The organism is Thermopirellula anaerolimosa, from assembly GCF_054657335.1.
Genome location: NZ_BAAHYX010000004.1, coordinates 1,323,688 through 1,381,358 on the forward strand (window position 1 = coordinate 1,323,688; position 57,671 = coordinate 1,381,358).

At 62.3% G+C, this 57,671-nt stretch carries 41 protein-coding genes (1 of these 41 running past the window's edge); 29 read left to right on the forward strand and 12 right to left on the reverse strand.

All coding sequences use genetic code 11. The features are described from left to right. The 5 genes from ACYQ6J_RS05530 to ACYQ6J_RS05550 form a co-directional block, all read left to right on the forward strand. On the forward strand, positions 1-1,942 hold the 3' portion of the coding sequence (locus ACYQ6J_RS05530) for an efflux RND transporter permease subunit (protein WP_460183199.1). Its footprint begins 1,271 nt before the window's first position; the window shows 1,942 of its 3,213 coding nt (coding positions 1,272-3,213); its start codon lies off the left edge, out of view; the stop codon is at positions 1,940-1,942. A 164-nt stretch (positions 1,943-2,106) separates the two neighbouring features. Continuing rightward, positions 2,107-3,504 carry a TolC family protein gene (locus ACYQ6J_RS05535; RefSeq protein ID WP_460183200.1) on the forward strand — a complete coding sequence of 466 codons (1,398 nt, stop codon included), beginning with the start codon at positions 2,107-2,109 and terminating at the stop codon, positions 3,502-3,504. Between the two features lie 221 nt (positions 3,505-3,725). Then, entirely contained in the window at positions 3,726-3,971 is a 246-nt protein-coding gene (locus ACYQ6J_RS05540) for a winged helix-turn-helix domain-containing protein (protein ID WP_460183201.1), read from the forward strand. A 213-nt stretch (positions 3,972-4,184) separates the two neighbouring features. Then, complete coding sequence (locus ACYQ6J_RS05545) at positions 4,185-5,246, forward strand: PIN/TRAM domain-containing protein (RefSeq protein WP_460183202.1); 1,062 nt, start codon at positions 4,185-4,187, stop codon at positions 5,244-5,246. Positions 5,247-5,453: 207 nt separating this feature from the next. Then, positions 5,454-7,508 (forward strand): carboxy terminal-processing peptidase, encoded by a 2,055-nt coding sequence (locus tag ACYQ6J_RS05550; RefSeq protein ID WP_460183203.1) that lies wholly within the window; start codon positions 5,454-5,456, stop codon positions 7,506-7,508. 170 nt (positions 7,509-7,678) lie between these two features. Here the strand turns inward: ACYQ6J_RS05550 and ACYQ6J_RS05555 are convergent, their stop codons facing one another. The 3 genes from ACYQ6J_RS05555 to ACYQ6J_RS05565 all read right to left on the reverse strand — a co-directional run bounded on the left by ACYQ6J_RS05555 (position 7,679) and on the right by ACYQ6J_RS05565 (position 12,647). Continuing rightward, positions 7,679-9,025 carry a Gfo/Idh/MocA family protein gene (locus ACYQ6J_RS05555; protein WP_460183204.1) on the reverse strand — a complete coding sequence of 449 codons (1,347 nt, stop codon included), beginning with the start codon at positions 9,023-9,025 and terminating at the stop codon, positions 7,679-7,681. Between the two features lie 383 nt (positions 9,026-9,408). Continuing rightward, entirely contained in the window at positions 9,409-10,389 is a 981-nt protein-coding gene (locus tag ACYQ6J_RS05560) for a PEP-CTERM sorting domain-containing protein (RefSeq protein ID WP_460183205.1), read from the reverse strand. A 314-nt stretch (positions 10,390-10,703) separates the two neighbouring features. Continuing rightward, the gene (locus ACYQ6J_RS05565; RefSeq protein ID WP_460183206.1) at positions 10,704-12,647 is read right to left on the reverse strand and encodes a hypothetical protein; all 1,944 of its coding nucleotides are present in this window, start codon (positions 12,645-12,647) and stop codon (positions 10,704-10,706) included. A 348-nt stretch (positions 12,648-12,995) separates the two neighbouring features. Here ACYQ6J_RS05565 and ACYQ6J_RS05570 point away from each other — a divergent pair, with 348 nt between their 5' ends. Then, on the forward strand, positions 12,996-14,420 hold the full coding sequence (locus ACYQ6J_RS05570; protein ID WP_460183207.1) for a CAP domain-containing protein: 1,425 nt from the start codon (positions 12,996-12,998) through the stop codon (positions 14,418-14,420). A 67-nt stretch (positions 14,421-14,487) separates the two neighbouring features. On the opposite strand, the gene ACYQ6J_RS05575 is transcribed toward ACYQ6J_RS05570, so the two are convergent. Beyond that, positions 14,488-16,209, reverse strand: coding sequence for a hypothetical protein (locus tag ACYQ6J_RS05575; RefSeq protein ID WP_460183208.1), 1,722 nt, complete (start codon positions 16,207-16,209; stop codon positions 14,488-14,490). Between the two features lie 450 nt (positions 16,210-16,659). Here ACYQ6J_RS05575 and ACYQ6J_RS05580 point away from each other — a divergent pair, with 450 nt between their 5' ends. Continuing rightward, complete coding sequence (locus ACYQ6J_RS05580) at positions 16,660-16,878, forward strand: small basic protein (protein ID WP_460183209.1); 219 nt, start codon at positions 16,660-16,662, stop codon at positions 16,876-16,878. A gap of 155 nt (positions 16,879-17,033) precedes the next feature. Then, positions 17,034-18,305 carry a nickel-dependent lactate racemase family protein gene (locus ACYQ6J_RS05585; protein WP_460183210.1) on the forward strand — a complete coding sequence of 424 codons (1,272 nt, stop codon included), beginning with the start codon at positions 17,034-17,036 and terminating at the stop codon, positions 18,303-18,305. Positions 18,306-18,415: 110 nt separating this feature from the next. Here the strand turns inward: ACYQ6J_RS05585 and ACYQ6J_RS05590 are convergent, their stop codons facing one another. Further along, positions 18,416-19,342, reverse strand: coding sequence for a 4Fe-4S dicluster domain-containing protein (locus tag ACYQ6J_RS05590; protein WP_460183211.1), 927 nt, complete (start codon positions 19,340-19,342; stop codon positions 18,416-18,418). 201 nt (positions 19,343-19,543) lie between these two features. Here ACYQ6J_RS05590 and ACYQ6J_RS05595 point away from each other — a divergent pair, with 201 nt between their 5' ends. Then, positions 19,544-21,097, forward strand: a complete 1,554-nt coding sequence (locus ACYQ6J_RS05595) for a hypothetical protein (RefSeq protein WP_460183212.1) — start codon at positions 19,544-19,546, stop codon at positions 21,095-21,097. 54 nt (positions 21,098-21,151) lie between these two features. Here the strand turns inward: ACYQ6J_RS05595 and ACYQ6J_RS05600 are convergent, their stop codons facing one another. Beyond that, positions 21,152-23,752, reverse strand: coding sequence for an efflux RND transporter permease subunit (locus tag ACYQ6J_RS05600; protein WP_460183213.1), 2,601 nt, complete (start codon positions 23,750-23,752; stop codon positions 21,152-21,154). A 690-nt stretch (positions 23,753-24,442) separates the two neighbouring features. Here ACYQ6J_RS05600 and ACYQ6J_RS05605 point away from each other — a divergent pair. The 17 genes from ACYQ6J_RS05605 to ACYQ6J_RS05685 all read left to right on the forward strand — a co-directional run bounded on the left by ACYQ6J_RS05605 (position 24,443) and on the right by ACYQ6J_RS05685 (position 44,628). Beyond that, positions 24,443-24,913 (forward strand): hypothetical protein, encoded by a 471-nt coding sequence (locus ACYQ6J_RS05605; protein ID WP_460183214.1) that lies wholly within the window; start codon positions 24,443-24,445, stop codon positions 24,911-24,913. Between the two features lie 166 nt (positions 24,914-25,079). Then, positions 25,080-25,433, forward strand: coding sequence for an aspartate 1-decarboxylase (gene panD, locus ACYQ6J_RS05610; RefSeq protein WP_460183215.1), 354 nt, complete (start codon positions 25,080-25,082; stop codon positions 25,431-25,433). A gap of 269 nt (positions 25,434-25,702) precedes the next feature. Further along, positions 25,703-26,707 (forward strand): aldo/keto reductase, encoded by a 1,005-nt coding sequence (locus tag ACYQ6J_RS05615; RefSeq protein ID WP_460183216.1) that lies wholly within the window; start codon positions 25,703-25,705, stop codon positions 26,705-26,707. 205 nt (positions 26,708-26,912) lie between these two features. Next, entirely contained in the window at positions 26,913-27,782 is an 870-nt protein-coding gene (locus ACYQ6J_RS05620; RefSeq protein ID WP_460183217.1) for an aldo/keto reductase, read from the forward strand. Positions 27,783-28,499: 717 nt separating this feature from the next. Next, positions 28,500-29,156 (forward strand): cytochrome c3 family protein, encoded by a 657-nt coding sequence (locus ACYQ6J_RS05625; RefSeq protein ID WP_460183218.1) that lies wholly within the window; start codon positions 28,500-28,502, stop codon positions 29,154-29,156. Then, positions 29,144-32,290, forward strand: coding sequence for a TAT-variant-translocated molybdopterin oxidoreductase (locus ACYQ6J_RS05630; protein ID WP_460183219.1), 3,147 nt, complete (start codon positions 29,144-29,146; stop codon positions 32,288-32,290). Before ACYQ6J_RS05625 ends, ACYQ6J_RS05630 begins: the two co-directional genes overlap by 13 nt. Positions 32,291-32,389: 99 nt before the next feature. Continuing rightward, entirely contained in the window at positions 32,390-33,850 is a 1,461-nt protein-coding gene (gene nrfD / locus ACYQ6J_RS05635; protein ID WP_460183220.1) for an NrfD/PsrC family molybdoenzyme membrane anchor subunit, read from the forward strand. 90 nt (positions 33,851-33,940) lie between these two features. Beyond that, a complete protein-coding gene (locus ACYQ6J_RS05640; protein ID WP_460183221.1) occupies positions 33,941-35,344 on the forward strand; it encodes a quinol:electron acceptor oxidoreductase subunit ActD in 1,404 nt (467 codons plus the stop codon). After that, entirely contained in the window at positions 35,341-36,588 is a 1,248-nt protein-coding gene (locus ACYQ6J_RS05645; protein ID WP_460183222.1) for a quinol:cytochrome C oxidoreductase, read from the forward strand. The genes ACYQ6J_RS05640 and ACYQ6J_RS05645 overlap by 4 nt, the downstream gene beginning before the upstream one ends. A 65-nt stretch (positions 36,589-36,653) precedes the next feature. Then, complete coding sequence (locus tag ACYQ6J_RS05650) at positions 36,654-37,091, forward strand: hypothetical protein (protein WP_460183223.1); 438 nt, start codon at positions 36,654-36,656, stop codon at positions 37,089-37,091. A gap of 96 nt (positions 37,092-37,187) precedes the next feature. Continuing rightward, a complete protein-coding gene (locus ACYQ6J_RS05655) occupies positions 37,188-38,090 on the forward strand; it encodes an SCO family protein (protein WP_460183224.1) in 903 nt (300 codons plus the stop codon). Between the two features lie 74 nt (positions 38,091-38,164). Then, positions 38,165-39,337, forward strand: a complete 1,173-nt coding sequence (coxB, locus tag ACYQ6J_RS05660) for a cytochrome c oxidase subunit II (RefSeq protein WP_460183225.1) — start codon at positions 38,165-38,167, stop codon at positions 39,335-39,337. 76 nt (positions 39,338-39,413) lie between these two features. After that, positions 39,414-41,246, forward strand: a complete 1,833-nt coding sequence (locus tag ACYQ6J_RS05665; protein ID WP_460183226.1) for a cytochrome c oxidase subunit I — start codon at positions 39,414-39,416, stop codon at positions 41,244-41,246. A 78-nt stretch (positions 41,247-41,324) separates the two neighbouring features. Continuing rightward, entirely contained in the window at positions 41,325-42,146 is an 822-nt protein-coding gene (locus tag ACYQ6J_RS05670; RefSeq protein ID WP_460183227.1) for a cytochrome c oxidase subunit 3 family protein, read from the forward strand. Positions 42,147-42,233: 87 nt separating this feature from the next. Continuing rightward, entirely contained in the window at positions 42,234-42,575 is a 342-nt protein-coding gene (locus tag ACYQ6J_RS05675; protein WP_460183228.1) for a cytochrome C oxidase subunit IV family protein, read from the forward strand. 406 nt (positions 42,576-42,981) lie between these two features. Continuing rightward, positions 42,982-43,659: a glycosyltransferase family 2 protein gene (locus tag ACYQ6J_RS05680; protein WP_460183310.1), complete on the forward strand. Its 678-nt coding sequence runs from the start codon at positions 42,982-42,984 to the stop codon at positions 43,657-43,659. 12 nt (positions 43,660-43,671) lie between these two features. Next, entirely contained in the window at positions 43,672-44,628 is a 957-nt protein-coding gene (locus ACYQ6J_RS05685; RefSeq protein WP_460183229.1) for an exonuclease/endonuclease/phosphatase family protein, read from the forward strand. An 87-nt stretch (positions 44,629-44,715) separates the two neighbouring features. Here the strand turns inward: ACYQ6J_RS05685 and ACYQ6J_RS05690 are convergent, their stop codons facing one another. From ACYQ6J_RS05690 to ACYQ6J_RS05700, 3 genes are all read right to left on the reverse strand, one after another. Further along, positions 44,716-45,738 carry a ribonuclease H family protein gene (locus ACYQ6J_RS05690; RefSeq protein ID WP_460183230.1) on the reverse strand — a complete coding sequence of 341 codons (1,023 nt, stop codon included), beginning with the start codon at positions 45,736-45,738 and terminating at the stop codon, positions 44,716-44,718. A gap of 63 nt (positions 45,739-45,801) precedes the next feature. Further along, complete coding sequence (locus ACYQ6J_RS05695; protein ID WP_460183231.1) at positions 45,802-46,785, reverse strand: GSU2086 family protein; 984 nt, start codon at positions 46,783-46,785, stop codon at positions 45,802-45,804. Between the two features lie 86 nt (positions 46,786-46,871). Beyond that, on the reverse strand, positions 46,872-47,759 hold the full coding sequence (locus ACYQ6J_RS05700; protein WP_460183232.1) for an HAD family hydrolase: 888 nt from the start codon (positions 47,757-47,759) through the stop codon (positions 46,872-46,874). Positions 47,760-48,074: 315 nt separating this feature from the next. Here ACYQ6J_RS05700 and ACYQ6J_RS05705 point away from each other — a divergent pair, with 315 nt between their 5' ends. The 3 genes from ACYQ6J_RS05705 (at position 48,075) to ACYQ6J_RS05715 (ending at position 51,681) form a co-directional block, all read left to right on the forward strand. Further along, the gene (locus tag ACYQ6J_RS05705) at positions 48,075-49,049 is read left to right on the forward strand and encodes an aldolase catalytic domain-containing protein (RefSeq protein WP_460183233.1); all 975 of its coding nucleotides are present in this window, start codon (positions 48,075-48,077) and stop codon (positions 49,047-49,049) included. Between the two features lie 54 nt (positions 49,050-49,103). Further along, the gene (locus tag ACYQ6J_RS05710; RefSeq protein WP_460183234.1) at positions 49,104-49,253 is read left to right on the forward strand and encodes a hypothetical protein; all 150 of its coding nucleotides are present in this window, start codon (positions 49,104-49,106) and stop codon (positions 49,251-49,253) included. Positions 49,254-49,554: 301 nt separating this feature from the next. Further along, entirely contained in the window at positions 49,555-51,681 is a 2,127-nt protein-coding gene (locus ACYQ6J_RS05715) for a serine/threonine-protein kinase (RefSeq protein ID WP_460183235.1), read from the forward strand. Positions 51,682-51,734: 53 nt separating this feature from the next. Here the strand turns inward: ACYQ6J_RS05715 and ACYQ6J_RS05720 are convergent, their stop codons facing one another. The 3 genes from ACYQ6J_RS05720 to ACYQ6J_RS05730 all read right to left on the reverse strand — a co-directional run bounded on the left by ACYQ6J_RS05720 (position 51,735) and on the right by ACYQ6J_RS05730 (position 57,464). Next, positions 51,735-52,700, reverse strand: coding sequence for an NAD-dependent epimerase/dehydratase family protein (locus ACYQ6J_RS05720; protein WP_460183236.1), 966 nt, complete (start codon positions 52,698-52,700; stop codon positions 51,735-51,737). A gap of 135 nt (positions 52,701-52,835) precedes the next feature. Then, positions 52,836-55,622: a DNA gyrase subunit A gene (gyrA, locus tag ACYQ6J_RS05725; protein ID WP_460183237.1), complete on the reverse strand. Its 2,787-nt coding sequence runs from the start codon at positions 55,620-55,622 to the stop codon at positions 52,836-52,838. A 378-nt stretch (positions 55,623-56,000) separates the two neighbouring features. Beyond that, positions 56,001-57,464 (reverse strand): alpha-L-fucosidase, encoded by a 1,464-nt coding sequence (locus ACYQ6J_RS05730; protein WP_460183238.1) that lies wholly within the window; start codon positions 57,462-57,464, stop codon positions 56,001-56,003. Positions 57,465-57,671 lie beyond the last annotated feature (207 nt).

Here is a 57,671-nt window from a genome sequence, read left to right on the forward strand (position 1 = left end):
GCGTCTCCGCGAAAATCGGCGACTTGCCCATCCCCGACCGGCATTGTGGGTGGTCTATCAGGCGAGTTGCGAAATCCGCAACTCGGTGGTATACGGCACGTTGATCGTCGTGATGGTCTTTCTTCCGCTCACGGCGCTGTCGGGGATCGAGGGACGGTTGTTCGTGCCGTTGGCGGTCGCGTACATCACATCGCTGGCTGCCTCCTTGCTCGTCTCCCTCACCGTCACCCCGGTGATGAGCTATTGGCTGCTGGGCGGGCTGAAGAGCCGGGAACGGACGGGCGACGGACCTCTTTTGAAAGCATGCCGTTGGGCTTCCGAGCGGGCGATCCGCCTGAGTTTGCGACTGTCCGGTCCCGTATTGGCGTCCGCCGCCTTGGCCACGGCCTTGGCCGCGTGGGGAGCCTGGCGATTGGACCGTGATTTCCTCCCGCCTTTCAACGAGGGCGCCGTTCAAATCAACGTCCTATTGCCGCCGGGAGTTTCCTTGGCCGCCTCCAACCGGACCGCTCAAGCCGTGGAAAAGCGGATGCAAACCTTGGAGGATGTCACCGCGTTCGTCCGCAAGACCGGTCGCGCCGAATTGGATGAGCACGCCGAAGGCGTCCACGTAACCGAAGTGATCGCGACCATCCATCCCCGCCCGGGCAAGTCCCGAGAGCAAATCTTGACGGAGATTCACGAGGCCCTGGAGCAAATACCGGGCATCGTGATTTCCGTCGAGCAACCGATGTCGCACTTGATTTCCTTCATGCTGTCGGGCGTCAAGGCCCAGGTGGCGATCAAGCTTTTCGGCGACGATTTGGAAGTCTTGCGGCGCGAGGCCGAGGGAATTCGAGCGGCGGTGGCGGAGGTGCCGGGGGTCCGCGATTTGCAGGTGGAACCGCAGACCATCGTGCCGCAACTTCGCATCGAGGCCGACACGCACGCCTTGGAATTGTTCGGCTTACGCCGCTGGGACGTGAACGGCCTGGTGGAGACCGCTTTGGCCGGCAAGGTCATTTCGCAGGTATTGGAGGGGCAGCGTTCGTTCGATTTGCTGGTCCGCTTGGACGAGCCTTTTCGCGAAGACGTCTCCGCCTTGCGTCGGATGGTGCTCGACACGCCCGACGGCGGGACCGTCAAGTTGGAAGACGTCGCTCGGATTTATGAGGCCGGCGGTCCTAACATCATCCAGCGCGAACAGGTGCGCCGGCGGATCATCGTGCAGTGCAATGTGTCGGGGCGGGGGTTGGTGGACGTCGTCGAGGACATGAAACGCCGTCTCGCGCCGATCCGGAAAGAACTACCGACCGGCTATTACATCGAATTCGGCGGCCAGTTCGAGAGTCGGCAAACCGCGACGCGGACCATCTCGCTGCTCATGCTGGCGGCGCTGTCCGCCATGTTGTTACTGCTTTGGAATTTGTTCGGTTCGGTGAACCTGGCCCTGCAAGTGATGATCGCCGTCCCCATGGCGTTCATCGGCGGGGTAGCGGCCTTGTACGTTTCCGGACAGACCCTCACGGTGGCGGCCATGGTGGGCTTTATCTCGCTGTGCGGAATCGCCGTGAGAAACGGGATTCTGCTCACCAACCACTACCTCCATCTGGTGCGATACGAGGGGGAATCGTGGACGCGGGAGATGATCGTTCGGGCGGGCAAAGAACGCGTCGCCCCGGTCCTCATGACCGCGCTCACCTCCGGCATCGGCCTGGCTCCGCTGGCGCTTTCGGCGGGGGAACCGGGCAGGGAGATCCTCTACCCCGTGGCCGTGGTCATAATCGGGGGATTGATCTCGGGGACGTTGGCGGAGTTTCTGGTCCGTCCCGCCTTGTTCCAATGGCTGGGGTTGCGTGCCGCTCAACGTGTCGTCGATCGCCCGGAGAACGAGACGCTGCCTGCCGACCTTTCATATTCATCGGAGACGCCGTCGCCTACCATGCTTGACCGGCCAAGTTAAAGCCGCCGGGGGATATTCCGTATCGAAGATAACGAATACGCGGCGGGCAGGAATTCTGGGGAAGATGTGTAGTTTTCCGGATCGGCATTAATTTCTCATAGCCGAAGGGTCGAGAGTTAAGAAGAAGCCGCAGTGTGGTTACCGCGCTGGAGGGGTGATTCGGAATGACGGACCGTTCGGCGAGGCCGCGAATCGTATGGCGGATGGCCAAAGGGCTGCTAGCGACGGCGGCTTTGGGATTACCTTACGCGATGACAGGGCCGGCGACCATGCCGCGCGCCGCGGCGGAGACGGGGGCACGCAACTTTAGCGATCCCCCCGGCGCGGCCGTCATCTTTGTGGAGGAGGCGCCGGCGGCGGAGCCTGCCCCTACTCCCGCTGATTCTTCGCCCGAGCTAACACTGGAGGAACTGGAGCAATTGGCCTTGCGGCACCATCCGGCGCTTGTGCGTGCCGAAGCCCTGGTGGGCGCGGCCCAAGGGCGGCAAATTCAAGCCGGTTTGCCCAACAATCCCTCGATCGGCTACGACGGACAGCAGATCGGCAGCGGCGGTCGGGCGGAACAGCACGGGATCTTCGTGGAGCAGGAATTTCGCCTCGGCGGCAAGCGGCAACTCGATGAAGCGGTGGCGGCACGTGAGACGGCCCTGGCTCGCGGCGATTGGGAGACCCGGCGGCGGCAGGTCCTGACCGAGGTGCACATCGCCTTCCACGAGGCCGCCGTCGCCATGCGGAATGTGGAATTGGCCGACAGCCTGGTGAAAATCAGCTCCGAGATCGAGCGGACGCTGGCGGCGCTGTATCAGGCGCAGGAGGTAACCCGGGCGGCATGGTTGGAGTCGCGTTTGGAAGCGGAATCCGCTCGGCTGATGGAAAAGAAGGCGGAAGAGCGCTACGCGGCCGCGCGGCGGAAGCTGGCGGCGACCGTCGGCGTTGCGGAGTTGCCCCCGCAGCCCTTGCGACCGGAACCGAGCGACTTATCGGAACCGGAAGATTTCGAGGCGGTTTGGCGACGGATTCGCGTGTCCAGCCCGGAACTGCTCCGCGCGGGTCGAGAAGTGGAGCGCGCCCGGGCCGTCCTCCGCCGCGCTTGCGCCGAGGCCGTCCCCAACCTCACGGTCCAGGGATTGGTCAACGTGATCGACAACGGCGCAGAGGGGACCACGAACGGCGGTATTTCCGTCAGTCTTCCGGTGCCGATTTTCAACCGCAACCAGGGGGCGATCATGCAGGCCCGTTATGAACTGTCGGCCGCCGAAAGCGCCGTGCGGGAACTGGAGTTGGAACTTCGCGGGCGCTTGGCCGAGGTTTACGCGCGTTATCGGCAGGCCTGGACGGAAGCGGAACGCTATCGCTCCTCGATCCTTCCGACCGCCGAAGAAGTGCTGAACTTGACGCGAAAGTCGTACCAGGCGGGAGAGGCGAGTTTCGCCGATCTGCTGTTGGCCGAGAGATCGTACGTACAAAAACAGGCGGAGTACTTGGAGGCCTTGCTGCGGTTTCGTACGGCCGAAGCGGAGATGGCGGGCGATTTGGTGACGCTTTCCTTGGCTTCTCCTTGATCCTACGTTTTTTGGACGAAGGCGGCTCGCCTGCCGTAATACTTGCGCATTCCCGCCAATCCACGCCGCCGACCCGATTTCACCCTCTTTTCGCGTGAATTGCCGTTCGCACGCTTGCCCGGGCCGTATTGCCAAGGTATCTTGACCGGTGAGGATTGCGGGACGGTGGCTTCCAAGCGGCTGTCCAGCCCTGGGAAGACGGACCGCGTTTGGGGCTTCCCTTGACGACGGTAGGTGGTGCTATGGCCGCCGCGGAGGATTATGTCGCTCGCATCGGAACGACGGCGGGTTTGGTGTGGAATGCCTTGCACGATCGGGGCGCCATGTCTTTGAGCCGATTGATCAAAGAGGTCGGCCGTCCCCGCGATGAGGTCATGCAGGCCGTGGGCTGGTTGGCCCGCGAAGATAAGCTCGCCTTCCAAAACCAAGGCCGGACGCGAACCGTGACTCTCAAGGAATCCGGCTGATAAATCCGGCGCGGCTACCGCGAAGACAACGAATCCGTAACGAAGCCGTTGACCGGCCCACGCCTCGGAACTACGGCGAAGAGATTTGCGCAACTTTCGCCCCGCCGCGCGACGGAATAAAATAGCGTCTTCCCGTGGTTGCGTTTTTCCAAATAACGGGGGACCGGGCTGGTGGTATCCCTGCGTTGGAGTTTCGGAACAGGAAAGGGCAGTATGGCGCTCGCGGTATTACGTTTCATCTTTCTGGTCGTATTGGCCGGCGTGGCCGTCGTGGTCATCAAGTCCGGGCTTTATCCCACCGATTCCGCCTGGATCGCCTGGCTACTGGTTTTGGGCATCATGGTGCTCGGCGGAGTCGTCATTGCCCTCGACGTCCTGTTTCCACGAAAACCGCTGCACATCATTTCTTCCGTCTATTTCGGGCTGATTGTAGGGCTGTTTCTGGCCTACGTGGCGGGCGTGGCCCTCACCCCGATTTTCGAAAGCCTGCAATCGCCCGACAACGTCCGCAACGTGGTGCAGTTGATCCTGGCCGCAGTGCTCTCCTACACCTGCATAAGCTTTCTGATGCAAACCAAGGACGACTTCCGTTTCGTCATCCCCTACGTGGAGTTCAGTAAAGAAGTCCGCGGTCGCCGACCGTTCATCCTCGATACGAGCGTGGTCATCGACGGGCGTATCGCCGATCTCGTCGAGGCCAATTTGTTCGACAGTCGCTTGGTCTTGCCGCGATTCGCCATCTCCGAATTGCAGGCCGTGGCCGACAGCGCGGATAAGTCGAAACGCGCGCGAGGCCGCCGCGGTCTGGATATCCTCAACCGCCTCCGCAACAATCCCGAGGTGGAGATGGAAATCTTCGATCGCGACCTGCCGGAATTCGCGGGCCAACCCGTCGATCTCAAACTGGTGGCCCTGGCCAAGCACCTGGAAGGCAAACTGGTCACGAACGACTTCAACCTCAACAAGGTCGCCCGCGTCCACGGCGTGCCGGTCATCAACATCAACGACTTGGCCAACGCCCTCAAGCCGCACTTCCTGCCCGGCGAACACATCCAAGTTCGGTTGGTGCGTCCCGGCGAAGAAGAGCGGCAAGGGGTGGGCTATTTGGACGACGGCACGATGGTGGTCGTGGAAGACGGGCGGGAGTACGTCGGCAAGACGATCTACCTCACCGTCACCAGCGTCTTGCAAACCAGCGCCGGTCGCATGATTTTCGGTCGATTCGAACGCATGGAAATGAGCCAAGGCGGAAATCGAACCGGCAATACGGCCTGAAGGGGGTCGGCGATCCGCCCGAACGCCCCGCTGAAAGCAGCGCCCCAAGGGATGTTTTGACCTTTGCAGGTTCCGCCGTGTGCGTACAATAGCAAAAGACCGTCGCCCACGTTCTCTTTTCGGGTGTGGGGTGCCCCCTCCCGGAGACTTGGGACACGGCGGCGGATTGCGTGGACTTTCTCCTTTCTTCCAACGAGTGGATCTAGCATGTCTCGATTCTTGACCTCCCGGCCCTCTGCCGGGCCGATCTGGGCCGTTCTGTTGTCGTTGATCGTAACCATTCCGGCTTGCGGGGATCCTGCCGGACCTCGAACGCAAGATCGCCACATCGCGCAGAGCGTGGCCTTGCTTTTGCCGCGGCAGCACCTCACCCGCCACCCGCTCGACGCGGAGATATCGCAGCGGGCGATGGGGCTGTTCCTCAAGGCCCTCGATCCCATGAAGTTGTACTTCTACCAAAGCGATGTGGACCGATTCACCCAACAGGCGAATCGGATCGCCGAGTCCGTGAAAAAGGGCGACGTCAGCCTGGCCTACGAGGTCTTCGACGTCTACTTGAAACGATTGGACGAGCGCGTCAAGCTCGCCCTGGAACTGATCCGGCAACCGCACGACTTTACGGTGAACGAGGAAATCGTCCGCGATCCCGACGAGCTGACCTATCCCAAGGACGCCGCGGAAGCCCATGACCGCTGGCGCAAGCGAATCAAGCTCGATCTGCTGGTGCTGAAGTCGGACAAGCAATTGGAAGGTCAAGCCGCCGTCGATAAGCTCAACAAGCGCTACGAGAGTTTCGGCAAGCGGATGCATCAGACCGATGAAGACGAGCTGCTGGAAATCTATCTCACCGCGATTTGCGAATCGTACGATCCGCACACCAGCTACATGTCGCCAGAGACGCTGGAAAACTTCGACATCACGATGAAGCTGGAACTCGAGGGCATCGGGGCGGCTTTGCAATCCGAGGACGGCTACACGATCGTCAAGAGCATCATCCCCGGCGGGGCTGCCGCCAAGGATGGGCGACTCAAAGTCGAGGACAAGGTCGTCGGCGTGGGCCAGGGTGAATCGGGCGAGATCGTCGACGTCGTGGACATGAAGTTGTCCGACGTGGTGCAACTCATCCGCGGCAAACGGGGTACGGTGGTGCGATTGGAGGTCTTGCCCGCCGCCGGCGGTGCCAGGCAGGTTTACGCCATCACCCGGGAACGCATCGAACTGAAGGATAGCGAGGCGAAGGGTCGCGTCTTCGAACAGGGCAACCGTCCCGACGGCAAGCCCTACCGCATCGGCGTGATCGACTTGCCCAGCTTCTACATGGATATGAGCGGTGCCAGATTGGGCATCCCCGAGTTCCGCAGCACTACCCGGGACGTCCGCCGCATCCTCGACGATTTCAATCGCCAAGGCGTGGACGCCGTGATCTTGGACCTCCGCAAGAACGGCGGCGGTTCGCTGCAAGAGGCCATCAATCTGACCGGGCTGTTCATCCCCTCCGGTCCCGTCGTCCAGGTCAAAGACGCCGTCGGCCGGGTCTCCGTGTACGACGACGAAGACACGAGCGTGGCCTGGAACGGACCGCTGATCGTGGTGATCAGCAAGTTCTCCGCCAGCGCCAGCGAAATCTTGGCGGGTGCGATTCAGGACTACCATCGCGGGCTGATCGTGGGCGACGCCAGCACCCACGGCAAGGGCACCGTGCAAAGCCTGATGGATTTGGGCCAGCAGTTGTTCCGCCTGCCCAACGCCCCCAAGTTGGGCGCCCTCAAAATCACCATCCAACAGTTCTATCGACCGGATGGCGACAGCACGCAGAACCGAGGGGTCCCCGCCGATATTACGCTCCCCTCCATCACCGATCATCTGGAGGGCATTGCCGAGTCCGACCTCAAGTACGCCCTGCCCTTCGACCGCATCGATCCGGCGGAGTACAAGTCGAGCGGCGATGTCGATCCCTCCGTGATCGACTACCTCAAGACCCGCTCCGCGGAACGGGTAGCGGCCTCGAGCGACTTCCAAAAGGTGCGACAAGACATCGAGCGGTACCTAGCCCAGCGAGCGCGGAAGACCATCCCCCTGAACGAGGAGAAATTCCTCGCTCAAATCAAGGAATTGGATGCCGACAAGACCGAGCGGTCGCAATTCGAAAAGCTCAGCAACCAGGGCGAGGAGTCCGGCATCGAGCGCGATTACTATCTTGACGAAGTGATCAACATCATGCTCGATTACCTGCAATACCGCGTGGTGGCCAAGAACCGCTAAGGTCGGCCGACCTCGGTCGCAACGAGCGGAAAAACCGCAAGAAATTTCAGCCGCCGGCATTAACCGGCGGCTTTTTGCGATGTTAGATCCCCCTGTCGTCTCCGCATCGAAATGCGGGAACGCTCCCGGCCACGGGGTGGTCGATTCGGGGTTGTTGCTTCGCAGGGGTATCAGGTGAAGCGGTATCGTCCCGGCATGGCGACCGGCGGGACGGGCAGCGGGCCGAATTCGTAAAGTTCCGGGCCGAGTCGCGTCGTGGACTGCATGGCCTCGTCCCACGAAACCGCCTGGCCGCTGTAGGCCGCCTCGCGGCCGATGATGCCCGTCATCGTGCTCTCGGCGACGTTTTGAGCCTCGTTGATGGGCTTGCCTTCGCGGATGCTCGCGATCAGGTCTTCGTGTTCCCGTTCGTAGGGATTGGGGTTTTCGCCGCGGTACCGCCAGCGTTCGCCTTCCGCCTGGATGGATTGGGCGCAGTCGCTGCGGCCCTTGCTTCCGATCACGGCCTCCGCCACGATGCCCTGGCAACCATTGATTTGCCGCGCCTGGCTGAAGACCGTCACGCCGCCCGGATACTCAAACTCCACGGCGAAGTGATCGAAAATGTGACCGAACTTGGGATCGGTGCGGACCTGCCTGCCGCCGACGGCGGATACGGCGCGAAGGGGATGCGAGCCGATGACCCAATTCATGACGTCCAGATTGTGGACGTGCTGCTCGACGTAGTGATCGCCCGACAACCAAGTGAAGTAGTTCCAATTGCGGAGTTGCCACTCCATGTCGGTCCACTCAGGCCGGCGTTCGACGACCCAGATTTCGCCGCCGTTCCAGTAGGCCTTGGCGTAGATGATGTCGCCGATGGCGCCGTCGTGAATGCGTTGGATCGTTTCGCGGTAGCTCAGTTGGTGCCGGCGTTGGGTCCCCGCGGCGATGCCGAGGCCCTTTTGCGCGGCCAATTCGCCGGCCTGCATGACGAGCTTGACGCCGGGCACATCGACGGCGGCGGGTTTTTCCATGAAGACGTTCTTACCCGCCTCCACTGCCGCCATCAGGTGGGCCGGTCGAAAATGAGGCGGTTCGGCCAAGATCACGTAATTGATTTCCTCGACGGCCAGCAATTGCTTGTAGGCGTCGAAGCCCGTGAAGCAATGCTCGTCCGGTATCTTGATGTTGAGTTTCTCCAACTGGGCACGGCACCCTTGCAAACGATCGGGGAAGACGTCCGCCAAGGCGACCACCCGGATGTTCGGCCGAGCCACGGAGGCGTTCTCGGCCACGTCTTCGGTGTGATAGCCTGCCGACGGATAGATGACGTGGGTAGCGGCCCCCAGGGCGTTCAGTACCGCACCCGTCCCGCGTCCCCCGCAGCCGATCAGGCCAATCTTTACTTGGAAGTCGTCGTTCAGCGCGCCGTGGACCGTGCGCCACGAAACGGCAGCGGCGGCAACCCCCAGGGTCGTGTCGCGGACGAACCGCCTGCGCGAAATGCCGGAACCGGTGGAAGACGATCGTGTCATAGTCTTGGCTCCTCTTGGGACAAAGTTCGTTGGAAGGCAGAGGTTGCGACTCGCCGCGGAATCGTTCCCGAGCGTTTGCCGCGTCGGGGCAAGGGGCGCCGGCCGGCGACGAAACGGACACCCCGGCCGACGGCTCCGGCCCGCGCGAACTCCCCCTAGCATAGCTCCACACTTCCAGGGCAGGCAAGCACACGGGACGCACCGCGGCGAAACTCAATCCGCGGGGGTATGCAGCGAACGATGGCGACCTCGTTCGCTTCCGGTTCATGATTCCATGTGTCGTGTCAGTTTTGTCATGTACGCAACCAAAAACCGGGGCGACAAATGCCTCCCCGGTCTTCAGATTCACGACGCGTCTGGAGAAAGCCGCCTACTGCATGACGTCATACTTTCTTTCTTCGACGTGCCAATCGCCATCCCGCAGCGGTGATCCCCAGCGCTCCCAGAGCTATCAGCGAGGTAGGTTCCGGCACAATTTTCGCATTGTGGCTAAAAAAGTATTCGCCGGGCTGAAGAGTAATCGGGGAATCTAGATCGTACTCCAATCTCCAGATGGGGTCCTCCCACACAAGATTGTTACTAGCATCATAAAACTTCCTTTTGACTCCGGTGTCGGACACAGAAAAACTGCCAGCGCGGAAGGCCGAACCGGCCACAGTTTCAGATGACAAGACATCTCCGAAGAATCCCGCCGTGAGAGCAGGCATCAAGTGGCCGCTGTCAACTCCTTGTCCAGCTACCGAATTGAAGATGTTCACTGCATATCCAATCATTGGATTGTGAGGATTGAAGGTTACGAATGGGCCATTGACCGGGTCAACGGTGGCACCGTTACCATCGAAATAGGCCACAATTTTTGTTACCGTCGTTGCCTCGTTTAACTTGAAATATCCCGCATAGATCCAATCAAAATTATTGGACATGCTATACCCTCGGTATAAGCCGGGGGTGGGATTCCCAGGGCTGGTAGAGTTGTCGTAGTAGTTCCCGTAAGTACCGTCCTCGATTCCGTTGTTATCAAAAACGATGGAAGTTCCGTTATACAGCGTCATAGCGAAACCGGCATTCTGCGGAAACCAATCGTCCCGAATCCATGTCGCCAATGGATAGGCCCCCCCCGTAAGCACAGTGTTCCAGTCCGGATCGTCGAACAGGAATCGGAACACCCCGCCGGACGCATTGTCGCCATTGACCGTCTGACCGTTCACGAACTTCCCTCCAGTGACGGCATAGTAATAGTTGTGTGAATCGGTCTGAAACTCGCCGTGACCGTTGAAAAGCAGGCTGTAGTCCGCTGCCCGAACGGAGCCGCACAGCCCCATCAACAAACACATGGCCCCGCTCGCAACCAATAGCTTCCTCATCGTCTGCACCTCCATTAGCCGTCCACCCTACTTCTCCTGTCCGCCAACGATTGACGGACAAACTCTCACTGAACCGCCTCACGCTGAATCACTTTCTCGAACGCGACGCGATTCGCTTGAGCCTTGGCAACCGGAAACCATAATAGTCGTATAGTTTGCCGTGTCAAGCTTTTGCCAACCTTCTCAATACCCCGTAGTTGTAGTACCGAATTTGGCCCCATGGGCGTCTAACCGGAAAGGGGGGATTTCGTTCGGGCTGCTCCCGTATGCTTCCCGCGAACTTACTTTGCTGATACGTGCCATGGCACCCTGCGTCACGGCTTGGCGTCGGCGTTTTTCGCGGCGGTTTGGAGGCTGATCGCCAGCCAACCGTCTTCCATTTGAATGCTCGCCACGCTGAGTGGGCCGGCGGCGGCCCAGTCGCCCTTCAGTTCGATCGGCTCCAATGCGATTTCCGGTCGGAATACCTTCGCGAATCTCCGCTCCAACAGTCGCCGCAACGTCTGCTGCCGAACGGAGAGGCGATCCTTTTGCGGATCGAAATTCGGCGGGAAGGCGGTCGGCTCTCCCTCGCGGACGAGCACGAAGCCGCCGTCTCGCCGCTCGACGCGATACGCCGCGGTAACATCCATTCCCGAATACGTGCGATCCCCTTTCTCGTAGGCCTCGCCGCGGAATTGCACGACCGCGCGGCCGTCATCGAATTGGACCGTGATGGGTCGCGTTTGCGGGAACCGCACGGCCCAGGGTTCCGAGTCCTCCGCCTCCAATTCCGGCGGCAGCTTTCCGAGCAGATCGGTGATGATTTCGCGGAGCCGTTCTTCGCGGACGAACATGCCGGCCAAGGCCCCTTCGGTCATGTTATTGAAAAAGGTCTGGTGAAGCCGAACGGCGATGTCGCCGCCGGGGGAGGCGGGCGGGGCTTCCCCTGCCGCCGGCGTAAAGCGGCATCCGCGTCGGGCTTCCACCCGCAAAGCCCCTTCATCCGTCCCGAATTCGAGGACCTCGGGGAACAGATCGCGATCCATGAGCGGTCGACGGAACCGTTCCTCGAAGGCCGTCCGCAATTGGTTCAGCCGGTCGTTCGCCTCGCCGTCGATGCGACGGTTGAGCCGACGCTCCGCCCGGCGGGAAGCCTCCAACTCCGCCAGCGGCTTTTGCTTGAAGGTGCGTTTCCAAGCGATGTTTTCCACGCAGCGAGAGCGGCACGTCACATCCACGTCCTTGATCTTCGTGCTCGTACGGGCGTCGGCGTCGGCGGGAAGAATCTCGACCCCGGCGGCGGTTATGCGAATTACCTTCCGCGCCGTGAAAGGCGTCTCTCCTTGAGAATAGATGCGAGCCGGGCCGTTGTAGCCGACCGTGTCGGCCGCTATGGATCCGGTGACTTCGATCGCCAATTCGGCACGGTCGGAGGCCGGCAGAAGACGCAGCGTGCGCTCGCCCACAATGTGCCCGGTGCCGCGGACGTCCGTCCCTAGGATTATTTCTCGGACCGGTTCGGTCGTATCCACGGGGGCGGTGAAGCCCTTTGCTAAGAAGTCAGCCGACACCTCCACGAAGAGATTGGATTTTCCGAGTTCTCGCTCCACAACCGCCGCCACCTGCCGTCCCCGGTCCACCAGGTCCAGCCATTCCAAGACGGCTTGGATGCGACTTGCCGCAGCGGGATCGTGCGATTGCCGATAAGCTTGCATCAGCCCGGGCAATTCGTCGAGAGCCTGCCCCAGCTTCTCCGACAGCGAGACGTCGTCCACCGCGCGGGACCGGACGATGAATTGCCGCAGGGCGCGGCGGACCTCGGCGAAGCAGGCGAGTTTCAGACCCTCGTGGCCCGCAGCGAACTTGGCGTGGACGATCTCCAGGGTTTCCAGGGAGGGACCGCCGGGCTTCTCCAGTTCGGCGGTCAACTCGCTCAGCCGCAAGTACTTCCGCCAGTTGTCGCCCTGGGACTTGTCGCGGTTGAGTCGGGCTTGCAACCGGTCCACGGCTTCGATCAGACGCTGTTTGGCGGCGGTGACATCGCTCGCACGAATGGGTTCGATTTGCAGCCGCGCTTGGGCGACGGCCTCCGTCAAGCCGTCCGCCGGGGTTGGGTTCACGGCGGTTTCTTCCGCCGCGGCAAGCGCCGCAAGGAAGCAAACGGCGACCGTCGCAGCGCCTCGGCCTATCCAGCGAAGACGCGCCCAGGCCGAGCGAGCGTTGCCGTGTGACTGATGGAAAGCCGAACCGACCGAACCGAATCGTTCCGCCTTCATGTCGCGATCCTCCTATCAGAGATGAGACTTTGCTCTCCGCCACCCCAACCGCCCAAGCTTCGTAACCGCTATTCTCGCCGCGGTTCCCGTTGATCGGTACGGCGAACCGTTGGGATGGTGCCCATGCTTTCGCAGTGCTTAGTTTATTCCAGACCATTTGGCTGCGAAAGTGTAGCGAATAGGAGGAGTTTATCAGCACAACCCAATAGAGGGGATTGTCTTTTCCATGTCTCACAATCGGCGCAAAGCTTGAAAGTTACCCAAGCTCTGTATTCAATAAAGGCTTGCGCGCCGGTTGCGGTTTGCGGCGCGCCGTCGTTCACGTTGCTTTTCGGTTTGGAGGAGCGTATGTCGGCTTTTCTCTGTACGCAGTCCCTGGGGCGCTCCCTTTCTTTGGGCGGCGCATTCGCGGTGATTTTGCTGACGGGTTTCGTTCACGCGGAAGGTCCGTCCGAGACCGGTCCCAAGGAAGCAGCGCAGGGCGCCGCGTTTTCATCCGTTGCTCAGGATTACGTGACGGCCTTTCGCGCCGCTAGGCAGGCTAACAGGCCGCTGGTCGTGTGTTTCTATTCCGCCGGGCAAAACGAGTGGTGTGGAGAGCTGACAGCGAAATTGGGCGGCGAGGCCTTCGTGGCGTTGGTCGAGATCGGCCATGCGATTCGCAGCGGGGGCAAGGACGTCGTCTTGAGCCAAGATCCGGCCTTTGCGCCGTTGGAAGGCAGGCCGGGGGCGGCGGTGATCGATTTCAGCCTACCCAAGGATTCGCCGGGCTACGCCCGCGCCGGACGGGTGTTTTCGCTGCCGGAGTCGGGGGCGCTCTCGGAAGAGCAACTTGCGGCGATTCGGAGCGCAGCGGTGTTGCCCGGGGCATTGCCGCCGCAATCCGCCAAAAAATTGGCCAAGGAGGGAGCCGCCGCGCCGCAAGCCATGCGGGACGATTCGGTTCGTACGGCCGCGGCATTCCGGCCCGCTCCGCCCTCGCTGACCTGGCTGAACGATTACGCGGCGGCAACGCGGACGGCGAAGGAAGAAAAAAGGATGTTGTTGGTGTACTTGGTACCCGAGGGCGAGGAGCAAGCCGCTTTGCGGGATCAGTTCGAGAAGACGCTGTCCGATCCCACGGTTGCCGAGTTGCTGCCCTCGTTCGTCATGGTGAAGCTGCCTCAGTCGTACGTGATGAAGGAAGAGGATCGGGAGGTCGCCTTGTTGGATCATCCCTCGCTGCAAGAGATGGAGCACAAGCCCGGCTTGTTCATTGTGGATTATGCGTCCGAAGGGGAGGAGTATTCCGGGACTGTGGTCAGCGTCTTTCCGTTTTTGGGCGATCGACCGTACACGGTGGCCCAGATGAAGGTGATTCTGACCCTCCCCAAGGGGACGTTGACGCAGCGGACGATGGTCTATGCGGTAAGCACGCACCCGGAGCATCCCTCCAGCGTGCGAGGGACGCCCGACCCGTATCTATTCGGAGAGGCCGAGAGCCATTCTCGTTACCAGGCGAGGATTCGTCTTCAGGGGCATCATTTTTGGGAAACGCGATTCCACCGCATCTTGGGGCACATCCCGCCGGGCACGCTGGCGAGCGAGGTCTGCGCGGAGAGTTGGCCCGGCCAGGGGTTGCTCGAGGCCGCCATCGAATGCGTCCATAGTTGGAGGCAGTCGTCCGGTCACTGGCGAGCCGTTTCGTCGCCGCAACGGGCGTACGGTTACGACATCAAACGCGGTTCCAACGGCGTGTGGTACGCCACGGGGATCTTCGCCGGTCGCAACTGACTTGGGATCGCCGCGACGGTGTTGAAATTGCCGCCGCTTGCACGCGACGTTAACGCGGCACGCGAGTTTACTTGATGCCGGCCGAGTCCGCGGGCTTGGAGGACAGGGCGGCGCCCTCTTGGGGTTTGCCGGGCGAGGGTTGGGTAGGACGGTCGCCGTCGCCCGGTTGAAGAAACGCCACACCCGCCACGAAATCCTTATCCGCTTCGCCGAAGAGGGGAAGATCCTGATCCTCGACGGTGAAGACCGCCACGTAGTTTTTCCCGTCGGGCGCGGTCAAAAGGTAGTAGATCCAGTGGATCGTCAAATCGTTGACGGACCCCACGGCATGGACGCGGAACATGCGGTGACCGGTGGGACTGGTCCGCTCTTCGAAATCGACAATCCGCCGGAAGCGGTCGCCGAGCAATTGTTTGACCAATTCTTGAAAACCCGTCAGGGATACGTCCTTGGAACCCTCGGCGCTGGGGGCGAAGTTGCACTGGGCAATACTGCGGAGGGAGTCCACGAACCGAAAAGCCGTCAGTTCGTCGCTCTTGCCCACCAGAAACCAGCGGCGGTCATGGAGCAACTGCCACCCCCCCGTTTCATCCCGGTAAAGGAGTCGCTTGGCATCGTCCAGGGGCGGAAAGGTGATCTGCGCCACGGCATCCAGGGGTAGGAGTTGGGGTTTCGGGCGGACGGATCGCTGAAGTTGCAACCGCGCGACGGCCTCGAACCCGCCGTCCACCGCACCCGGTTCACGGTTTTCCCGGACCAGCACGGCCAGCCAGGTGATTTTGCGTTCGGTGATGGGGAATTGAAATCGGCCCAGGATTTCCAGTTTGGTGCCGGCACCCAGGACGCGACCGCTGAGCTTGCCGGAGAATTCGACCCGGCCGATCCCGCCCGGCAGCATTTCCGTGACCCTGGCGGCGACCTCGGCCTCCGTGACGACATCGAGTCCCAACAGGCGGGCCAAAAGATCGGGCTTGAGTTGCCACGTCATGTCTTTTGCGATGGGAGGCGCGGGCAGCAGGAGATCCATCACCGCTGTATTGCCGGGGATGTCGAGCAGGTCCAATTCTTCGCGAGTCAACGGTCCGGTGGGCGAAAAGACCTCGACCCGGCCTTCGGAGATGCTGACCGCCAGGTGCCGCCGTTGCGGTCCGAGTTCCAATTCGGCTTGTTGTCCGCCGATGTTCAATTTGGCCGAGGCCTCGTCGTACCACCTCACCGCCCGGACGGGTTGGGCCGTCCCGTCGCCCGCCGCGAGGATGTCTTCTTCATAGGCGAATCGCGCGTTGACGCTCATGGGGGTGGGTTTCTCCGCCGGGACCGTCGGCTGCAACGTGCCGGACATTTCCAGTTGAGCCTCGACCCAATAGACGGGATGATCGATCTCCGCGGGGGCGAGGGGGCTGGGTCGGGCGGCGACCGGGGGAGTGGCGGGTCGCATGGGGAGCGGCGGGCGCGGCACGCGCGGCGTTTCGACGGCGGACTGCGGCGCCCCCCCCGATGAAGCCTGACCCGGTGTTGATGCCGGGCCTGTCGGTGCCGCCGGTGTTGATAGCGGTTTTCCCGGTTCTCGCAGATTCCGCAAAATACCGACGACGGGGAGTGGCGGCGGTGTCCGAGTTGAGTTTGGTCGGGAATCCGACGTTGCCGACTCCGCAGCGGCCTCGGTGGGCGCGGGTTCGGCTACCTTCGGCACGTCCAAGGAATCCTCCGCCGCGACGCTGAATCGCTCAATCGCAAAGGACCATGTCAGCAGCCATACCACGACGAAGATAGACAGGGTTCGATTCACCGGTTACCTCTTGTCGATCGGTCTCTCGGTCGGGATTAATGCGCGTGACGTCGGCGGCAGTGCCCGAGGCATCGTCAATACGAACGCCCCTGGCAAGATTCGCCGCGAACTGTAGTCGGCGACGGCGTCCCTCGTCAAGACGATTTGCCGGAATGAGTGCGTTGGCAACAACGGCTCAATGCGAAATCGACGAGACTTGGGCACCGTGCCAAAAGAACGGAGTGGATGTAGATACGGCTTTGTAGCGGCGGACTCCGGATGGGACGCCTCTACAGCGGGGGTGGTTCGCGGTTTCGTCCTAATTGTCCTGGAGTTACCGATTTGATATACTCAAGAGTCTTGCCGCTTTCGAAAGGATGAACCGGTATCGATTTACCGTCGCCGCCGGAAATGATTCTCAATATACCCGCTCGTTTGGGTGATGGGCATTCCCAGCATAAGGTGTCTGCCATGACGATGGACAAGAGTTTGCGGATCCGCCGCGCCTTGGTAAAGGTTCGCAGCGTGCTGACGCGGGCGGAACGCATCAAACGCCTGCAAGAGTTGGATCGCTGGAGCGAGGAGAGCCCGCCGGTAGGCCTTCCCAAGGTCCGCGTGCAAAAAATCTCCATGAAGAAGAAAAAGAAGAAGAAGGAAGAGGACGCCGCGGAGCAGGGCAAGGGCAAGTAAGCCGACGGTTCTGATGTCCGTCGGCGGCGGGGTTCGATTCACGGCCGAGCGTTGGATCGCGCCCGACCGCCTCGAAGCGTCCCTCATCGTCGGCCTTTGCGATGCAGGCGATTCGTTGTTCCGGAGCTTGTCGGGCCGCAACGGGAGGTGACCGGATGCGCGTCCTTCTGGACTACGGTCGATCGGGGCTTGCGGTCGAGTTGCCGGACCGCAACGTCGTAAAGGTTTTGCGCTATCGCCCCGCCGAACCGCTGGACGATCCCGACGCCGTCATCCGCAGTCTTCTGGATTCTCCCATCGGTTGTCCCCCGCTCCGGGAGTTGGCTTCCGGACGACGGACGGCCTGCATCGCGGTTTGCGACGTTACGCGACCGGTGCCCAACGCACTCATCCTGCGGCATTTGTTGCCGGTATTGCACGAGGCGGGAATCCGCCGCGAGGACGTGTTGATTCTGGTGGCGACCGGCCTGCACCGACCCAACCTCGGTCGAGAATTGGAGGAGATTCTAGGTCCGGAGATCCCTCGCGACTATCGGATCGAAAATCACGCGGGCGACCGCATCGAGGAGCACGTCTACCTGGGAGAAAGCCCTCGCGGCGTGCCGATTCATATCGACCGCCGGTTCGTGGAGGCGGACCTGAAAATCACGCTGGGTTTGATCGAACCGCACTTCATGGCGGGATACTCCGGAGGTCGCAAGCTGATCTGTCCCGGTTTGGCCGCCCTGGAGACGGTGCGTGCCTGGCACTCGCCGCGGTTCTTGGAGCACCCGCGTGCTCGCGCCGGATGTCTGAATGGCAACCCCGTCCACGAGGAAAACACCTGGATCGCGCGGCGGGCGGGTTGCGACTTCATCGTCAACGTGGTGCTGGATGAGAAGCGGCGGGTCGTGCATGCCGTCGCCGGCGACATGGAGGCCGCCTTCGCGGCGGGCGTCCGCTTCGTCGAAGGGATGGTCCGCGACTCCGTCCCCGAACCGGTGGACGTCGTCGTGACCTCTTCCGCCGGATATCCGCTCGATGCCACGTTCTACCAATCGGTAAAGGGCATGGTGGCGGCGGAACCGATCGTTCGGCAGGGCGGTACGGTCATCGTCGCCGCCGAGATCTCCGAAGGCATCGGCAGTCCCGAGTTCCAGCGCATCTTCCAAGAGAACGACTCGCTCGATGGATTCATGGGAAGAATCACGGGCGAGGACTACTTCCGCATGGATCAGTGGCAATTGGAGGAGATGGCCAAGGTGCGGAGGAAGGCGGAGATCGTCGTCGTGACGCAGGGGCTTTCGCCGGAGGTCTTGACCAAGCTGTTCGTGACCCCCAAAGCGAGAGTGGAAGAGGCGGTGGCCGACTGCCTGCGCCGCTACGGTCCCGACGCAACCATCGCCGTGATGCCCAAGGGACCGTATTTGATTGCCTCGGTCGATTGAAGCCGACGGTGTGAAGCCGACAATGGAGGCCGGACCGGACCGAGCGTCCCTCCAATCCGTGCGACGTGCAGCGGATTCTGCGGTGGGACTTGCGCGGCGACCGGCAGGCGTCAGGGATCCCAGCCCTCCAGTTCGTCCATCCAGCGATCCACGTCGGATGGATTGGAAGGGTCGGCCGAGGGCCCCTTCTCGGGCTTCGACTCTCCTAAACCGTTGTCCGCCACGTAGCGGCGTCGCTCCGCCTCGGCTTGTTGTCGGGTGGAATCGGCCTCTCGCGGGACGCGGCGGGGAGGCGGCGAGAGCGAGATCAGACCGGACGAATCGCCCCCGTGCCCGTTGCCGCCGCCCGCGATGATCGAATCCGCGTAAAGCGGGAACACGATGGCCCCCTCGGGGCAGACCCGAGCGCAGGCCGGGCAACCGGGACGACACGCATCCGGTTGGGCGACGAAGATGCGATGCGCCGTGTCCAGGTCGAAAACGCCGAACAAACAGAAGTTGACGCATTCGTAGCACTGCGTGCAGCGGTCGGGATCGATCACGGGATACCAGCGGGGGCGGACCTCCTCTTCGATGAATTGCCATGCCGGACCGGTCGGTGAAACGGCGGCCCGGGTACGGATCGTCGCGGGACGTCGCTCGCGCAGGAACTCACGAACTTTCTCGGCCAATTCATCCACGATCAGATAGTCGCGGTAATCGAGATACCAGGCGACGCGCCGGCCGGGGGAATCGACGGCGGGATCGCGCCGCCATTCCCGGTCGAGAAGACCGCCCAATTCCACTTCCACGCCGTTGGCCCGCAGCACCAGGTGCGCCGCGCGAGGATACAGCGGCGCCAAGACCAACAGGTCGCCCGGCAATTCCCGCAGGAATTGGAAGACCGGCCCTTGCGGGTCGGCATCGTATAAGTGGGAGACGACGGCGAAGGGGATTTCTTCGCCGACTGCCGCGGCGATTTTCTCGGCCATACCGCGAAAGGCCGGTTCGGGAATGCCGCTCCGCGGACGACTCAACACGACACTGAGGGCGGACATGAGAAGCGAATCCTCACGCGAGGACATTGATTTTCGACGACCTGGGAATCACAGTAACAACGTTCAGTATAAAGGTTTTTTTCTCCGGCAACACTGCTTTCTCCGGCGTCCCTTCGGCAGGGAGGGACCTGCGGACGCGAGACCGGCAAGAGGGCATGGCCGTCGAGAACGGCGAGCGAAACGTGAATCGAGGAACTCGCAATGCAGTGGCTCAAAGAGGCCTATCGCCTGTTCAGCTTTTTGGACGCAGTGTATTTGGCCGGCAACTTTCTGATGCGCCGCAGTCTGCGGTACACGCTGGCCACGATGATGGTCTCCGCCGCCGGTTATTTGGGCAACTTGATCCCGGGCATCCGAACGTACGATGCCCGCGTCGTCCTGTTGTTGCCGCTTTGCGTGGGGCTTTCCATGCTGCTGTTGGGGGTAACCCTGCGCTTGGTGCCGCTCCTCTTCAAGTCGCGCTTGGTCGGCGTGGCCCAAGCGGCCGATCTGGATCTGATGGAAAACTACCGAAAATGGAATCAGGAACGCCATCTGGCTGCGCTCTGGGAGCGCGTCTTCCGCCACGAATGGGCCTTGGGAAGTCACGCGTGCCGCGTTCGGGAACACGCCGAGGAATGCCCGGAATCGCTCAACGGCGAGGAGGGCCTGCCGCAAGATCCCGCCCAGCGCGATGGCGAGTTATTCCTGCGGCGCTGCCGCTTCGCCCTGGATCGACCGCAACCGGAACCCAGGCAGCGTTATTACCTGGGCGTCGATCTGAGGGCGTTGGAGGACTGGTACAACGGCGGCTATTTCGATCCCAACGATCTGAAGCTGAGCGAGCAATACGCCGCGTCGATCACCCTTCAAGCCGTGCGCGAAGAGTTGGGTTGGGGGGTGCGGCGCGCCCTTCGCGACCTGCCGCTGCAGCTAACCGCCAAGCTGTGGTTCCGACTCGTCACGCAAGCTATTAGTTTGCGATTAGGGGAATCGGTGCTACTCCTTAATCGCCGCTTCGATACCGATTACTTCAACGTACAGGCCCTGCTTTGGCCGGGAGAGGAGGACGAAGCTTGGGTCGCTCAATTCGGCCCCGAGGCGAGAACCGTCCTGCTGGCCCAGCGGCGACGATTGCTGGAACGCGTGTTCGGAAGTCGCGAGCAAGGCCGCCGGATGCTGGACCGTTTCCTGCTTCCCAGATTCTTGCTGGCGAGCGCCTTGCGGGCGGCTTATGACCCGGAGTACCTCGACGGAAGCTTGGGATATGATTTGTGGTCCGATCTCCGTTGGGCGGGCGTGCCGACTTGGCGGGCCGAGGAGTTCCGCCGCCTGACCCGACGCGCGCTTCGGAATCGCGAGGTGCTCGCCTCCTCTCTCGCCGATCTTGCCTCAACGCAAGAGATGCCGTCGCAGGGGAACGCAAGCGAGGCCGAAGTCTTGCGCGCCGTCCGGATCGCCGTGCACGTTTCGCCGCGATTGGAGCGACTGTTGGCGAAGATTCGAACCGGTTCCCAGCGATCCAAAACGCGAGCCGAAGCCACACTGAAGGAGAGGTTCGCCGGAATTCGGAAGGAATGTTGCCGCTACTCGGCACGACTGATCGCCCTGCGCGTGCATCACGAATTGACGCGCATTCAAAGGGAGGAGTACCTCCGACTGCTGGAGACGCTCTTCGATTCCTGCCACAGCGTTGGGGCCGACTACAATTCGCTTTCGGCGGTCCCGGCAGGTCGGCGCGGGGAGGCCGACGCCGCCTCGTGGTTGGAGTGGTAAGCTCCGGCGGGTTCGGCGGGCTGATTTCGAAACGAATCGGCGCGGGCGTCCGCTTCAGCGCGGTCGGCGCGGGCGACCGTTCTTACGACCGCGGTGCGGGGCATCGGAGCGAAGCACTCGCCCGCGGCGCTTCGATTCGGCCAGCGTCAGATGGGGGCCTGCGTGCTCCTCCACCGTCACCCCCACCGGCACCTCCTCGCCGAGCAAATCGTCGATCAGAGTGGTGCGGGCGACCGTGCGCCGGTCTGCCGGTTGCTCGGTCCCCAAATGCGGCTCCGGCGGGGGGCTGCGATCCGCGTCCTCCCCGTGCTTGGCCCGTTTCTTCGCCGCGGCCTTGGCACCGCTTCGCCAGAAGAAATTGGCCAGCGGACTGGCCAGCAGCGCCGGTAACAGAACAAGGTTGCTGAACGAAGAGACGGTGAGCATGGCGAACATCAGATAGCCGAAACGTTGGGTGGGGACGAACGAACTCAGAGCGAAGGCCGACAGTCCCAGGCCGATGACTCCCCAGCTTTGATAGATCGCCTGCGCGCAGTCTTGGTAGGCGAACATGATGGATTGCCGGCGATTCATGCCGCGCTCTTGTCCGTGGCGGCACCACAACATGAAGTGGATGGCGTCATCGACGGTCACACCCAGCGCCACGGCGGGCGTCATCACCGTCCCCACATCCACGACCACGCCGAACCAACCCATCGCGCCGAAGACCACGGCGATGGGGAACACGCTGGAGAAACCCAAGAGGATTCCCGACGACCAATCGCGCATCAACAGCATCATGGCCACGCCGATGAGGATGATGTCGCCCGCGAAACCGGTGAGCAGGCCGTTGAGGAGCGAGTGCTGGGCCTTGTAAACCAGGGGGACCAGACCCGTATATTCGGCCCGCAACCCTTCCGCGCCCTGTTCGCGGTATTGGGCTAAGATCGGCTCGACGACGCGGCGGATGTCGGCCACGAAGTCGCCGTAATCCAAGTCGGTCAAGGCTTGGACGCGAGCGCTGACGCGCCACAGTTCCTCGTTGCCCTCCGTTTGCCAGTAGTCTTTCAATTCCTCGCGGTGCCGCTGGAGTTGGACGATCCAGGTCCGCCGTTCGACCATGCCGGGCCGATTGGGGATGGCCCGCACGAACGTCGGCACGGCTACGGCGCTACCGACGTCGGGCAAACGATCGATGGCCGCCTGCACCGTGCGGACGAGCTTCATCTGTTCCAGCAAGTCCAGGTTGCAGCGCTGCTTGTCGATGCGGAGCACGACCTCCATGGGGACGAGCGGTCCCAGTTTTTCCTCCAGCCAGGCGTAATCTCGGATGATGTCGGCCTCCGGCGAGAACAGCTTCATGAGCTTCACGGAGGTCCGAATCTTCGTGGCGCCGTAGACTCCCAGGGCCATGAGCACGAGGCAACCCGCGATGACCCAGCGGTGGCGACTGAGTATCCAGTTGCCGACGTAGCTCCACCCGCTCCAGCGTCCCGGATCGAAGAAGGACGATTTCCGAGGCTTGATGAGCGAGCGGATGGGAAACTCTTGCAACAGGGACGGCATGTAAAGGCAGAGGAAGATGAAGCTCAGCACCACACCCACCGCGGAGAAGACGCCGAACTGCTTGACCGGAACGAGTTCACTGACGGAGAGCGAGGCCAAGCCGAAGGCCGTCGTCCCGGTGGCCAGGAAGAGCGGCAGCCAAGCCCCGCGAACGGCGCCGTCCGGGGCGCCGACCGCCGGATCGATCAGACCCGCCGCCGATTGATTGCGCAGCGTGTCCCGATAGTAGTTGGCCATGTGAATGGCGCCGGAAACCGCGGCGACGTACACCAAGGCGGGCATGGTCAGCAAAATGGCGTTCATGTCGTTGCCGCTGAGCCAAACTGCAACCATGCTCAGCCCGGCGCTAAAGATGCCGGTGGTGAAGACCATCGCCGTCAGCATCCAACTTCGCAGGCACCACCAAGACACGACCAGGCCGACCACGCCGCAGACGATCGCCAGTCGGACCAGAGACCGCTGTCCTTCCACGTCGATGGCCACGTTATCCACGGGCGGACCGCCCAGATGCAAATCTTGAGGCTTGATGTCGCAGACTTGCAAAGCCGTCTGGTGGATGTGGTCGATCACGGCGTGCATGAACTTCTTGGTGGGATTGCCCTTGAAGTGGCGATCCCAGCGTTCCTCCGCCTTCGGATCGATCGTCATGACCAAACAGGTTTGCCGCCCGTCCATCCCCACCAGAAAGCCCCGGAGGCGGTCGATAGCCTGCTCGCGGGTCAGCCCTTGGTCCTCTTGGAGTTGACGGACTACGTCCGCCCCGCTGATGACGCTCTTGAAAAAGCGGCAGGGGTCGTCGGGGGACGCGTCGGGCGACGGTCGAAGACGCCGGGTCAATAGCTCCAGTTTGGGACTGTCCAGCGTGCAGCCTTCCCAACTGGCCAGGATGAAAAGGTCGCTTTCGAACCGCTGACGATACCAGTCGAAAGTGGCGGTTTCCTCGTACTCGGCGGGCAACCACGACTTGACGTCGTTCTTGTTGCTCATCAAACTGCGTTCCGTGCCCAAGTACATGAAGGGCGTAAGGAACGCAACGACGCAAAGAATGGGGAGACTGTATCGGGCAAAGAAACCGGGCTTCGCCGACACACCCGAGTGAAGATCCGACATCGAAATTACTACCTTGGCCTGTCGATTCCGCTCGGACGTCCTGTCCTGACGGATTCTGCTAATAGGCGCGTTTTCGAGACCGGGACTCCCTTCCGCGGATCGAAAAGATGATCAAGTTCCGTACAATGGCGCCCCTTCGTCCTCGTTGGCATGATGATTCACCTGCGTGCCCGAGGAAGCGACGACTACTTACCAACCGGATGCGCCGCGCGACGCACCGTGTTTCGAGTCCTTGTTGCTCGCTCCCCTGGGCGATTGGTAGCGCGGCACGGCGAGGTCTTTTGTTCCATTCGGCTTCCCTCTGTCGGAAAGTACGGCATCGCGGTTGTGGGCGGTATTTTCCGCAATCCCGGAAAAGCACAAGTCCAGGTCGATACGACAGCCACTTTCAGGCCGGCGCCGCGCCGCCCGACTGCGTTCGGTCAGCGAGCGATCCCGCGGCCGAAGCGAGGCCCCGAGTCGCACCGATTCCATGCCTTATTTCGCCGTCCCTTTCGATTCCATATCCAATTCTAATTGCGAGGGTCTCGCAGCGAATTCGTTTTCCGAGAAACCTTCATTGGACCGGACTACCGTCGGGATGTCACCCCCCAAATATTGTGGTTCGGCCTAGTATCGGCTCTATTACGGGAAGGAATCGGGGTTTTGGGGAGGGGCAATGGCGATTTATGTCACCTCGCGGAGGAGCCGATGGGCTACTCGAGGACTCAATGGGGAAGATGGTACCTACTGATTCCGTTTCCCGCCGTGCTGATTACCGTGATCGAAGCGATTGCGCCGGGCCCACCCCTTCCCTGGTGGGTCTACACCATCACCACCGGAATAATGGCCGCGGCGATCCTGTCGTTTTGCTCCCTGACCATCCGCGACGAGGGTGATGTCCTGCGAATCCGTTTTGGGCCCATCCCGCTGCTGCGAATGAGGATTCGCTACGCAGATATCGTGTCGGCGGAACCTGACAGGACAAGCTTCCTGGATGGTTGGGGACTGCACTATAACGCGTTCAAGGGAACGATCGTCAACGTCTGGGGCTACGATTGCGTCCGCATTCAAACGAAACGGCGTGTCTACTGGATCGGAACGGACGACCCGGAAGGATTGTGCGGGTGGATTCGGCAAAAGGCGGCCGATCTTTCCCGACATTCGACGCCGACCGTGTGAGACCTTCTTAGGCGGCAACGTTCGACCTACAATAAAAAGAGGTTTGCGAGGAGCGGTTCGCGGTCGCCGGTTTTCACTTCCGCAAGACTCAACGCCTTGCGGGCGGCGTGATTGCTACCCTCGCAATGGCGTGTCTAAGTCGGCTTTCCGGTGAGGGGGTTCCCACGTGCAACGGTACATGCTGAAATCGAAGATCCATCGGGCCGTCTTGACGGGCACCGAGTTGGACTACGAAGGCAGCATCGCCATCGACCGGCTTTTGATGGAGGCGGCCGATCTTCTGCCGGGCGAACAAGTGCACGTTCTCAACATCAACAACGGCGCTCGTCTGGTGACGTACGTGATCGAGGCCGAGGCCGGTTCCGGGACGATCATGCTGAACGGGGCGGCGGCGCGATTGGGCTGCAAGGGCGATCTGGTCATCATTCTGTCGTATGCCTCCATGTCGGACGACGAGGCCCGGTCCTATCGCCCGAAGGTCGTCAAAGTGGACGGCGAGAACCGTCTGCTCGCTCATTAGTCTCTCGTTCTTGGCCGGCGGCGGTTTGCCGGTCCATTCGCCGATCGGCATCTCGTGAGTTGCCCGACGCGATCGGTCGTCCGCCGGTCCTGGTGTGCGCCCGCGCGGGCTTCGAGTTCGGCGGCGTCTCTCGGCGCCCCCGCTCCCAAGGCCGATTTGCCGTGTTGACAGCGGCGTTGCCGCCCCGACAATGAACGGAGTTCCGTCACTCCGGCGGGGCGCGACGGGCAAGGTCTTTCCTTCTTTCAGCGAGCAGGGAGTTTGGGAGCATGGAAACACGGTTCTTGGGAAATACGGGTTTGCGGGTTTCTTCGCTCTGCCTGGGTACGATGACGTTCGGCAAGAATCAGTTCGGCTTCGGCGATCTGGATCTGCCCGCCGTGAAGGAAATGGTCTTCGCCTCGCTCGACGCCGGGATCAATTTCATCGATACGGCCGATATTTACGCCTTTGGAGAATCAGAGGACCTGCTGGGCCAGGCCTTGCAGGGAGTGCGGAAGGACGTCGTCGTCGCGACCAAGGTCCGTTTTCGCATGAGCGACAAGCCGAACGAGATCGGGGCCTCGCGGCACCACATCCTGAACTCCGTCGATGCCAGCTTGAAACGCCTCCGCACCGATTACATCGACCTTTATCAAATCCACATATGGGATCCGGTTACACCCTTGGAAGAGACCTTGCGGACCTTGGACGATTTGGTGCGATCGGGCAAGGTCCGGTATATCGGAGCGTCCAACTTCGCGGCCTGGCAGTTGATGAAGGCTCTTTGGGTCTCGGACGGGAATGGCTGGGTTCGTTTCGAATCCTTGCAACCGCTGTACAACCTGGCGTTTCGTGATCTGGAAACCGAATTGGTACCTCTGTGCCTGGATCAAAAACTGGCGATCCTGCCGTGGAGTCCCTTGGCGTTCGGCTATCTGTCGGGCAAATACGATCGGAACCGGCCCCGACCGGCCAGTTCGCGGATCGACGGTCCGCTAGCCCAATTCCTGCCCGCCGATTGGGACCGCATCTACAACATTGTGGACGAGCTGAAGGCGATCGCTTCGGACCACGGAGTGACGCCCGCCGCGATCGCCTTGGCCTGGTTGCTGCATAAGCCCGGCGTGACCTCCGTGATTTTGGGCGTCCGCACGATGGAGCAACTGAAGCAAAACCTGGCGGCGGCCGAGGTCAAGCTATCGGCGGGGGAAATGGGGCGATTGGACGCCGTGAGCGCCTTGCCCAAGCCGTATCCGCAATGGATTATCGAACAGTACGGTTGCGACCGCTGAAGGCCCGGCGGGCTTAGGCGGTTCGGTCGAATAGCGGTTAGGCATGCGGATTCGCGGGAACTTACCGCTTGTGCCCGTTTGCAGTCGCACCGGACAAAAAACGCATGTTTTTCGCCAACCGCGGCGATACAATCCAGACAGTCCGCGGCGGTGGTCTCGCGGTCGATTTGCCCGGCGATTTCGAACTTTTTCCAGGGAGTTTGTCATGAGCTTGGTATCCCGACGAACGTTCTTGGCCGGAGCGGCGGCAAGCGGTTTTGCCGCCCTGGGTTGGCGGGCGGGCGCCTGGGCGCACCCGCATCAACCGACCTTGAAAAGCGGTGCCGACCTGGTGACGGTGGGGCGAACCGGCATCAAGACTTCGGTGCTCGGTATCGGAACCGGTACCGTCGGCGGCAGTGAACAGCGGGCGATGGGTACCGACAAGTTCACCGCCATGGTCCGTGCCGCATTGGAGCGGGGTGTCCGGTACATCGACACCGCCGATAACTACCAGACCCATGTCTTCGTGCAAATCGCCCTTCAGGGCGTGCCGCGGGATCAGTACTTCATCCAGACCAAGACCCGGGCGCAGACGGCCGAAGTGGCCCGGGCCGACATCGCACGATTCCGCCGGGAACTACGCGTGGACTACATCGACAGCGTGTTGATGCACTGCATGACCACCGGCGATTGGCCCACCAAGATGCGTCCCGTGATGGACGTGCTCTACGAAGAGAAGGAAAAGGGCCGCATCAAGGCGATCGGCGTCTCGTGCCATGGCTGGGACCCGCTCGCCGCATCGGTGGAAACCGATTGGTGCGACGTGCAACTCGTGCGGATCAACCCCTTCGGTCTGAAAATGGACGGCAAACCGGAGGATGTCGCCGCCGCCGTGAAAAAGATGCACGACGCCGGTCGCGGCATCATCGGCATGAAAATCTTCGGCGAGAGCGGCCTCGATTCCCGCGAACAGCGACTCCAGTCGCTCAAGTGGGTGCTCGGCTTGGGTTGCGTGGACTGCTTCACGATCGGATTCAGCAAGATCGAGCAGATCGACGAGACTCTGGAGTTGATCGCCGAGGCCCTGGCGTAGCTCTCTCGCTCATCCGCGGCGGGATCCGCGACCGCGACCGGGACCACGCTGCCACGCGACGCGGGGGCGACGGTCTCGGCAGCGCCGGCGGGCGGCGGTATGCCATGCGGCACCGGATCCTCGTTTTCGCTTGCAGATTTCCAAAATGTCCAAACGGGTACGGACCGCCCGACGGGGACGGGAAAGGGCTTCAATAGAGTTTCTCCGTCGGGATTTTTCCGGCGATTTTTCGTCGGGCGGAGTCCTGCGGGAAATTCGCTATCGTTTGTGCGGCCGGAAAAGAAGCAGGGGATTTTTGCAGAACGTTTCCGATCAGGGCGGCGGATTCCGATGGGGCGGATGAGAGGGCTGGCTGGCGGAACATGCCTTTGTCGCAAAGTCATCGCGGCGGGCGGCACCCTACAATTGCAAATCATAAAAGACAGTTCATAATAACGAATTCTAGTTCGCTTGTGCCGGACGGATTGCGGCGGGCTGTTTTGCCCCGGCGGGTGGGACGTTCGTTTTTCCTTGGGGTAGGTTTTCGCAGTTCCGCCTTGGCGTCGTTTTCCGACCGAGCGTTCGGCGGGAGCCAAACGCACCTTCCGCGGTGCCGATGCGAGTCTCGCACGGAGGGGGGAGTGACGTCCGGCTTTGTCGTAACAGCTTGAAATCTCCCGGCGCAAACCTTGAGCTTGGACGCCGGCATTCGAACCCGATCGTTCATCTGCTTGCGATATGCAAAAACCGATCTTGCCACCGTGGGTCGATCAGGCTCGCCCGATCTTCGGCGCGATTCTGTTGCTGACGCCGATTTACGTCTTGGGTGTGGCTTGGTTTGCGGCGGACCCTCAGACCATCGACGTGGGCTACGCGCCCGCTCAGCCCGTGCCGTTCTCTCACGCCCTGCACGCCGGCGAATTGGGATTGGATTGCCGTTATTGTCACACCACCGTGGAAAAGGCGGCGCACGCGGCCATACCCTCGACCGAAATCTGCATGAACTGCCATACCGGGATCGCACCGGACAGTCCGAAACTGGCGGCGGTGCGGGAGAGTTACGCAAGCGGCAAGCCCGTCCCCTGGGTCCGCGTTCACGATTTACCGGACTTCGTGTACTTCGACCACAGCGCCCACGTCAATCGGGGCGTCAGTTGCGTGGAGTGCCACGATCGGGTCGATCGTATGGAACGCGTGTTCCAGTCGAAGACGCTTCGCATGGGCTGGTGTCTGGAGTGTCACCGCAACCCGGACCCGCACTTGCGACCGCAAGACCAAATCACCAATTTGGGCTGGCAGGCCGATTCGCCTGAGGAACAGCTCCGCATTGGACAAGAGATTCGTCGCCGGAATAACATCCAACCGTCCACCGATTGTTCGACATGTCATCGCTAGAACGCACGAACCCCGAAAATACCGGCCTGACCTCGCGTCGCGGTCCGTACTGGCGGACCTTGGAGGAACTAGCCGATACGCCCCGGTTCCGCGAGATGCTCGCGAAGGAGTTCCCGCACGGCATCGAGCTAAAGGGACTGCACCGGCGGCGCTGGTTGCAACTCATGGGCGCGTCGCTGGCCTTGGCCGGTCTCGGCGGTTGCCGCTGGGAAAAAGAGGAGATCGCCCCCTTCGTCCATCGGCCCGTCGGTCGCATCCCCGGCAAGGCGGAACGCTATGCCACGGCCATGGATTTGGCGGGCACGCCCCTCGGTCTGGTCGCCACCTGCGTGGACGGTCGCCCGATCAAGCTGGAGGGCAATCCCGTCCACCCGATGAGTTTGGGAGGGACCGACGTCTTCGCTCAGGCGGCGGTGCTGGAGTTGTACGATCCGGATCGAGGCGAGGACGTCGTTCGCCGCGACGGCAAGCAGCGCGAGATCGCCTCGTGGGACGCCTTCGGCGGCGCCCTGGCCCGGTTCGTGCAGTCCGCACCGGATGGGCGTGGGCTGGCGATTCTGGCGGAGGCGAGTTCTTCGCCCACGCTGGCCCGACTGCGACGCTCCGTCAGTGTCGCATTGCCCGGCCTGCAATGGTTCGAATACGAGCCTTGGAGCGACGACAACGTCCGACTGGGCACCCAGGCCGCTTTCGGACGGCCTTTGCGACCGGCCTACCGATTGGACCAGGCACGGGTGATTGTGGCCCTGGACGCCGACCTTTTTGGCGAGATGCCGGGATCCGTGCGTTGGACGCGCGAGTTCGCCTCGACGCGCGACGGCGATCCCGAACGTATGAGCCGACTTTACGCGGTCGAGTCGCATCACACCGTTACCGGGGCATCCGCCGATCACCGTTTGCCGCTGTCACCGCCGGAAATCGCGCTGTTCGCGGCGGGGTTGGAGACGGCCTTGAAGCGATTGGCGGCGGGAGAAAACCTCGCAGAATCGCAAGGGATACAAGCGGACGCAAACGGCGCCAAGTCGGACCCGGTCCGCTTTCTGGTCGTGGCGGCGCTCGATCTTTGGGAGGCCGGTTCGCATGGCCTTGTTGTCGTGGGGCCCGGATTGCCCCCCGAGGTCCATGCCGCCGCGGCGCGGATCAACGACTTGCTGAAGAACCGGGGAACGACGTTGCTCTACTATCCCGCCCTGGATCCTGAGCGACCGACGCACGTGCAGGCCCTTCGCAATTTGGCGGACGCCGTAGCGGCGGGCGATGTCCGCGGGCTATTGATCCTGGGCGGCAACCCCGCCTACGATGCCCCGGCCGACGTGCCGATGGCGGAGCTTTTGCCCAAACTGGAGTTTTCCGCTCACCTGAGTCTGTACGAAAACGAAACCTCGCGTCGTTGCGGTTGGTACCTGCCGCAGGCGCATTTCCTCGAAGCTTGGGGAGACACGCTGGCCTGGGACGGTACCTACGCCGTGGTCCAACCGACCATCGAACCGCTCCGCAACGGAAAATCGGCCCTGGAAATCCTCGCGATGGTCGGCAAGCTCGAAGGGGCTCCGATGCAGTGGGTACGGGAGACCTTCGCCGAACGGACAAGCGGCGAGGGAGCGGACGCCGAATCGCTTTGGGCGGCGACCCTGCAACGCGGTTGCCATTCGCCGTCGGCGGATCAGGCGGCGGCGGACCCGGTCGCGGCGGCGGAAACGAACGACGATGCCCTTGCGGTCTTCGCGGCTTCCGTCCGCGGGACGAGTTCCGATGCGTCGCAAGTCGCCGGGCTGACCCTCGTCTTCCGCCGCGACGCTTCCGTCCACAACGGCAGGTTCGCCAATAGCGGTTGGTTGCAGGAGTTTCCGGACCCCATGACGCGATGGACGTGGGGTAATCCGCTGGTGATGGGCGTCGGCACGGCCCGGCGCTTGGGTTGCCGGGACGGGCGGCTTGTGCAATTAGACGTCGACGGTCGCTCCGTGGAGTTGCCGGTTTGCGTCCTGCCGGGCGTGGCGGAGAACACGGCGGTCGTGTTTTTGGGTTACGGTCGCGAGGCGGCGGGCCACGTGGGCGGTCTGGTCGATCAAGGGATTCCGCCCGTCGGCGTCAACGTTCATCCTCTGCGAGATTCCGCGAATTGGTTCGTTCGCCGGAACGTGCCCTTCAAGGTCCTCAAGCAGGAAGTGCCGGTCCCCTGCGTGCAGGACCATCACCTGATCGACACTGTCGGATTGGCTTCGCGGACGGAACGCTTGGGCGAATTGGTCCGCGAGGTGACGTTGAAGCGGCTCAACGATCCGGAAGCCCACTACTCGGCCGAGCACGAGGTCCACCATCCCCCGCTGGAGTCGTTGTGGACGGAACCGAGCCACGACGGGCACCGATGGGGTCTGTCAGTGGATCTTTCCAAGTGCGTGGGTTGCGGGGCGTGCGTGGTGGCGTGTCAGGCCGAGAATAATATCCCCGTCGTCGGCAAGGAGCGCGTCCTTCAAAGCCGGGAAATGCATTGGATTCGCGTGGATCGTTATTTCCGCGGGGACGAAGAGAATCCGCAATCCGTCCATCAGCCCGTCATGTGCCAGCAGTGCGAGCTGGCCCCTTGCGAGCAAGTGTGTCCCGTGGCCGCTACGGTGCACAGCAAAGAAGGGCTGAACGACATGGTCTATAACCGTTGCGTGGGGACGCGTTATTGCGCCAACAACTGTCCCTACAAGGTGCGGCGGTTCAATTACTTCTACTATCACCACCGGGTCGAGGAACCGGAAAACCGGCTTTTGCAGTTGGTCTTCAATCCGGAGGTGACGGTTCGCAGTCGGGGCGTGATGGAAAAATGCACCTACTGCGTGCAGCGGATTCAAAACGCGAAGATCACGGCCCGCAATGAAGGCCGGGCGATTGCGGACGGCGAAATCCGCACGGCGTGCCAGCAGGCCTGCCCCGCCCAAGCGATCGTTTTCGGCGATTTGGCGGACGAGCAGTCGGCGGTCAGTCGCGAACACGCCTCGGCCCGAGCTTACGGAATGCTGGCCGAGTTGAACGTGAAGCCGCGGACCAAGTATTTGGCTCGGGTTCGCAACCCGCACCCCCTGTTGGCGGCGGAACGCGAATCCGCGGACGGCGGGGACGAAGGGCACGGCGGCCATGCGTGAGTTCGTGCCGAGCGACTTTCCCGCCGACGGGAGTCTTCGGCCGTGAAACGCGATTGGGGGAGTGAGGTCGTTTAGTCGAACGCGGAACGAAACATCGCGATGAGCGCTACCACCGTCACATTGGAAGACAACACGTTTACCGATCCTCGGCGCCGCGCACCTTTGGTCCTGGGGGCGGCCGATTTCGCGACCGTCACGGATCGGGTGGCCGGCCTCGTGGAGCGACCGCGTCCGCCTCTGGGTTGGTACATCGGCTTCGCCGTGGCCTTCGTCTGGATGCTCGTGTTCTTCGGCCTGGTCGGTTACCTGTTCATGACGGGCGTCGGCGTTTGGGGGAACAACAGCCCCGTCTTCTGGGGTTTTCCCATCGTCAACTTCGTCTTTTGGGTCGGGATCGGTCACGCCGGCACGCTGATTTCCGCCATCTTGTTCCTCTTCCGCCAGCATTGGCGGACCAGCATCAACCGCTTCGCGGAGGCGATGACGATCTTCGCCGTCGCCTGTGCGGGTATCTTTCCGGCAATCCACGTGGGCCGCGTGTGGTTGGTGTACTGGTTGTTCCCGTATCCCAACCCGATGGGCATGTGGCCCAACTTCCGCAGCCCTCTACTGTGGGACGTGTTCGCCGTGAGCACCTACGCCACGGTGTCGGTGCTGTTTTGGTACTTGGGGATGATCCCCGACTTGGCGACGCTGCGGGATCGCGCGGTGACGCCGGTGCGGCGACTGCTATACGGTCTATTCTCCTTGGGGTGGACCGGTTCGGCCCGAAACTGGCACGTTTACGAACGGGCGTATCTGTTTCTGGCGGCGTTGGCGACGCCCCTGGTCTTGAGCGTGCACTCCGTGGTGAGCTTCGATTTCGCGGTTTCGCAGGTGCCGGGTTGGCACACGACGATCTTCCCGCCGTACTTCGTCGCGGGAGCCATCTTCAGCGGATTCGCCATGGTGGTGACGCTCATGGTGCCCGCCAGGGCCTTCTTCGGACTGAAGGAACTGGTCACGATCCGCCACTTGGACAACATGAACAAGATCATCTTGGCCACCGGTTGCATGGTGGGGTACGCCTACGCGGTGGAGTTTTTCACGGCTTGGTACAGCGGAAGCCGCTATGAGATGTTCGCCTTCATCAACCGTGCTCTCGGTCCTTACGCTTGGGCCTATTGGACGATGGTCGGCTGCAATGTGCTGGTTCCGCAGTTGCTGTGGTTCAAGTATTTCCGCACCACGCCTTGGGCCATGTGGATCATCGCGGTCCTTGTAAACGTGGGTATGTGGTTCGAGCGATTCGTGATCATCGTCACGTCTCTGACGCGGGATTACCTCCCGTCCAGTTGGGGCATGTTCATGCCGACCTGGGTGGATTTGTGTATGTTGGCCGGAAGCTTCGGCCTGTTCTTCACCCTGTTCTTGTTGTTCTGTCGCTACCTGCCCATGGTCGCCATGGCGGAAGTGAAGGGCGTCTTGCCGCAGGCCAAGGTGCATCATCACGGGGAGCACGGTGCGGCGGGGGCGACCGTCGACGAAACCTTTGCAACCGAAGGTGCTCGCCGGGCATGAAGCCCGGCGTCGACGAACGCACGGCGGGGCCGAACCTGATTTTGAGAACCTGAAAATACCATCGCACAAACGACGATTTGAGCGAAGAAGATGAATCGCGAAGCCGCACCGATTTCTCCGAACGACGGGCTGGATGCAGGACGCCGGTGGCTGGGCGTCGCCGCCCGGTTCGCCGGACCGGCGGACTTGCTGGCCGCCGCCAAACGTTTGAAGCAGGCCGGCTTTCGCCGCTGGGACTGCCACTCTCCCTTCCCGATTCACGGTCTGGATCGGGCGATGGGCGTGCGACCCACCGTCCTGCCGTGGCTGGTCTTCGGCGCAGGGTTGACCGGGGCCGTAGCCGCCCTCCTCTTGCAGTGGTGGACCAACGCCGTGGCCTACCCCTTTCAGATCAGCGGTAAACCGCTGTTCAGTCTGCCGGCCAACATCCCGGTCATCTTCGAGTTGACCGTACTGTTTGCGGCCTTGACGGCCTTTTTCGGCGCCGTTTTGCTCAACGGCTTGCCTCGTTTCGTGCACGCCGGGGCAACGGCCAAGTCCTTCGCGCGCGTGACCGCCGACGGTTTCTTCGTCACCGTGGACGCCGCGGATCCTGCGTTCGACCCCGTGCGGACCGCCGAGTTCCTCCGCGAATTGGGGGCGGTCGAGGTCGAGTTGTGTCCGCTTCCCGAGGGAAGCACCCAAATTCCCCGGGCCGTCTATTGGGCGCTGGCGATCATTGCGGTCTTGGCCCTGCTGCCGCCGTTGTTCATCGCTCGGGCACGCAATCACACGCTCGAATCTCCGCAGGAGCAACCCCGCATCCACATTATCAAGGACATGGATTTTCAGCCCAAGCTGAAGACGCAGCGGGTCAGCATGCTCTTTCCCGATCGATTGGGCATGCGTCCGCCGGTCCCAGGGACGATGCCGTTCGACCCCAATCCGGCGCCGCCGGTCGATCGCGGGCGTTTCGAGACCGGGCGCGACGGCGAGCAGTTCCTGGCCGAATTCCCTGTTCCCGTCGACGCCGCTCTAATGCAACGCGGGCGGGAGCGATACAACATCTACTGCGCAACCTGCCACGGCTTGACGGGCGAGGGCGGACTATACGACGGCATGACCGCTCGCCGGGCGCGGGCACGGGGTGAAGCCCTCTGGGTGCCTCCCGCCGCGTTGACCGGCCAAGCCGTTCGGGAACAACCGGTGGGCAAGATTTTCGATACCATCACGCACGGGGTGGTGCGCGAGGGACGCCATTCCATGCCCGCCTACGCCGTCCAAATCCCGCCCCGCGATCGTTGGGCCATCGTGTTGTACGTCTTGGCCTTGCAGCGGGCAAGGGCGCCTTTGCCGGACGATTTTCGCGGGCTAGCCGCTGCGACCGTCTCGCGTCCGGTTACCGTTTCCTTTGCGTCGGGTGACCAGTCCCCGGCGAGACCCGACACGCGGCAAACTTTGGCAAACACCATTCCGGAAATTCAACCCCAGACCGGTCAGCAAATCGCGCGATGAGTAACGCCAATTCCGTCGAAACGGTGCATTCCACGGTATCGGTCCCGACCGCGGCGGAACCGCCGCAAGGGCTGAAACCCTGGGTCAGCCGATTGGGCATTGCCGGGGTCGTCTGCTTGGCGGCGGCCTTCGCCCTGACGTTCTTGCCGTCCCAGGATCGCGGCTATTTCTTTCACGCCTACCTCACTCAATTTGCGTGGGTGCTGAGCATCGGACTGGGCGCGCTGTTCTTCGTGATCTTGCAACACGCGTCGCGGGCGGGGTGGAGTGTGACCGTGCGGCGACCCGCCGAGGCTGTTGCCGCCGCCGTTCCCGTTCTCTGCGTCTTGTTCCTGCCCGTCGGTCTGCCGGTACTGCTGGGCAGCGACGCCTTGTATCCCTGGGTGAATCGACAGACGGTTTTGCAGGACGAACTGCTGCGGCACAAGGCCGTCTATTTGAACGTGCCGTTCTTCGCGGTTCGGGCCGTGTTCTGTTTGGCCGCCTGGTGGCTCCTGGCTCGATTCTACCGGCGATTGTCGGTCCTTCAGGATGCCTCAGGCGACCCGCAACTCACCCGATCCCTGGAACGCTGGAGCGGACCGGCGCTGCTGCTGTACGCCCTCACCGTCACCGTGGCGGCGATCGATTGGTTGATGTCGCTCACGCCTCAATGGTTCAGCACCATCTACGGCCTGTACTATTTCTCGGGGGCGATCGTCGGCGGCACGGCGTTCATCATCCTATTGATTCTGTTCCTGCGCGGTACCGGACGCATCGATCCGAAACTTGTGACCGTCGAGCACCTGCACGACTTGGGTAAGTTGCTGTTCGGCTTCGTCATCTTCTGGGGCTATATCGCCTTCTCGCAATACATGCTGATTTGGTACGCCAACATCCCCGAGGAAACGCAGTATTACCTGCCGCGGCAGACCGGCGGTTGGGTCGGGATCTCCATCGCGTTGATCGTGGGACATCTGTTCCTCCCCATGCTGGGTCTGATGTCGCGGGCGGCCAAACGCAACCCCTACAGCTTGGCCTTTTGGTCGATTTGGGTGCTGGTCTTCCACTGGCTGGACGTTTATTGGCTGGTCATGCCGAAGGCGAATCCGCAGTTCGCGGGATTCGGCGGGATCGACTTGCTGACGGCGGCGGGCGGACTGCTGGTGTTCTCCGCGGCGGTCCTGGATCGCTTGGCGGCGGCGCCCGTCGTCCCGCTTCGCGATCCCCGATTGTCCGAGGCGTTGCATTTCGAGAATATTTGACGGCGAACCGGGGGCGGAATCGCCGCGCGGCGGTCGGTCGCCTCTGAGCAAAAGAAGAGCTTTCCATGGCGGAACGCGACATCAACACTTCGACCGTGGCGTTGATCGGCTTCATCGGGGCCTTGATCGTCTTCGCCATCATCATTTTGTTGCAGGTGGTGTACTTTCGCTGGATATCGGCCAGAGAGGCTGCGGACCGGCAGGTTCCACCCTCCGAATGGAGTCGCGTCCGTGCGGAGCAAGAGGCTCGCTTGAACGTGCCCGTGCCGCCCCAGGGGGGCGAGTCGGGAAGCCTGCCCATCTCCGCGGCGATGGACACGGTGGTGAAAGATTTGCAGGCCGGCAAGCCGATTCGCGAGGTGTCCGGGCGGGTTTCGAGCGCGACCGCGCCGCCGGCCGATCCCGCCGCCGGGCAAGCACCGAATGGGACGCCGCCGCCCAAGGCCGAAGCGCAGGCACCCCAGGGCACGTCGCCGGAGCCCTCGCCAAGCGGCACGAATTGAAGTGCGCCGATCGGCCGCGCCGTACAATTCCATAGAATCGCGGCAGCGGTCGTAAGACGCAGAAAGCATTCCGGCGGAATACGGGAGGTGGACTCGATGAATTCGAAACTCGCGGATAGTATTCGGCAGTCGGCGACCTTGACGGCGTGCTGCTTTCTGGCGTGGACGCTCGCCATCGCGCCGGTCCAGGCCCAAATCGCGGAGACCGCCCCCGACCAAATGGAAGGCGTGGGCGTCGAGGAGCACCTCAATCGTCCGCTGCCGCTCGATTTGGAGTTCGTGTCCGCCGAGGGAAAGACCGTCCGCTTGGGAGACTATTTCGACGGCACGCTCCCGGTCATCCTTACGCTCAACTATTCCAACTGTCCCAAACTGTGTCACTTGCAATTGAACGGACTGTTCGAGGGGTTGGAACGGTTGGATTGGCCGATGGGCGAGAAATACCGCGTGGTGACCATCAGCATCAACCCCGACGAGACCGTCGATCGTGCGGCGGCAACCAAGGCCAAGTACGCAAAGACGTATCGCGTGCCGGGGAGCGAGAATTGGGTGTTCTTGACGGGTAGCGAGGCGAACATTCGCAAAGCGGCGGACACCGTGGGGTTCTTCTATCGCTACGATCCCGTGGAAAAGCAATACGTGCACGTGGCGGTGATCATGGTCTGCACGCCCGACGGGCGGGTGTCGCGGTATCTCTACGGCGTGGAGTATCCGGCTCAAACGTTGCGTCTGGCGTTGCTGGAGGCCGCCGAAGGCAAGATCGGGACCACGGTGGACCGCATCTTGATGTTTTGCATGCATTTCGACCCTACCCGCGGCAGTTACACGCTGGCGGCCTGGAGGCTGATGCAGATCGGCGCCGCTTTGACCCTGGCCGTCTTCGGGCTAGTGCTGGGCGCCTGGTGGGTTCGAGATCAACGTCGCTCGCATCCGCACTCCGATACGGTCGATCCGTCGGCGGACGCGGAGAAACAAGGGCCCGGCGAGCCAAGCGTGTGATACCTTGGGGCGAAGATCAAAGTTGCATCAGGAAAGATTGACCATCACGACGGCGAGGGATTCTTCCGGTATCCATGAAGCGCGAAGCACGATCGCAGAGTGATACACCCGGCGGACCGGCGGTCGCGAGCACGACCTCCTCGGCCCCGACCGCGCGGAACGTTCCGACCGCCGCGAAAAATGCGGGCGGGGATTTTCGGCGGAAAGGGGTGCTCTGGGCTTGGGGACTGCCGTTGGCTCAGGCGGGCGGCAGTTTTTGGCTCCCCGACGCGGCCTCCACCACGGCGCACTATACAGACTATTTGTTCTACGCGATTTTCTACATCTCCGCCTTTTTCTTCGCCTTGATCGTTGTCTTGATGACGGTGTTCCTAATCCTGTATCGTCGTCGCGACTCGCGAATCAAGGGAGAGAAGACCGCCAGTCACAACACCGCCCTGGAATTGTTCTGGACCTTTGTGCCGGTCTGCATCGTGATTTACATCTTCGCTACCGGTTTCGTCGGCTACATGGAGATGCGAACCGCCCCGCCGGATGCCTACGAAATCCGCGTGACGGGTCAGAAATGGAAGTGGTTTTTCACCTATCCCACCGGCTATGTGGACGAAAACCTGCACGTGCCCACCGACAGACCGGTGCGGTTGGTGATGACCAGTCGCGACGTGATCCATAGCCTCTTCATCCCGGCGTTCCGTCTCAAGATGGACTTGGTGCCGGGGCGCTACACCAGCACTTGGTTCCATGCGGTGCAACCGGGAGAATATCCCCTGCTCTGTGCGGAGTATTGCGGCGACAACCATTCGTCGATGTTGGCCAAGGTGGTGGTCCACGAACCGGGTCGGTTCGAAAAATGGCTGGAGGAGGCCTCCAACTTCATGAAGAATCTCTCGCCGGTGGAGGCGGGACGGATTCTCTATCAGCGGCAAGGCTGCGCTCAGTGCCACTCGCTGGACGGCACGCGCAAGGTCGGGCCCAGTTTCAAGAACGTCTACGGCGAAGAGGTCCGATTCGCGGACGGCACCTCGACCATCGCTGATGAAAACTACCTTCGGGAATCGATTCTGGTTCCGGATGCCAAGATCGTGGCCGGATACCCCGCGCAAATGCCGCCGTATCAGGGGCTTCTGGACGAGGACAAGATCGCCGCTCTGATCGCCTTCATCAAGTCTCTGAGCGATGCCCATGCGGAAGAGGCCCAACCGCCGGCGGGCGCCGACGGCGCGGCTTCACCGAACCCTTCGCCTTAGGGATTGGCCCCTATAGTCCTAGGCGCGGCGTTCGGGTCGATGAAAACCCTTGCTTGATTGATACGAATGGATCGTCATGGATAGTACCAGTTCCGCTCCCGTCGATTATCTGCATGCCGATCGCGGCATTTGGTCGTGGGTTTTCACGCTCGATCACAAGCGGATCGGGGTGATGTATTTGGTGGGCATCATCGCATCGCTGCTTTTGGGCGGGTTGTTCGCGTTGGCGATTCGCACGCACCTGGCGATTCCCGCCTTCACGCACGGTAAAGCGCCCGCCGCGAGCACCCCGTCCGCCGAACAACCGGCGGCGGTGGTACCGCCCCAAGCGACCGCCGGCGCGAACGACGCGACTGCGGGCCTATCCGCCGAGGGCGAGGCGCCGACCGCTGCCAGCACGGTTCAAGAGACGCCTCAGCGCTACCTGTTGACCCCCCGGCAATACAATCAGGTCTTCACGCTGCACGGGGCGATCATGATCTTCCTGGTCATTATCCCCGGCATTCCCGCCGCCTTGGGAAACTTCGTCCTGCCTTTGATGCTGGGCGCGAAGGACGTCGCCTTTCCGCGACTCAATCTGGCCAGTTTTCACCTCTGGGTTATCGGCGCGATCTTCTTTTTGATCGTATTGGCTACCGGCGGTCTGGATACCGGCTGGACGTTCTACACACCCTATAGCACCACGACCGACACGCGGGTCGTCACGGCGGCCTTGGGGGCGTTCATCCTGGGGTTCAGCTCGATATTTACGGGCATCAATTTCATCGCCACGGTCCACATGCTTCGGGCGCGCGGCATGAGTTGGTTCAAAATGCCCCTGTTCGTTTGGTCGCTGTACGCCACCGCGGTGATTCAGGTCCTCGCCACGCCCGTCCTCGGCATCACGCTGCTTTTGGTCGGTGCCGAGCGACTGCTGGGCTTGGGGATTTTCGACCCCAAACTCGGCGGCGATCCCGTGCTGTTCCAGCACTTCTTCTGGTTCTATTCGCACCCCGCCGTGTACATCATGATCCTGCCCGGCATGGGCGTCATCAGCGAATTGATCTCCACGTTCAGCCGAAAGCACATTTTCGGTTATCGCTTCATCGCCTTTTCCAGCGTCGCCATCGCGCTGTTGGGGTTCTTGGTGTGGGGGCACCACATGTTCACCAGCGGTCAGTCGCGTTTGGCCAGCATGATCTTCAGCGCCCTGACCTTCAGCGTCTCCATCCCCTCGGCGATCAAGGTCTTCAATTGGCTGGCGACGATGTACAAAGGCTCCATCTCGCTGCAAACGCCGATGTGTTACGCCCTGGCCTTCTTGTTCCTCTTCGGGATCGGCGGTTTGACGGGCCTGTTCTTGGGGGCCTTGAGCACCGACGTGCACCTGCACGACACCTATTTCGTGGTGGCGCACTTTCATTACGTCATGTTCGGCGGGACGTTGGTGGCGTTCCTGGGCGGCCTGCACTATTGGTGGCCCAAGATGACCGGCAAAATGTTCGACGAAACCTTGGGCCGATTGGGCGCGCTGGCGATCTTCTTGGGGCTGAATCTGACGTTCTTCCCGCAATTCCTGCTGGGGAGTCGCGGCATGCCCCGCCGCTACTTCGACTACTCGCTGCTGCTGGACCGCCATCCGGAATTCGCCGGCTTGAACGTGCTCTCCACGGCGGGGGCGTTTTTGACCGGGTTGGGGTTCATCATCGTCGCCGTCTGTCTGGCGCATTCGCTGTGGCGAGGTCGCTCGGCGCCGGCCAATCCCTGGGGTGCGGCCACGCTGGAGTGGCAGACCTCCTCCCCGCCTCCTAAGGAAAACTTCCTGCGACCGCCCGTCCTGAGCGAGAACTACGATCCCTATTACCTCGACGATTTGGAATACGACACGAAGACCGGCGCCTACTACGGGGTGCCGCTCGGTTTGGCGTGAGCGCTCGACGAACTCGGGCGACGTCCCTGCCGATCGTCGCCGCATGCGGACATTCCTGATTCGGATGGCGGATAGCCCATGAACGACTCGACTGCCTTGGCCTCCCACAACGCTTCCGCGGAGAGCGGGGAGGGGCACCACGCTCACCCCGACTACGTCGCCCATCATTTCGATTCCGCCGAACAGCAGTTCGACGCGGGAAAATTGGGCGTTTGGGTCTTTTTGCTGACGGAAATCCTGTTTTTCAGCGGGTTGTTTTGCGCGTACGCCGTGTATCGGGGAAATCACCCCGAAGTGTTCGTGTACGCCCATCATTTCCTGGACAAGAACCTGGGCGCGTTGAACACCGCCGTGCTCATTTTCAGCAGTTTGACCATGGCCCTGGCCGTCCGCGCCGCGCAGTTGGAGCAGCGCCGCGCTCTCATCGCCTTCCTGGTCATCACTCTGCTGTGCGCGTTCGTCTTTCTGGGAGTCAAGTATGTGGAATACCGCCAGAAGTGGGAGCACGGTCTCCTGTGGGCCGGACGTTACCACGCGACTGCGCATGAATCGAGCCACGCATCCGAACCGTCCGGCGCCGACCATGGCGAGGGCGTCGCGGCGCCGAGCGTGGGCGAGACCGCGCCGGGCGTCCCCCCGGAATTGCCGCCGGGTGAAAAGGTCTCCGAGGATGCGCCTCGGTTGGTGGGAGTTTTTTTCAGCATCTACTTCGCCATGACGGGTCTGCACGCTCTACACGTCATCGGCGGGATCGGGGCCATCGTCTGGATTCTGGTCCGTGCCGTCCGCGGCGACTTCAACCGGTTTTACTTCGGCCCGGTCGATTACGTGGGACTGTACTGGCACTTGGTCGATTTGGTCTGGATCTTTCTCTTTCCGCTGCTCTATTTGATCCACTGATTGATCCACCGACGGCGGAAATTCGGCGAAACATTCATCACGGTCACAACCGGCAAAGAGACGCAATCGTAGCGAGCGGGTGCAAGCATGAACACGGCGGAATCCGGTCATCAGGAAGGTTTCGGCCACGTCGTTCCCCTGGGGACGTTGCTGGGGGTCTTCGCCGCCCTGATCGTTTTGACGGTCATGACGGTCGCGGCGACATGGGTGGATCTCGGGTCGGCCAACTTGTTCATCGCCATGGGGATCGCCGCCGTCAAAGCGACCTTGGTGGCCCTGTATTTCATGCATCTCCGTTACGACCACCCCTTCAACGCGCTCATTTTCGTGGTGGGTTTGCTCTTTCTTACCCTCTTTCTCGGTTTGACGCTGCTGGATACCAAGCAGTATCAACCGGAAATTCAAGCCGCCGTGGAAAACCCCGTCTGAAACGGGGCGGCGGATGCCCGGCCTTCGGCGGTGCCGTCGATACGGCCGTCGAATCGGCGTGTTGCGTCCCACGCGGGAATCACGGGTTCCTCGCGACGCACGGTCTGCTCCGGCTTGCGTGCGTTTCAACTTCGGCGGCATGGTCCGTGGCACGCGGCATCGGCACGGCCCGTCTTGGCCGCAAAACCGTTTTCATGATTTCCGGCGGCATAAGCGGCGCGACGCGACGGTGGCGAACTTCGGTCGATTCGATTCATAGGCGGCGACGAAGAGAAGTGTGAGGAGCCGCCGTACGTCCCGGCGGGATTGCGCGTACGGAAGCGTTCTGTGTAGGTCCTCGCATCTTGTGATGGAGACGCGCGCGGTGCGCCTGCGCCTCCGCGGCAGAAGGAGCCTTCCGTTGTCAGTGTCGCTATCGGTCCTGCTATCGTTTCGGAATTGTCAGGGGGTGCTGGCGGCGCGTCTGCCCGAGCTGATCGAATCGCTACCCGACCTGACGCCGAATTGGGAGCTGATTCTTGTGGACGACGCCTCGCGAGACGCCTCCGCGGAAATCGCGGAGGAATACGCGCGGCAATACCCGCAGGTCCGTCTCATCACACCTGCGCAGCCGCGGGGCAGATTGGAGGCCTTGCGGACGGCCCTGCTCCGCAGTCGCGGCGACTACGTCTTGATTCCGGTGCGGCAGTCGTGGACGGCGGGCGACGGCCTGCATCGCATGTGGGCCGCGCGGCATCACTTGCTGGTCCTCGGCGTCTCGGGCGACGCGGACGATCCTTCGCGGCGGGAATGCGAAATCGTTTTGGTCCAACGCCCCTTCGCGGGAACGGTCATTCCCTTCGTCACGGACCCGGCCCGGATTCCTCTGTTGGCGGAACGCTTCGGCCGGGAATGTCATTTGGTGCGGTTGTTTCCCGGGGATGACCGGGCTTCCCTGTGGGAGGAGGCTCCCAGCTTTGCCGGCGTTTCCACGCGCTGCGATCCGCACGAACGGACGATCCCTCCGCCGGCGAGTCACCGCCGAGTTCCGCGCAGCGCGCCCGCCTTCCTTCGCCGACTGACGGATTTCGCCCTGGGCGAGTGAAACGACGGGGATATGAGACCGCTTTACGGTTTGATACTGCTGGTGGGCGGGATTACGGCCTCGTGGTGGCTGATTCCGCGACTGGTTGCGCGCGGCATGCTGCCCGCTCCCGTCTGGTCGGCTCCCGGCGCGGACAAGCACGAGGACGCCGCGGAGTTGCCGATGGTACCGGCGCTTCCTCCTCCCAAGTCGCAGTCCTCGCTTCGCATTTGCAGTTGGAACGTCACACCGCTGACGGAGGAAAAACTGCTGACGCCCGGCGTCGCCGCCGCCCTGGCCGCCGTCATTCGCCAATTCGACGTGATTGTCTTGCAAGGGGTGGATCTGCGGGATCGCGGCGTCATCGCCCGACTGATGGATTACGTCAATCGCGATCGCGCGGTCTTCAGCTACGCAACGCTTCCGGAGTCCCTCCGCGTCGTCACCACGCGCGGAATCGTGGTGGTCTTCGATCTGTCGGGAGTGGAAATCGATCGGCGAACCGTTCGGGTGGTGGACGATCCGTTGAAGCGACTGCAATTCCTTCCCTTGACCGCCGCCTTTCGCGCCCGAGGGGTGCCGCCGCAAGAGGCGTTCACCTTCACGTTGATCGGGGTGCAGGTGGACACGCTCCGCGCGGAGGAGGAGACGGACTTGCTCGACGACGTGTTTCGTGCCGTACGCGACGACGGTCGGGGAGAGGATGATATCATCCTAGCCGGCTATTTCGGCGACCGAACTCCCCTCCGCCAAGGACTGTCGGGACTTGCCGACGTGGTCCCCGTGATGCTGGACATTCCCACCACCGTAGACGGCAAGGGCGCTGTGGACGGATTCTTCCTGGACCGTCGGGCGACGACGGAGTACACAGGCAAACACGGCGTGATGGACCTCGTGCGGCAGTTCAAGATTTCGGCGGGGCAGGCCGCTCAAGTCGCCGACCATCTTCCCGTCTGGGCCGAATTCAGCACGCGCGAGGGCATCGAGTAGCTTCCCAATCACTCCGCCGTCTGCCGCAAGGAAGACAAGGCAGAGAAGCGAGCCTCGCCGCCTCCGCACGATTCGTTTTGTCGGGACTCACTTCCTGCGGCGGACCCAATCCAAGGGGATGCCGAGTGATGCCCGCATCGCCTCGATGGCTTGCAGCATCCGCCGGGCGTCTTCGGGATATCCGGCGGTGGGGGCCAGGCCGGGGATTCGCGCCGCCCAGAATTGGTTGACCGCCCGCATGGCCGCTTCGCGAAGGTACTTGGCCAAGATGGAAGCGGCGGCGACGGGAAACAGGCGATCGCCGCGTGCCGTGAAGCGGATTTCCCACCCTTCGAACGGACGACCGAGACGATAACGGCTTTCCTCTCGGCCCTCGCCGATCACTTCGATCCATTCCGGCGACAAGGTCTCGTAGAGGACGTCGAGGTACCGATCCCGTCCGCCGTGTTTGTCGCAATACACGCGGCCCGGGCTATCATCGTCGCACGATTCGATCAATTCCCGCGCCAGGGTGAGCGTTTCCAGCGAGAGCAGGCGGCCTTTCGATTCATGCTCGGCTACCAGGCGGTTGAATCGCGGTTCGCAGAGCAGGCGGCAGCGGACGTCGCGGAGACGCAGACCCGATGCATCGGCGACCCTTCGGAAGGCCGTTGCGGAGGCGGCGACCGCGTCGCGGGCGGTTTCTTCGGCGGGGGGTAGCGGCAACGAGGTATCGAACCGCGCCAACCACGGGAGGTCGGCGAAATCGCCGAACGCCCGACCGTCCAGGCGGCGAACCAGTTCCCGCCACGTGTCCGCCTCGACGCCGCAAAATCGCGTCAGGACCAAGGCGGAATGCTCCAGGCGTGCCCAGCCTTTTCCCGACTGATAGACCTGCTTCGAGTCGCCGATCACGCAGGGAGGAGGCGCGCCGTCGGAACTCACTGCTGCGTGTTTGCGACCCGAGCACGCGGACGGTTCCAGAACGGCGGGGGCAAGCCGCGAATACCAAGTGTCGGGCGGCGCGGCGGCGGGGGCCTGCCATAGCGTGGCGGCGATCACCAACGGGCCCATGGTCGGACCGTAGCCCGCCTCATCCAGACCGATGTACCAGCATGCGCCGTCCGCCATGTCTTCTTTTCCCGCACTCCCCGGTCGCTCCAGCTCGTCGATACGGTGCCCGCGGATATACCTTTACGAATCGACGGAAGGCGATTCCGTTGCGGCGATGACGGCGTGGTACAGGGCGGGCACGGTCAGACGATGCTCGCCTTGAACGTAGTGGCTTTCGCCCCCGTCGGCCACCGTACGAACCAAGACCGTCTTGTAGGGACGGTAATAGTATCGCGGGTCCGTCTTGGGGACCTCGCGGGTGGTGTCCGATTCGATGGGTATCAGGTCGAAGACGCCCGTCGTGAAATGCCGGATTTCACGATGCTCTTGCTTCGCCGCGTTGCGGCTCATGCTGAGCGCTTTGAGGTAGACCTCGGGACCGGCGACGGCCGAACCGATGTTGAGAAACACGCCGCCCTCCAATTGCGATACGCTCCGGCAGAAGACGAGAAAGTCGTTGTCGGCGGCTTTGCCGGTTGCCGCTGCGTCGAAATTGGGGTGTTCGTGGATGATGTCTTGGCCGAAGGCCACGTGGACCGTGACGGGCACGCGGAGGCGATAACCGGCGGCGAGCACGCTGATGTCGCGATGAGGGAAGGACTCCGTTTCGATCACGCGGCCGATCGCCTCCCCCAAGCCGATGTCGTCCCGTGCGGCGATCTGGGCGGCCTCGTTGATGCGACCGGTTTCCTGCCACAACCCGAACTGCCCCTCCTTGATGTACCGCGCGACGCTTTCCGTGGTGGCCCCGATCAAGGCGAACTCGAAGTCGTGGATCGCTCCGGCGCCGTTCAGGGCCAGGTGCGTCAGCAATCCGCGACGCATCAAGTCGATCAGGAGCGGCCCGTTGCCTTGCCGCAGGACGTGCGCGCCGCAGAAAAAGATGACGGCCGAATCTCGCCGACGGGCCTCGACGATGCGACTCGCAAGGACGGAGAGCGACGGATGCGAAAAGTCCGGCGGCGGGTCCCCCGGGTGTCGCATGCAGGACAAATCCAAGTCGTGCACTCGTTCCGAAAGCGGACGCAGTTGCAAACGGCGGCGGTCGAATCGTGGGAATGGCATGAGGTCGGGTTTCTCGGTCTTGAGATGCGGAATGCGGAAACGGCGAGGCCGTCGCGGAACCGTGCGACTGCGGCAAACCGGGCGGCTTAAACGCTCCACAGATAGTCTATGAGCTGCCCGCACTGACGATAGTCCGGGATGACCAAATCGGCCCCGGCGCGGATCAGGCGATCCCGCTTCCAGGCGTCGATGCGTCCGTCGCGGAAGGTCTCGTCACTGGCCACGGCGACGGCGGTCCCCCCCACCTCTTTGACGTTGACGATTTCCACATAGCCGTCGCCGAATCCGAGCAGGTATTCGCCGGAGACGCCGTGTTCCCGCAGGGCGTCTTGAATCACCTTAGCCTTGGAGAAGCGGCGATAGTCCTCCACGGCCCCGAATATGCGATCCCCGAAGTAGCGATCGAGACCGAGCAAGGCCGCCTCTTCGCGGACGTCCGGTTGATCCGTACCGCTGGCCAGATACAACTCTACGCCCCGTCGCCGAAGCAACTCCAACAACTCCAGCGAACCGGGGACCAGCCAATCGTCGGGTCGATAGCGCCCGGTCCGCAAACCCTCGCGGCGTTCGCCGATTCGCTGCATCAGGCGGCGGATGTACTCGGCCTTGTACTGTTGCGGTTCCAGAGGTCGTCCGCCCCGGCGTCGGACCTCCTCCGCCAAGCGGATCATCTGGTAAATGGTTTGCTTGCCGGTCAACTCCGTGACGAAGTCGCGAACCAACGCTTCCAGGCTCGCGGCGGACTCGCCGGGATCCACGTCGTGGAGGATTTCCACCATCATGGGGATCATCACATCCTGCCAGCCCGCCCGAATCAGGCTGAGCGTTCCGTCGAAGTCGAACAGGGAGTAATGGAATCCTCGCCCCCCGACCGGCGGTCGAACGATCTCGATAGCCGTGCCCGGAAGAAGGCGGGTTTCGGCGGGAGCCTCGGCCAGGGGACGAAAGTCCGGTTCTTCGTGGCGATCGTGCATCGGTATTTCCGTGAGGTCCGGGTGCGAACCAACGAGCATGGCGAGGCGAACCGGCCCCGTCGCAATCCCTGCTTTCCGCGTATTGGGATTCCTTGGAGTATTCGCGCCGCAACGGGGCGGTGAATTGCCGCGGGGGCCTTCCAAGAGACTCTTTCCGTAAGATATGGTTGATTGACCGGTGTTGGAAAGTAGGCGGGAAGAGAAAATCCGGGTAAACTACGTTTCTATCCGATTTCCAGTCATTCCGTGTCGGGGAGCCCGCCGGGGAGTACGTTACGGCCGAGCGGCCGAGTTCGCAAACGGGAGGATTCTCGCGTGACCGCACCGTGGATTACCTATCGTCCGGAATTGAGGGTCTTGGATTGCACGATTCGCGACGGCGGCCTGATCAACGATCATCATTTTGCCGACGAATTCGTGAGGGCGGCCTACCACACCTGCGTCGAGGCGGGCGTGGACTACATGGAATTAGGTTACAAGGCCTCCAAGCAGATCTTTCAACGCGACCGCTTCGGCGCGTGGAAGTTCTGCGATGAGGATGACGTCCGCCGCGTCGTCGGCGACAATCCCACGCCGCTCAAACTCGCGGCCATGATCGACGCGGGCAAGACCGATTGGCGTACCGACGTCCTACCCAAGGACCGCAGCGTCTTCGACATGATGCGCGTGGCCTTCTACGTGCATCAAACGGTCGAGGCCTGCGAGATGATCAAGGACGCCTTCGACAAAGGTTATGAGGTCTCGGCGAACCTGATGGCGGTCTCGCGGGCGGCGGAGACCGAAATCGCCCAGTCCTTGGAACTGCTGGCCGAGACGCCGGCACAAACCGTGGTCGTGGTCGATAGCTTCGGATCGCTCTACGCCGAACAGATCGAGCGACTGGTCAAGCAGTATCTCAGCTATGTGAAGGATCGCGGCAAGGAAGTCGGCATTCATGCTCACAATAACCAGCAGTTGGCGTTCGCCAACACCATCGAGGCCATCATCCACGGGGCGAATCGCGTGGACGCGACGATGGGCGGCTTAGGACGGGGCGCCGGCAACTGCCCCATGGAACTGCTGCTCGGTTTCCTCCGCAATCCCAAATTCAAGCTTCGCCCGGTCTACCGCTTCCTGCAAGACCACATCGAACCGCTCCGCAACGAGGTGGAGTGGGGACCGCTGGTGCAATACAATATCACGGGCCAATTGAATCTCCACCCGCGCACCGCCATCCAAGCCCGATCCAACCCCGACACCCGCCACCACTACGTCGAGTTCTACGACCGCATTCTCAATGAGGAGTGCTGAACCGCGGCGGTTGTGGGAGTTTCGGTAAAGTCTGACGGCAAACCGGAAGCCTCCATGCGAATTATCCTCTTTTTTATCCTGACGGGACTGATGAATTTCGCGGCGGGATTCGCCCTTGCTACGATGCTGGACCACGGTCCGCGGTCGTGGCGCGAAGTTCGCTCTTGGCTCAGTGAACGCCGAACGGCCGTCAAGAACGCATAAAGACCGGACAAGTGGGAGCGAATGGAAAGATGGGAACGGTCTAACGGGAGTCTGTGCGAGATGATTGCAGGCTAGCCCCCTGGATTAAGTATTTCCTTTTCCCAATGTGGCTGAAATTCTTTAAGAAGAGCACTTAACTTGGGGGGCGGCGTGCGACCGTCCTCGATTCGGCACATGCTTTTCGCCGGTGCTTCGGATGAGACTGGGGCACGTCGCGGTTTCGTATTGACGGATCTTGTCCTTGTAGGAGTGTGACGACACCGAACCGCCGACGCTACGCGATATACGGAGGAGCGCGCCCATGGATATCCGGCAACTCGGCCCCTATCGCGTCGTGCGGCGTCTTGGTCGCGGCGGCATGGGCGTGGTCTTCGAGGCGGTTCACAACGAGACGGGCGAACCTGCCGCCGTCAAGATGTTATCCCTGACTCTCGCCGGGGAAAGCGATTTCCGCGGGCGGTTCGAGTTGGAGATCGAGGCCCTCCGCAAGCTCCGCCACCCCAACATCGTCCGCTTGCTCGGTTTCGGCGAACAGGACGGCGTGCTTTTCTACGTCATGGAATTGATCCGCGGCAAGAGTCTCGAAGATGAGCTGCGGAGCGGTCGCCGCTTCACCTGGCGAGAAACGGCGGAGATCGGGATTCAAATCTGCCGGGCGTTGAAGCACGCGCACGAGCGCGGCATCATCCATCGCGACCTCAAGCCCGCCAATCTGCTGATCGCCGAGGACGGAATCGTCAAGCTTTCCGATTTCGGGATCGCGAGGCTTTTCGGCACGCAAGGGCAGACGGGGGCGGGCAGCGTGCTGGGCACGATCGAATACATGGCTCCCGAGCAGGCCGACGCCCTGCCCGTCGGCCCCAAAGCCGATCTATACAGTTTGGGCGCCGTGATGTACGCCTTGCTGGCGGGACGTCCTCCCTTCAAAGTCCGTTCATTCGCCGAGATATTGCAGCTTCATCGCCATGCCGCCCCGGACTCGGTTCGCCTGTACGCCCCGCAAACGCCGGAGGAATTGGACCGCATTCTTCAGGAGTTGTTGGCCAAGGAACCGGACCGCCGCATCGCGACGGCCTCGCTGGTGGGTCGGCGACTGCAAGCCATGTTGCACGCCCTATCGCGAGAGGAGACGAAGGCTGGGTCGGCACCGCCCGCAGATCTGATCGAGTTCGGCGTCCCCGGCGAAGGGCAGTCCGATGCGCCGGCTTCGAACCTGGCGGATGCGGCGACGCGTGCCATCGACGCGGTGAGCGCCGCCCCACCGCCCACGCCGACGATGACCGCTCCCGTCGCAAAAGCCGATACGCCCGATGCTCCGACGGCGGAGGCCTCCAAGCTCGGCGGGGTCGGCACGCCCTCCATGTGGAATGAGACCCGGGAAACGGATGCCTTCGATTGCTATCCCGTCGCTCAGAGCGAATCGCAAAAGGAGCAGGCGTCGAAGAGTTTTTTTACGCCCATGGCCGGCATGCCGACCGTGCAGGGGTCAGGCGGAGAAGGCGGCGAGCGTGGGGACGCGACGCTGACGGGCGGCTCGACCGCCAAGTCCGACCGCTTTGTCACGGTCTCGCCCGAGGAACTGGATCGCGCGGAACCGCCGCCCACAGCGACCCGACCGCTGGTTTCCCTGCAAACGTGGGTGTTGGCCGCAGGATTGCTCCTCCTAAGCGGCGCGATTTGGTATTTCCTTCAACCCCCCAGCGCCGACGCCTTGTTCGAGCGCATCATGGCCCGGACCGAGAACGGGGCGACCGACCGGCTTACCGCCGCGGAAGGTCTCATCGACGAATTCCTGACGCGGTACCCCGGCGATTACCGCGCAGAGACCGTTCGCGAGTATCAGCAGGAAATCGAGTTGCAACGTTTGGAACGGCGATTCGAGTTCGATGCGCGTCGGCGCGGGAGCGTCGCCGGAGCCATTCCCATCGAGCGCGACTATTTGGAGGCCGTTCGGTACGCGCAGCTCAATCCCGAAGAGGGAATGCGTCGTTTGGAGGCACTCATCGCGCTATACGGCCCGGACGCGCCGCCGCGCGAGGACCGACAGGTTTCGGACCCGGCGCGCGAATCGGCGGACGCGGCCGAAGCGCAGTCGCATCTTTCGGAGGGTGGCCCCTCGGCCCGGTGTTTGGAACTGGCTCGGCGGCGGTTGGCCCGAATGCGCGAAGACTTGCGGAACGTGATCCAAAATCAATCGGACCTGGTCGAAAAACGCTTGGATGAGGCCGACCAATTGCAGGCCGATAATCCCGAGCAGGCCGACGCGATTCGTCGCGCCGTGATCTCTCTGTATCAAGAAAAGCCTTGGGCCGCCGAATTGGTCGACAGGGCCCGCCGCGCGCTGAACCGCCCCGATGCGGGCAACACGGTTTCGGGACGAAAGCCAAGTGGCGGCGATTCCGCATCGACGGTCGAGGGAATGCCCTAGGCCGCACCGCCCGAGTAAGTAAGCCGGGCGGGATGGTGCCCGCGGCGCCGCGTTCAATCCCCCGTCGCCGCGCGACTTCGCCAGTATTCCCAGGTGTCGCGGACCGTTTGCTCGATTTCAATCTCCGGTTGCCAACCCACCGCCGCGCGAATCTTCCCGATGTCGGCGATGGGGTCGCACTTGCGACCGGGGCGAATCTCTTGCACCTTCCGCGCCGGGTCGGCGATTCGTCGAAGCAGTTCGAAGACGTCGCCGCTCCGCCGTGCGACGCCGGACCCCACGTTGTATACCTCGCCGGGGACGCCGCGTTCGACGAGGAGACGGTATGCCCGAACCACGTCACGGACGTCGCTCAGGTCGATCCAGGCCTCCAGCGTATGCACGCGAACGGGATCCGTGCCGGCGGCGAATTGGGCGGCCCACTCCGGCAGCATCATCCGCTGCGATTGCCGAGGTCCCGTGTGCGGGAAGGCTCGCGCGATCACGACCGGCACCCCTTCCCGACGCCATGCCTCCAGGGCCAATAGCTCGGCCTCGCGTTTGGTGCGTCCGTAGCCGCGCCGGGGCGCGATGGGACCGTCCTCGGAGTATCGCCGCGGTTCGCTGGGGGAGGGATACACGTAACTGCTGCTGACGATCAACACGCGCGGCGGTTCGGGCAGGTCCGCGGCCAACCGCAAGAGCCTCGCTGTGCCCGCGACGTTCACCGCCTGGGCGACGGGATGGACCGACGACGTGTCGCCGCAGTCCTCCGGGAAGGAAATCGCCGCCAGATGATAAATCGCTTGGGGGCGGAACTCCCTCAACGTCTCGCGGACGGCGCTATCGTCGCACGAAGGATCGGCCAGATTCCAGACCGTCAAAGGGATTTGGCGCAGGATGGGGGGCGACTCGGATGATTCCGGAAGGGCAAAAGGCACCGCGCCCAACAACTCGTCTCCCGCCGCCGTCAGGTGTTCCAGGAGAAAACCTCCCACGAAACCGTCGGCTCCGGTGATGAATGCCCTGTAACGCGGCATCGCCGGGTCCTTGCTTGCAAAATCCTCCGGGTGCCTCCCGGCGCGGCGCGAATCGGTTACGCTGCGTGGATCGGACGTTTCTTCCCCAACCTGGGCGGCGCAGACCAAGCGGCGATGCGCTCGGCTTTCGCCGGCTTATTCCACCGGCGCCGGTTCGTCGTCATCATCGGCGGGGATGCGTTTGACGGCCACCAGTTCGTCGCCCTCATCGAGGCTCATCAGTCGCACGCCCATCGTGTTGCGTCCCGAAAGGCGGATTTCGTGGACGTGAATGCGCTGAATCTTGCCCAGGGCCGTCATCATCAGAACCTGGTCGTTTTCGTGGACCGCGACCACGCCCACGACCGGTCCGTTCCGTTCGCCGGTTTTGATGTCTCGGATACCCTTACCCCCGCGCCGCTGCGTGCGGTAGTAGAATTGCGACGAAACCTCCTCCTCGCCATCGCTCTCAGTTTCCGCGCCCTCTGCGGAGGCTTCCTCGGGCGCCGTCTCGGGGGACAGGTCTTCGGCCTCTTGATCGTCCGCGGGCGATTCGCCGCCGGTTTCGTCGAGAGGCGATTCGCCGCCCTCCTGCGATTCGGCATTGGGGCCGAAGGGCGTGCGTTTGCCGTAACCCTTGGCGCAAACCGTCAGCAAGGCGGCCTCCGGATCGGCGACCACGACGCCGACCACTTGATCGTTGCCCATCAACGTGATGCCCTTGACGCCGGACGCGTTGCGGCCCATGGGACGGACATCCGCCTGCGAGAACCGAATGGCCATGCCGTTGGCCGTGGACAGAACGATCTCGTCGCCCTTGCGCGTGATGACGGCGCCGACCAGTTCGTCCCCCTCTCGCAACTTGATGGCGATGATGCCGCCCTTCATCGGTCGTCCGTAGGCCGATAGCTCGGTCTTCTTGACCAAACCCCGCGCAGTGGCCATCAGCAGGTAATGATCGGGCAAATGGAAGTCGCGGACCGGCCGGCAACTGGCCACCTTCTCGCCGTCGCTCAAATTGAGCAGGTTGACGATGGCGCGGCCTTTGGCGTCGCGTGGCAATTCCGGCAGTTCCCAGACCTTCCGCCAATGGACCTTGCCGATGTTCGTGAAGAACAGCAATTGATCGTGCGCGCTGGCCAGGAACAGGTGTTCGATGGGGTCTTCGTCGTCGGCGCGAGCGCCCTTCAAGCCTTTTCCGCCGCGCCGCTGGGCGCGATAGGCGGTCACCGGCGTCCGTTTGATGTAGCCCGCCGAACTGATGGAAACCACCATCATCTCGTCCGGTATCAGGTCCTCCATGTCGAACTTGTCGGCTTCCTGGGCCACGATCTCCGTGCGTCGCTCGTCGGCGAAGCGGCGTTTGATCTCGAGTTGCTCCTCGCGGATGATGGCGAGGATATTCCGCTCGTCGGAGAGGATGCGGAGATATTCGTTGATGTCGTCGAGCAGGCCGCGGTGCTCGTTTACCAGCTTTTCCTGCTCCAAGTTGACCAACTGGCCCAGCGTCATGCGGAGGATGGCGTCGGCCTGGACTGCCGTGAGGGTGTAGCTTTCGGCCGATCCCCGCTCCTCTTGGAATTGGCGGAAACCCTCGTCGCCCAAGGCCCGGGCAAGCATCGCCGCCGGACAAGCGATTTGCATCAACCGCTCCTTGGCCTCGACCTGCGTCCGCGACGTGCGAACCACGCGGATGACCTCGTCGATGTCCGCCAACGCCAGCAGCAGGCCCTCGATGGTGTGCTTGCGCTGGCGCGCTCGTTGCAGCAGGAATTGCGTGCGGCGGCGGATCACCGACACACGGTGCCGCAAGAATTCCTGCAACATCTCCTTGAAGGTCAAAAGCCGCGGCTTACCGTCCACCAACGCCAATAGGTTGATGGAATAGCGGGTTTGCAACTCCGAGTATTCATAGAGTTGATTGAGCACGATCTCGGGATCGGCGTCGCGCTTCAACTCCAAGACCAACCGGACCGGTTCCTTGAGGTCGCTCTCGTTGCGGATGTTGGAAATACCAGGGATTTTTCCGTCGGTGACCAGCTTGGCCAGGTTCTCTTCAACGGAGTCCCGCTGCTTTTGATAGGGAATTTCGTGTACGACGATGCGGAACCGTCCGGGACGATGCTCCTCGATCTCCGCCCTCGCGCGAATCGTGATCCCGCCGTGACCGGTCCGGTAGGCGTGGCGGATGCCGCTTTTTCCGCAAATGATGCCGCCGGTGGGGAAATCGGGGCCCGGCACCACTTCCATCAATTCGTCGATGGTGACGTCGGGATCGTCGATCAACCGCACCAGGGCGTCGCAGATTTCGCCGAGATTGTGGGGCGGAATGTCGGTGGACATGCCCACCGCAATCCCCGTCGCCCCGTTGACCAGCAGATTGGGGAACTTGGAGGGGAGCACGGACGGTTCGGTGTGTCGCTCGTCGTAGGTGGGGATGAAATCCACCGTATCGAGCTTGAGATCCTCCAGCATCATCGCGGCGAACGGCGACAACCGGGCCTCGGTGTATCGCATGGCCGCCGCCGGCAACCCCGCGATCGAGCCGAAATTCCCCTGCTTGTCCACCAGCACGTAGCGCATGTTCCATTCCTGGGCCATGCGCACCAGGGTGGGATAGATCACGCTCTCGCCGTGGGGGTGATAATTGCCGCTGGTGTCGCCGCAGATTTTGGCGCACTTGACGCGGGCGGCGCCGGGCGTCAGATTCAGGTCGTTCATCGCCACCAGAATCCGCCGCTGCGACGGTTTCAGGCCGTCGCGGACGTCCGGCAAGGCCCGGGCCACGATCACGCTCATGGCGTACGTCAGATAGCTGCTCTTCAGCTCATCCTCGATCGCCAAAGCGACGACCCGACTGTCGCTGGAAGAGTTGGATGCGTCTCCCGCGCCGGAAGGACCACCATTTTCCGAGATAGAGGGATTTTCCGCGTCGTCGGACAACGCTCATTCCTCTCAATGAAGGACTGGGTAAGCTTATTCGGAACGCCTGGGAGAGGCCGCCGTCGTGGGCGGCAATTCCAGGCCGCGACAAACCCTTGATTTTAGCGGTTTTCCGGCTGCGACGCAATTGCCACCCTGTCCGATTTTCGCGTCGTAAATTGCGATAAGGATTGCATTTACGATTCGATTCCCAACGCTTGCCGCAGCGCTAGGCGGGATGTGTTCTACCCGAATAGAAATGACCGCTTTCGGCGTGACTGGAAATGTCCCTATTAATCCTCCGAAAGGTCTGGAGTGCGGGAGCGGGTTTGGAGTGCGGCGGCAAAGCTGCCGCTTTGAACGGCGGCGGCAAGCCGCAGTCCACACGGGGTGAGAAGATCACGGCGGCGATGCGAGGAATAGGCCGACCTCGGAGATAGCCGGGCAAGCCGCCGCCTTGGTGATGCGAAGCCGGACTTTGGATGTCGTGACGGACGTTGTTCGCAGCAAGCGTTGGTTGCCGATGCTAGTCGCGGAGGTGAGTTCCTGCCAGTCCGTGCCGTCCCACCAATCCACGGCGAAGGCATCCACGCGCTGTCCCAGCGGAAGGTACTCTCGGACCCGGATCACATTGAACGTGGCGACTTGCCGCAGTTCCAGCACCAACTCGGCCGCGGTCATGTCATCGTCGGTCGCCCAGTAGGTCGAGCGGTCGCCGTCCGCCACGTTGCGCGGAGAGAACCGCTCGTCGTCGCCCCGGGTCGGGCCGAAGGCCGCGGCGCCCCGGGCGAAGTCCGCGGCGAAGGTGCGATCCAACACTTCCCGCCACTGCTTCAAGACACGAGCGTCGTTCTCGTGGATCCGCCCGCGGCGGTCGGGCGGGACGTTCAACAGCAGGTTGCAACCGCGTCCCACGGAGGCGTAGTAGATGTCCAGCAGTTGCTCCACCGTCTTCACGGCATCGTCTTGCGAGGCGTGATAGAACCAGCCCGGCCGAATCGAAACATCCACCTCGGCGGGACGCCAGACGTCGCCGTCGCGGACGCCGACGTTGAGGACGCGGGGGTCGGCGGCCCCGGGCATGGCGTCGCCGCTCCGCACGGTCGCCCAGCAGGTCTCGCCCGCGTAGCCCGCCTCATTGCCCACCCAACGCACGTCCGGCCCGGCGTCGCTAAACATGCAGGCTTCCGGTTGAAGTTCCCGCACGATACTCCAGATATTGTCCCAATCGTAATAGGTGCGATTGTCGATGCGGCGGGTGGTCCGCGCGCCGCCGTAATAGCCGTCGCCGCCGTTGGCGCCGTCGAACCAGACCTCGAAGATCGGCCCGTACTCCGTCAGCAGTTCGCGAAGTTGATTACGGTAGTACGTCACGTAAGCGGGCGTGCCGTAGTCCTTGTGGTTCCGATCCCACGGCGAAAGGTACACGCCGAACAGCAGACCATGCCTGCGGCAGGCCTCCGAGATCGCCCTAACCACATCGCCTCGGCCTTCCTGCCAGCGGCTGTTCTTGACGGAATGCTCGGTGTACCGACTGGGCCACAGGCAGTAGCCGTCATGGTGCTTGGCCGTCAGGATCAGTGCCCGCATCCCGGCAGCCTTGGCCGTTGCCGCGATCTGATCGGCGTCGAAGTCCGTGGGATGAAAAATCGTTTCCGGTTCGTCGCCGTAGCCCCACTCCTTATCAGTGAACGTGTTGGGGCCGAAGTGCAAGAAGCCGTAGACCTCCAAATCGTGCCAGCGGAGTTGTCGCGGGCTGGGGACCGGTCCGTGTGGTTGGGGCGGATCGGCCGCGGTAAGGCAGGTTGCGAGAATCGCGACGTGACAAAGAGAGACTAGGCACGCAATCGCGGAGTTACGCATTCGACCGTTCCTGAAATCTTGGTGAAAATCTGAAGGACCTAGAGAGAGCTTACAGGACTTCGGGCGAGTTTCAAAGACTTGCGTGCACTCGGAAAGACGCTGACGCACATTGGAAAAAACCTGAGAGACTTGCGGAGTGCCGGGAGAACTGGGAGAGAAAGCTTGAAGGACCTTGGGGCCAACCTAACTGGCGCCTCCAGCGTAAGC

What these genes read in the sequence shown, in the direction of transcription:
- ACYQ6J_RS05585 (WP_460183210.1), top strand. Translation starts at nt 17,034, where the DNA reads ATGCGCGTCCTTCTGGACTACGGTCGATCGGGGCTTGCGGTCGAGTTG.
- ACYQ6J_RS05730 (WP_460183238.1), bottom strand. Translation starts at nt 57,464, where the DNA reads ATGCGTAACTCCGCGATTGCGTGCCTAGTCTCTCTTTGTCACGTCGCG.
- ACYQ6J_RS05650 (WP_460183223.1), top strand. Translation starts at nt 36,654, where the DNA reads ATGGCGGAACGCGACATCAACACTTCGACCGTGGCGTTGATCGGCTTC.
- ACYQ6J_RS05535 (WP_460183200.1), top strand. Translation starts at nt 2,107, where the DNA reads ATGACGGACCGTTCGGCGAGGCCGCGAATCGTATGGCGGATGGCCAAA.
- ACYQ6J_RS05695 (WP_460183231.1), bottom strand. Translation starts at nt 46,785, where the DNA reads ATGCCATTCCCACGATTCGACCGCCGCCGTTTGCAACTGCGTCCGCTT.
- ACYQ6J_RS05640 (WP_460183221.1), top strand. Translation starts at nt 33,941, where the DNA reads ATGAATCGCGAAGCCGCACCGATTTCTCCGAACGACGGGCTGGATGCA.
- ACYQ6J_RS05715 (WP_460183235.1), top strand. Translation starts at nt 49,555, where the DNA reads ATGGATATCCGGCAACTCGGCCCCTATCGCGTCGTGCGGCGTCTTGGT.
- ACYQ6J_RS05620 (WP_460183217.1), top strand. Translation starts at nt 26,913, where the DNA reads ATGAGCTTGGTATCCCGACGAACGTTCTTGGCCGGAGCGGCGGCAAGC.
- ACYQ6J_RS05675 (WP_460183228.1), top strand. Translation starts at nt 42,234, where the DNA reads ATGAACACGGCGGAATCCGGTCATCAGGAAGGTTTCGGCCACGTCGTT.
- ACYQ6J_RS05720 (WP_460183236.1), bottom strand. Translation starts at nt 52,700, where the DNA reads ATGCCGCGTTACAGGGCATTCATCACCGGAGCCGACGGTTTCGTGGGA.
- ACYQ6J_RS05655 (WP_460183224.1), top strand. Translation starts at nt 37,188, where the DNA reads ATGAATTCGAAACTCGCGGATAGTATTCGGCAGTCGGCGACCTTGACG.
- coxB (WP_460183225.1), top strand. Translation starts at nt 38,165, where the DNA reads ATGAAGCGCGAAGCACGATCGCAGAGTGATACACCCGGCGGACCGGCG.
- ACYQ6J_RS05665 (WP_460183226.1), top strand. Translation starts at nt 39,414, where the DNA reads ATGGATAGTACCAGTTCCGCTCCCGTCGATTATCTGCATGCCGATCGC.
- ACYQ6J_RS05600 (WP_460183213.1), bottom strand. Translation starts at nt 23,752, where the DNA reads ATGTCGGATCTTCACTCGGGTGTGTCGGCGAAGCCCGGTTTCTTTGCC.
- ACYQ6J_RS05690 (WP_460183230.1), bottom strand. Translation starts at nt 45,738, where the DNA reads ATGGCGGACGGCGCATGCTGGTACATCGGTCTGGATGAGGCGGGCTAC.
- ACYQ6J_RS05700 (WP_460183232.1), bottom strand. Translation starts at nt 47,759, where the DNA reads ATGCACGATCGCCACGAAGAACCGGACTTTCGTCCCCTGGCCGAGGCT.
- ACYQ6J_RS05545 (WP_460183202.1), top strand. Translation starts at nt 4,185, where the DNA reads ATGGCGCTCGCGGTATTACGTTTCATCTTTCTGGTCGTATTGGCCGGC.
- ACYQ6J_RS05670 (WP_460183227.1), top strand. Translation starts at nt 41,325, where the DNA reads ATGAACGACTCGACTGCCTTGGCCTCCCACAACGCTTCCGCGGAGAGC.
- ACYQ6J_RS05630 (WP_460183219.1), top strand. Translation starts at nt 29,144, where the DNA reads ATGTCATCGCTAGAACGCACGAACCCCGAAAATACCGGCCTGACCTCG.
- ACYQ6J_RS05590 (WP_460183211.1), bottom strand. Translation starts at nt 19,342, where the DNA reads ATGTCCGCCCTCAGTGTCGTGTTGAGTCGTCCGCGGAGCGGCATTCCC.
- ACYQ6J_RS05555 (WP_460183204.1), bottom strand. Translation starts at nt 9,025, where the DNA reads ATGACACGATCGTCTTCCACCGGTTCCGGCATTTCGCGCAGGCGGTTC.
- ACYQ6J_RS05570 (WP_460183207.1), top strand. Translation starts at nt 12,996, where the DNA reads ATGTCGGCTTTTCTCTGTACGCAGTCCCTGGGGCGCTCCCTTTCTTTG.
- ACYQ6J_RS05605 (WP_460183214.1), top strand. Translation starts at nt 24,443, where the DNA reads ATGGGCTACTCGAGGACTCAATGGGGAAGATGGTACCTACTGATTCCG.
- ACYQ6J_RS05710 (WP_460183234.1), top strand. Translation starts at nt 49,104, where the DNA reads ATGCGAATTATCCTCTTTTTTATCCTGACGGGACTGATGAATTTCGCG.
- ACYQ6J_RS05550 (WP_460183203.1), top strand. Translation starts at nt 5,454, where the DNA reads ATGTCTCGATTCTTGACCTCCCGGCCCTCTGCCGGGCCGATCTGGGCC.
- ACYQ6J_RS05625 (WP_460183218.1), top strand. Translation starts at nt 28,500, where the DNA reads ATGCAAAAACCGATCTTGCCACCGTGGGTCGATCAGGCTCGCCCGATC.
- nrfD (WP_460183220.1), top strand. Translation starts at nt 32,390, where the DNA reads ATGAGCGCTACCACCGTCACATTGGAAGACAACACGTTTACCGATCCT.
- ACYQ6J_RS05580 (WP_460183209.1), top strand. Translation starts at nt 16,660, where the DNA reads ATGACGATGGACAAGAGTTTGCGGATCCGCCGCGCCTTGGTAAAGGTT.
- ACYQ6J_RS05595 (WP_460183212.1), top strand. Translation starts at nt 19,544, where the DNA reads ATGCAGTGGCTCAAAGAGGCCTATCGCCTGTTCAGCTTTTTGGACGCA.
- ACYQ6J_RS05685 (WP_460183229.1), top strand. Translation starts at nt 43,672, where the DNA reads ATGAGACCGCTTTACGGTTTGATACTGCTGGTGGGCGGGATTACGGCC.
- ACYQ6J_RS05565 (WP_460183206.1), bottom strand. Translation starts at nt 12,647, where the DNA reads ATGAAGGCGGAACGATTCGGTTCGGTCGGTTCGGCTTTCCATCAGTCA.
- ACYQ6J_RS05560 (WP_460183205.1), bottom strand. Translation starts at nt 10,389, where the DNA reads ATGAGGAAGCTATTGGTTGCGAGCGGGGCCATGTGTTTGTTGATGGGG.
- ACYQ6J_RS05615 (WP_460183216.1), top strand. Translation starts at nt 25,703, where the DNA reads ATGGAAACACGGTTCTTGGGAAATACGGGTTTGCGGGTTTCTTCGCTC.
- ACYQ6J_RS05645 (WP_460183222.1), top strand. Translation starts at nt 35,341, where the DNA reads ATGAGTAACGCCAATTCCGTCGAAACGGTGCATTCCACGGTATCGGTC.